Source organism: Enterobacter sp. B79-1, assembly GCF_057444735.1.
The window spans coordinates 113819-169176 of record NZ_JBYAZJ010000006.1 but is presented as its reverse complement, the minus strand read 5'-3'; the positions used below and the strand labels follow the sequence as shown (position 1 = coordinate 169176).

The following is a 55358-nucleotide window of genomic DNA, read 5'->3' as shown; positions in this document are numbered from 1 at the left end:
TTCTTCACCTACATCCGCCCGGTGTTTATGACCATGGCGGGCTTTGACGTGGACGGCCTGACGCTGGTGCTGCTGAGCTTCGGTATCGCCAGTTTTGTCGGCACCTCGCTGTCGTCGCAGTTTCTGAAACGCTCCCTGAAGGTCGCGCTGGCGGGCGCGCCGCTGGTGCTGGCGGGGAGCGCGGCGGTGCTGGTGCTGTGGGGCAGCGATAAGTGGGTGGCGTCTGCGATTGCGATTATCTGGGGCTTTGCCTTTGCGCTGGTGCCGGTGGGCTGGTCGACGTGGATCACCCGCACGCTTGCCGATCAGGCGGAAAAGGCCGGGTCGATTCAGGTGGCGGTGATCCAGCTGGCGAACACCTGCGGCGCGGCCATTGGCGGCGTAGCGCTCGACCATCTGGGGCTGACGTCACCGCTGGTGATTTCCGGAACCCTGATGCTGCTGACGGCGCTGCTGGTGGCGGGGAAGGTTAAGGCACGTTGATTGATTAGTAGTCACTTCATCGATATACTTGTACCGTAACTTGTACAGGAGGAAGTATGCAGGTTGTGACTTTTACCGAAGCACGAAGCCGACTCAAAGATGTGTTAGACGACGTGAATGACAACGTGGAGACAACCATCATCAGCCGCCGCAACGGGGGTGATGCGGTGGTGATGTCTCTTCAGCACTACAACTCAATGATGGAAACCATCCATCTGATGAGTTCGCCTGCTAACGCCAGTCGACTGATGGAGTCAATCGCACAGGCAAACACCGGAAAAACCATCCAGAGGGATCTGATAGATGACCAGGCTACTGATTTGGACTAATAACGGCTGGGATGATTACCTGTGGTGGCAGGAGCAGGATAAGAGAACGCTTCGCAGAATCAATAAATTGATTGAAGATGCGAAGCGTCAACCCTTCGATGGCCTGGGTAAGCCGGAACCGCTTAAAGGTAATCTTTCCGGGTACTGGTCCCGCCGAATCAATGATACCGATCGTCTGGTTTACGGGGTGTCGGATAGCGCTCTCACTATTTTAATGTGCCGCTATCACTATTATTCGTAGATCACGCCGATGTCTGAACCCGTCTTCTCGAATCCATCGAAATCAGCACCACCGACGACACAATCAGCAGCGTCCCCAGCCAGTCCGGCAGGGTGAACGCCACGCCCAGCAAAATCACCGACAGCAACGCGCTGCTCAAGGGTTCGGCGCAGCTCAGAATGCTCGCCTTCGGCCCGCCGATCATCTGTGCGCCTTTCAGGTACAGGCTGAACGTCAGCGCGGTACCGATCACCACCAGGTAGAAAAACGCCAGCAGCAGGCTGCCGTCAATCACGAACGTGGTCCCGCGCCCGGCGTAGAACGGCGTCAGCATTAACCCGGCAATCAACATGCTCCAGCCGACAATCGGCAGCGTGCCGTAGCGGGCGATCAGCGTCGACGGGTACGTGGTATAAAACGCGGCGGCAAACGCCGAGGCGATGCCGAAGAACAGTGCGGCAGGCGAGATGGAGAGCGAGGTTGGGTCGCCGTGGGTGACCAGCAGGAAGGTGCCGACAAGGGACGTCATGATGGCCGACAGCACAAACACGCCGGGACGCTTTTTCCGCGCCAGGGCGAACCACGCCACGATGATGGTCGGGGACAGGAACTGCAGCACGGTAGCGGTCGCGGCGTTGGATTTTTCAATCGTCAGCAGAAAGGTGAGCTGCACGGTAAGCGCGCCGACGAGTGAGAAAATCAGCAGGCTGAGGGCGTCTTTGCGATGCTTAATGACCGAGAAAATCTTGTCGCCGTGAACGAAAGAGAGCGTCAGCAGGATCACGCCGGTAAAGAGCAGGCGAACCATGGTCAGGTAAGGCGAAGAAATGTGGCTTTTCTCCATGATGTACTGCGCGCAAACCCCTGAGCTGCCCCATAAAACGGCGGCAATCAGGACGTTCAGCATCCCTTTACGTGTGGAACCCATTTTCTCCCCTGCTATGTTGATTTTTTTCTAGCATAACATGGGATCTCGCCGGGTGGTGCTGTGCTTACCCGGCCTACAAGGTTTTGTAGGCCCGTGCAAGCGCAGCGCCGCCGGGCGAAACAAACGTCGCTGTACTAGAACCACGCCTCCCACATCGCGCCGACGTTGAAGTCGTCGAGAGTTTCGTCTTTGGTGTTGTTCACGCGTGCGGTGCGCTCGTTATCCACTTTGCCGCCGGTCACGTAGAAGCGCAGCATCGGGCGGAACTCCGGCCCCATGGCGATAGACATGTTCTGCGACAGGGTCAGCTTCCAGCCCTTGTTATCGCCGCCGTTGTCGTAATCAACGTGCTGCCAGCCCGCTTCCAGCCAGGTGGAGTGAACGTCGTTCCACCAGTGCATTGGGCGCACGATGGCGTTGTAGTTCTTGCGGTTGTCGGTCTTATCGCGGCTGTTGTCGTAGTCGTGGAAGGCGAGGATGTACTCCACCTCCGTCGCCTGGGTGAATTTGTACAGCCCTTCAAAGCTGGCGTAAACCGTGGTCAGATCCTCGGTTTTGTTGAACACGCTGTTGTCCGCGTTATCGGAGTAGCGGGCGATCACCTTGTTCACGCCGCTGTCGTTGGTGTGGCTCAGCACCACGCCGCCCTGCCAGGCGTTCAGACGCTCGTCGCTCTCCACCGCCTTGGAGTCAAAGCCGTAGTTGGCGTACAGCTCCATGTCGATCGGGCCGAGCTTCATGCCGTGGATTTTTGAGGTCGCGGCGTAGTTGCCTTTGTCGCCCGTGCCGGAACCGCCGGTACAGGTGATGCGCGACGGGTTCGCTTCGTCTTCCATCACTTCCGGGCTACAGGATTCCACCGCCGCCACGGCGGCCACGTCGAACTGCACGCCGCCGATGTCGAAGTTCTTCACCCCGGCGCCCTGGCCGTCGTGGTTCATCCAGAAGTAATCGTTGATGCCCTGCTGCGGACGCTGGTGGAAGTCACGACCGGCCCAGAAATAGGCGTTCGGGTTGGAGGCCATAATGTTGGTCACGCCCGCGTAGGCTTTTTTCAGGTTAACTTCGTCGCCCCAGTGGTCGATCATCACGTTGATGTCCCAGATGGCGCCGTTTTCACCCTTGAAGGCCTTGGAAAGCTGGAATTCCCCGCCGTTGCCTTCGTTGCCCAGACGACCAATGGCGGACGCGCCGTTGTAGGAGCCGTCCACCGCCACGTATTTCTGATCGGCGGCCTGGAAGTGCGCGCCGTAGCGGGCGTAGCCGGTAAATTTAATGCCGAACGGAATCGCCATATCCGGGGACTGCGCCGCGCTTTGCGGCTCGGTTACCACGTCCGCTTTTTTCGCGACCGCCGCATCCATTTTGGCCTGACGTTCGGCCAGGGCTTTATCCACCGCTTTTGCCACAATGGCGTCGATTTGCTCCTGTGTGAATTCCTGTGCGAGCACGGAAATTGGGCAAAGCGCGGCGATAACCGCCATGGTTAATGGAAGTTTTTTAATCGTATTCATGGTTATCTCAATATAGTTTAATTTTATTCAGACAATAACCATCCCGCTCCGATCTGACAGAGTATGTCGCTATCATCAGAACAAGTGGAATTATATTTAAGGTACAGAGGTATTACAGTAATTTATTTCGCCATAGGCTATCTCTGATATAAATGAATAATTTCTTCGGATAATTCACGCGCTAATAAGGAATTCATTAAATGATCCTGCGCGTGCACCATGATTAACGTCATCGGCTGGCGTCCTTCGCCCGCATCCTGCTCGATCAGTTTGGTCTGCATCTTGTGCGCCTGGCGCGCGTAGCCGTCGGCTTCGCGCAGCAGGCTTTTGGCCTCGTCAATGTTGCCCTGACGCGCCGCGTGCAGTGCTTCAAAGCACAGGCTGCGGGACTGCCCGGCGTTGACGATAATTTCCATTACGGCTTCTTCTAGTGCGATCATCATCATTACTCTTTATCAAAGCTATTATTTAAGGCGGTGGCGGCAAACCACTCTCCGCTTTTCTTGATGGTGCGTTCCTGCGTTTCTAAATCGAGCTGGATAAATCCGTAGCGATTTTTATACGCGTTACACCACGACCAGTTATCAATAAACGTCCACATATGGTAACCAAGACAATTGCACCCTTCGCTAATACCCTTATGCAGCCAGGCTAAATGTTCGGAAATAAACTCGATGCGGTATTGATCGTTAATCTGGCCATTTTCAATAAAGCGCTGCTCATTTTCGACGCCCATGCCGTTTTCAGAAATAAAGCAGCGTGGGTTGCCGTAATTGTCGCGCAGGTTAACCAGAATATCGTAAATACCCGGCTCGTAGATTTCCCAGCCGCGGTACGGGTTCATCTTGCGGCCCGGCATCTCGTAGCTATCAAAGAACCACTCCGGCATAAACGGCGCCTGCGGGTTCACCGCGCTGTCGCGACACTTCACGCGACGCGGCTGATAGTAGTTCACGCCGAGCAGGTCGATTTTCCCTTCTGCAATAAGGAAACCGTCTTCCGGTTTACAGGCGGGTAATTGATCGTAGGATTTCAGCAGCGCCACCAGGTCTGCCGGGTATTCACCGCGCAGAACCGGGTCAAGGAAGCTGCGGTTAAACATCAGGTCTGCGATGTGCGCCGCCTTCACGTCTGCCGGATTCTGCGAACGCGGGTATGACGGCGTCAGGTTCAGCACGATGCCAATCTCCCCCGCGTAATGCCCGGCGCGGTAAGCCTGCACCGCCTTCGCATGGGCCAGCACGGTGTGATACGCCACGGTGGCCGCCCGACGAAAATCCACCACGTTCGGATAGTGGAAGTCGTACAGGTAACCGCCTTCTACCGGCACGATCGGCTCGTTGAAGGTAAACCAGTGCAGCACGCGGTCGCCGAACAGCTCGAAGCAGATCTGCGCATAGCGGGCGTAAGCGTCCACCACGTCGCGGTTTTCCCAGCCGCCGATTTCCTGCATCGCCATCGGCATGTCGAAGTGGAACAGGGTGATAAACGGCGTGATGCCCTGTTCATTCAGCTCATCAATGACCTGATTGTAAAAATCGACCGCTTCCGGGTTCACTTCACCGATACCGTCGGGGATCAGGCGCGCCCAGCTAATCGAGGTGCGAAAGCTGTTGTGGTTCAGCTGCTTTAACAGTTGAATGTCCGTTTTCCAGTGCTGATAAAACGTGGAGGTCTGCTGCGGCCCCACGCCGTTGTGAAAACGGTTCGGCTCGCGGGCAAACCAGTAATCCCATGTGGTTTCGCCCTCTCTTGCCCCTTCGGTCTGGAGAGCGGAGCTTGCGCTGCCCCACCAGAAGTTATCGGGAAATGCGTATTTCATGACTCTTCCTCTTTGACTTAATTGCTGGCGGCTTCAGCGTTACCGACGGTCGCCTGAGCTTTCTGCTCTTCGTTTTTGATGAGCGTACGCTCATAGGCGCGCAGGAACGGCAGGTACATCAGCGCGGACATCACCATACAGACCAGGCACATCACCACCGGGCTGAGCGCCCAGTTCGCCGCCCATGACGCACCAATCGGTGCAGGGGTGGTCCACGGGGTTAACGAAACCACCTGAGCCAGCCAGCCGAGTTTGGTTGCGCCGTACGCCAGGCAGGCGTTGACCAGCGGAACAAACACGAACGGGATAAACAGCATCGGGTTCATGATGATCGGTGCGCCAAACAGAATCGGTTCGTTGATGTTAAAGAAGCTTGGCACCACGCCCATTTTGCCGATGGTGCGCAGGTGGGTAACGCGGCTACGCAGCAGCAGGAACGCCAGCGGCAGGGTGGAGCCTACGCCGCCAATCAGCAGGTAGTGATCCCAGAAGCCCTGCAGGTAAACGTGCGGCAGCGCCGCGCCAGCCGCCAGCGCCGCCTGGTTTGCCGAGAGGTTAGCCATCCAGAACGGGTTCATGATGCCGGTGACAATCAGCGAGCCGTGGATACCCGCAAACCAAAAGATCTGGCACAGCAGCACGGAGAGCAGAATGGCGGGCAGGGAGTCAGAGGCGGACACCAGCGGTTCCAGCAGGTGCATGATCGCCTGCGGAATGATCATCCCGGTCTGCGCTTCAATGAACAGGTTCAGCGGGTGCAGCGTGCCGATCACCACCATCACCGGGATCAGGATCTCAAACGAACGCGCCACGCCGGTCGGCACTTCCTTCGGCAGGCGAATGGTGACTTTGTTTTCCTTTAGCCACGCATACACGCGGGTGGAGTAGATGGCGGTGATTAGCGCGGTGAAGATGCCCTGGCCGGAGAGATACTGGGTCGAGATTTTGCCGTCGGCATAGGGTGCGGCGACCAGCAGGAAGGCCATAAAGGCCAGCAGGCCGGACATCACCGGGTCGAGGTTGAACTGACGCCCCAGGCTTGCCCCAATCCCCACCGAGATGAAGAAGGTCATGACGCCCATGCTGAGGTTAAACGGCAGCATCAGCTGCTCGCGGTAGGTCTGGGAGAAATCCAGCCAGCCGCGGGCAAAGCTGTTGGTGGTATCCGCCGAAAACGGCGGGAAGATAAACACCAGCATAAACGAGCCGATGATCATAAACGGCAGCGCGGCGGTAAATCCGTCGCGGATTGCAATCACATACTTTTGCTGACCCAGCTTTGCGGCCAGCGGGGTAATTGACTGCTCAATCACCGCGACCATGGATTGATATAACGAACTCATGTGAACACCTTTTAGTGTGCCGCTTCGATGAGCGACAGAGCATAGTCCAGTACTTTATCGCCACGCTGCATGCCGTAGTCCATCATGTCGATGGGCTGTACCGGAATGCCTTGCGTCGCCGCCTTGTCTGAGAGTGTCTTTAACATGTATTTCACTTGCGGTCCGAGAAGGACAACCTGGTATTGCGGAAACTGCGTATCAAATTCGGAAACACCGTACGCATCAATCTTCACCGGCAAACCACGTTCTTTCGCGACATCGACCATTTTGCTGACCAACAGGCTGGTGGACATCCCGGCAGAGCAGCACAGCATAATCTTGAACATCGACAACCATCCTCTAAATGTAAAAAGTTATTGCGGAGATGATTGGACATCATACGGAAACCGGTTTCCATTTATAAAAGACAGAAGTGTGACAACCATCAAGAAGCTGTGCTTATGGGGCTTATTACCACGATCTGCATCACGGAATTTGGCTGTTATGACGTCATTTTGAGTGGAAACGGAAAATCGGTTTCCATGAAAAACGGAAACGGATATACTCCGTTCTGGCTATAATGTGAGCCGTAGCGGTAATGGAATTTGCAGGCGTGAAGTTGGCCTGCCAGGGGAGAGAGATGTCTACAATCAACGATGTATCACGTCTGGCCGGGGTGTCCAAAGCCACGGTATCACGGGTGTTGAGCGGGTCACGCGGCGTGAAGGAAGCCAGCCGTCAGGCCGTTCTGAAAGCGGTGGATGAGCTGAACTATCGTCCTAACGTGATTGCACAATCACTGCTAAGCCAGTCGACGGGCTGTATTGGCGTGATTTGCGCGCAGGAAAACATTAACCAGACCACCGGTTATCTGTACGCGCTGGAAAAACAGCTCAGCCAGCATCAAAAACATCTGCTGCTGCGCTTCGCGCATAGCAAAGCGGAAGTGATGCACGCCCTTGAAGAACTCTCCTGCGGGCTCTGTGATGATATCCTGGTGATTGGTGCCCGTTTTCCGCTGGACGTGGATATGGAAAACGTCATTCTGGTCGACTGTATGGAGTCTGATAACGCCAACAGCATCCAGTTCGATCACGCGTTTGCCGCCGAAACCGCCTGTAACTACCTCACCAGCCAGGGGCGTCGCCAGATTGCGCTGATCCACCCGCACGGCAGCGGTTTTGCCGACCAGGTGCTGCTCGGCTACAAGCATGCGCTGGAGAAAAATTTCCTGCCCTTTAATCGCAACCTGGTCTTTATGGACGCCACCTCCTCATCCGTTGCGCTGCAGGAGCTGCTGAACAACGCCAGCACCCTGAATTTCAACGCGCTGCTGGTGGCCGACGAGCAGGAAGCCCAGCGGGTGATCCCGCAGCTGCAGGCGTTTAATAAATCGGTGCCGGACGACATCATGGTCTTCAGCCTGGGCGGATCGCTGCATCTGCCGGGTATTCCGGTGATCCCGGCGATTGAATATTCCATGGATGCCATGGCGGCGCGGATTGTGAGCTGGCTGACGGAGAAAACGCAGATGCTGGGGTCGTACGTGCTGCGCGGGGATTTAATTATTCCGGATATGCGGAAGCGTTAAAAATGTTTTGTAGGCCGGGTAAGGCGCAGCCGCCACCCGGCTTTCCCGCCCTCAATAGTCTTCCATACAATCCACCTGACTGACGGCATCCCAGTAGGCGTCCAGATTGTCGCGCTTCACGGCGGTGATGGCGTTTTTGATCAGCAGCTGGTTGGCCTCCGACGACAAAATCATTGCCTGCCAGGCCTTATCGCTCTGCTTTTTCTGTGGCGTGCAGGTTTTCTTCACATCTTTCAGAACCTGCTGTTTTATCTGGGCATCTTTCGCCGGATCGTCCTTCTCCTGTGCGTGAACAAACGCGGCGAACAACAGGCAAACGAGCAGGCAAACCAGGTGCGCAGCTTTCATCGAAACCTCCAGTTAACGTCACATGCTTCCCATGAAATATATCGTTACATTCAGTGTAGCGATTCCAGCCGAAAGTATGATTTTCTCTTTTCTGCGCATGAGAATCGCCCACCGATGAGGTTACTGAATCCCGCCGCCCAGCGACTGCCACAGCGTGATGCGGTTTTCCAGGTCGGTTTGCTGCAGCGCAATCAGTGATTCCTGCGCCGACCACAGCGACCGCTGCGCGGTAAGCACCGTCAGATAATCCCCCGCGCCTGCCTTATAGCTGCGCGTTGCCACATCCAGCGTTTTTTGCTCCGCCGCCACGTATTCTCGCTGGGCATCCAGCTGCTCGCTCAGGGTTTCACGCCGCGCCAGCGCGTCGGCCACGTCCTTAAACGCGCTCTGGATGGCTTTCTCGTAGGTGGCGATCAGCCCCTTCTTCTCCGCTTCCGCGTAGCGCAGCTGTGCCAGGTTGTTCCCGCCGCTAAACAGCGGCAGGGTGATGGACGGTGCAAACGACCAGACCTTCATCCCGTGGCTGAACAGGGAGGAGAGCGAATCGCTGCCGACGCCCGCGCTGGCGGTGAGCGAGATGGTCGGGAAGAAGTTGGCGCGCGCCGCGCCGATGTTGGCGTTGGCGCTCAGCAGGTTATGCTCGGCCTCCTGAATATCCGGGCGACGCAGCAGCGCGCTGGAGCTGACGCCCGCCGGGATCAGCGTGATGGCATTATCGCTCAGGCTCTCCAGCGTGCCGGGCAGCAGGTTGTCCGGCACCGTATCGCCCGCCAGCAGATTAAGGGCATTTTTGTCCTGCATCACCAGCGTCTGGTAGCTCGCCACGCTGGCGCGCGCCTGCTGGTAAACCGCCATCGCTTCACTGACGTCCGTCGCCGCCGCCACGCCCACGTCCTGCTGGCGCTTCACAATTTTCAGCGAGTTTGCGGCGCTCTCCATCGTGGATTTTGCCAGCGCCAGGTTGCTGTTATCGGCGGCCAGCGTTACCCAGGCCGTGGTCAGCTCGCTAACCATCGTCAGGCGCGTGTTCTGCGCGGTGAACTCGCTGGCAAGCCAGGTTTCACGCGCGGCGCGGGAGAGGCTCTGGTTGCGGCCAAACAGATCCAGCTCGAAGCTGGAGACCGCGCCGTTGGCTTCGTCGCTGGTGGTCACGCCGCTTGCCAACGTGCGGCTGCGGGTGTGGCTCAGCTCGGCGTCCACCGTCGGGAACAGGGACGAGCGCGTTTCACCGTACTGGGCGCGGGCGGCGTCGATATCCGCAATCGCTTTTTGCACGTCGCGGTTGCTGTTCAGCGCCATCGTCACCACGCTTTTCAGCCGCGCGTCGTTCATCACCTGCTGCCACTGGCTCACCACGGCGGTGGCTTCGCCGTGCGCGCCGGGTAAGGTTGCCGGGACGGGGGCGTCCGGGCGTTGATACGTTGGGTCTAACGACACACAGCCTGCGCTCAGCAGGGCTAACGCTAAAATAGATACACGAAACATTATGACCTCCGGTTTGCGTGCTTACCGGAGAACAGACGTTTCACCAGTACAAAGAATAAGGGGACGAAGAAGATCGCCAGCAACGTCGCGGCCAGCGTCCCACCGATAATGCCGGTACCGATCGCCACGCGGCTGTTGGCACCTGCCCCGGTTGCCACGGCCAGCGGCGTCACCCCTGCGATAAACGCCAGCGAGGTCATGATGATCGGTCGCAGACGCGTCTGAGCGGCACGCAGCGCGGCGCGCGTCAGGGAGTACCCTTCCGCGACTTTGGCTTCGGCAAATTCCACAATCAGAATGGCGTTCTTCGACGACAGGCCGATGGTGGTCAGCAGCGCCACCTGGAAGTAGACGTCGTTGTTCAGGCCGCGTAGGGATGCGGCGACGGCCGCGCCCAGCACGCCAAGCGGGATCACCATGATGACCGAAATCGGCACCGACCAGCTCTCATACAGCGCTGCCAGGCACAGGAACACCACGAGAATGGAAAGGGCATAAAGGCTCATCGCCTGACCGCTCGCCAGTTTTTCCTGCAACGACAAACCGCTCCACGCCCAGGTGCTGCCGGACGGCAGGCTGTTTGCCAGCTGCTCCATTTTGCTCATCGCCGTGCCGGAGCTGGCGCCGCTGGCGTTTTCGCCCTGAATCTCATACGCCGCCGAGCCGTTGTAGCGCACCAGGCTTTCCGGGCCGTACTCCCAGCGGGTGGTGGCGAAGGCGGAGAACGGGGTCATGGTGCTGTCGCTGCCGCGCACATACCATTTGTTGAGATCCGACGGCACGGCGCGATAGTCGCTGTCGCCCTGGATGTAGACCTTTTTCACGCGGCCGCGATCGATAAAGTCGTTCACGTAGGTCCCGCCCCAGGCGCTGGAGAGGGTGTCGGTGACGTCGCTCAGGGACAGCCCCAGCGACACGGCCTTGTTGTTGTCGATATCAACCTGAAGCTGCGGCATTTGCGGCAGATCGTTGGCGCGCACGGCGTGCAGCGAACTGTCCTGATTGGCTTCGCCAATCAGCTGGTTACGCAGTTTCAACAGCGCGTCGCGGTCGGTGCCGCCGCTGGCCATCAGCTCAAAGGTAAAGCCGTTGCTCTGGCCCAGACCGTCCACCGCAGGCGGCGTCATGGCAAAGATGGTCGCATCGCGGATGGTGCTCAGCTCCTGCGTGGCGCGCAGGGCGATGGCCTGCGCGGTATTCTCATCGCCTTTACGCTCTGACCAGTTTTTCAGGGAGACAAACGCCATCCCGGCGTTCTGGCCGCTGCCGCTGAAGCTGAAGCCTTCAATGGTGAAGATCACGTTGGTGTTGGCTTTCTCTTTGGTGAGGAACCACTCGCGCACCTGGCGGCTGACTTCGGCGGTACGCACCGTCGTCGCGCCGGCTGGCAGGGTGTACTGCACCATGATTTCGCCCTGGTCTTCCGTTGGCAGGAAGCTGCCCGGCAGCTTAAGCATGGCGAAGCCCATCGCGCCGCAGAGCAGGGCGTAGATGACCAGCATGCCGCCCGAGCGGCGCAGGGCCCGCAGCACCTTGTTCTGATAGCCATGCTCGGTCCTGCTGTAGAAGCGGTTAAACGCGCCGAAGAAGCCCTTTTTGTGCGGCGTCGTGTGGCTCAGAATTGAGCCGCAGAGCGCGGGCGTCAGGGTCAACGCCACCACCACGGAGAGGAACATCGCCGAAATGATGGTGACCGAGAACTGACGGTAAATCACCCCGGTGGAGCCGCCGAAGAAGGCCATCGGCAGGAATACCGCAGAGAGCACCAGCGCAATGGCGATCAGCGCACCGGAGATTTCGCCCATCGATTTTTCGGTGGCTTCGCGGGCGGGCAGGCCTTCGTCGCGCATAATACGCTCGACGTTTTCCACCACCACGATGGCGTCATCCACCAAAAGCCCAATCGCCAGCACCATCGCAAACAGCGTCAGGGTGTTAATGGAATAGCCGAACAGCGCCAGCACGCCGAAGGTGCCCAGCAGAACGACAGGTACCGCCAGCGCCGGGATCAGCGTGGCGCGAATGTTTTGCAGGAACAGGTACATCACCACCACCACGAGGATAATGGCTTCGAACAGGGTCTGAATCACGTCCTCAACGGAGATCTTGATGAACTCGGTGCTGTCTTTCGGGTAGGCCACGTCATAGCCTTTCGGCATCGACTTTTTGAACTCGGCAATCTTGTCTTTCACCGCAGTGGCAGTGTTGAGCGCGTTCGCACCCGGTGAAAGCATGACCGCCATACCCGCCGCCGGGTGGCCGTTGAGCTTCGCGGTGGCGGTGTAATCTTCGCTGCCCATCTCCACGCGGGCGACGTCGCTGATGCGCACCACCGCACCGTTGGACTGGCTCTTCACGATGATATTTTTAAACTGATCCACCGTCTGCAGGCGCGACTGGGCGCGGACGGTGGCGGTCAGCTGCTGGGCGTTTGACGAGGGCAGCGCGCCGATTTTACCGGCGGAAACCTGCACGTTCTGGGCTTCAATCGCGCTCTGCACGTCGGACGGCATTAGCGAGTAGGACGCCAGCTTCGCCGGGTCGAGCCAGATGCGCATCGCGTATTCCGCACCGAACACCTGCAGGCTGCCAACGCCCTCCACGCGCGCCAGCGGGTCCTGCATATTGCTCACCAGCCAGTCGGCGATATCCGAGCTGCTGGCGGCGTCGGTTTTATCGTACACGCCCATGATCAGCAGGAAGTTGCTCTGCGATTTCTCGACGGTAATGCCGGACTGCTGTACCTCGGTCGGCAGGCGAGATTCCGCCTGCTGAACCTTGTTTTGCACCTGCACCTGCGCGGTGTCCGGATCGGTTCCCTGTTCGAAGGTGACGTTGATGCTTACCGACCCGTCCGAGCTGCTGGTGGAGGTGAAGTAGAGCAGGTTATCCAGCCCGGTGAGCTGCTGCTCGATCACCTGCGTCACGCTGTTTTCCAGCGTCTGCGCGGAGGCACCGGTGTAGGTGGCGGAGATCTTGATCGACGGCGGGGCGACGTCCGGGTACTGCGCGACCGGCAGCGAGCGGATCGCCAGCATCCCGGCGAGCATGATAAGAATGGCGATAACCCAGGCAAAGACCGGGCGACGCACGAAGAAACGGGAAAACATCAGGCGTTTCCTCCACTGGCTTTCATCTCTTCGGCTTTCACTTCCTGCCCGGCGGTCACCTTGTCGGTGCCTTCCACAATCAGCTTATCGCCCGCCTTCAGGCCGCTCAGCACCAGCCATTTGTCGCCGTAGGTGTCGCCCGTTTCCAGCTGACGCTGCTCGACCTTGTTGCTGGCATTGACCACCAGCGCGGTAGCGGTGCCTTTGGCGTCGCGGGTGATGCCCTGCTGCGGTGCCAGGATCGCGTCGTTCATGATGCCTTCATCCACTCTGGCGCGGACAAACATCCCCGGCAGGAGCTGATGCTGCGGGTTCGGGAAGACGGCGCGCAGCGTGACGGAGCCGGTTGATTCATCCACCGCCACTTCGGTTAACGCCAGGCGGCCTTTTTCACCGTAGGTGCTGCCGTCTTCGAGGATTAACGACACGCTTAGGGTATCGCTATTGGTGGCAAGGGTTTGCTTGCGTAAACGCAGCAGATCGGCGCTGGAACGTGTGAGATCGACGTACATGCTGTCCAGTCCGCGAATGGTGGCGAGGGCGGTATCCTGCTGGGCGGTCACCAGCGCGCCGGGGGTGACGGAGGAGATGCCGATACGTCCGGCAATCGGTGCGGTCACGGTGGTCCAGTTGAGGTTAATGCGCGCGCTTTCCTGCGCGGCCTTCTTTGACTCGACGCTGGCCTTGTCCTGTGCGCAGGTGGACTTCGCGTCCTCTGCATCCTGACGCGACACGCCGTCATCTTTCACCAGCTGCGCATAGCGCTGGGCCTTCTGGCAGTCGGCCTGCACCAGCGCCTGCGCCTGCTTTAGCGCCGCGGCGGCTTCATCGTAGGCGGCGCGGTAGCTGGAAGGGTCAATTTGATACAGTGCCTGTCCGGCCTTGACCGTATCGCCTTCGGTGAACAGCCGCTTCTGGATAATGCCGCCTACCTGCGGGCGCACTTCGGCGCTCATGGCGGCAGTGGTGCGGCCCGTCAGCTCGCTGACGACGGAAACAGGCTGGCTCATGAGCGTGACAATCCCCACATCCGGAAGAGGACGCTGGGGAGCAGATGTTTGCGCATTATCGCACCCTGTCAGGAGGAGTAATGCCGCGATGGAGGTTGTTATGGTTTTCATAATCTTTTTCCAGGGTGAACGATGCCTGCCCTGTTAATCGCTTAACAGGGAGGAGGGCTATTTAAAGGCACAGCGATACCGCATCTCTGGCTGAGCCAGAAATGTAAAAAAAGGGGAATTACTTATTCCCGCTAATTATTCATATGCGATTACTTCGCAGAGAAAAGCATATTTAAAATATCCTGATAAAGAGGTTCTAATTGTTCTGACGGTACTTTTAACGGCGCGAGTCGACGGTAAATCGTTCCTTCGATCATCACGGCGGTAATCTCCACGCAGCAGCGAATATGCTCATCGCTCAGGTGGGGGAACTGCTTTTTCAGGTGCGCGCAGGCGTTGGTGAACATGCGCGATTCGGCTTCGATCAGCATGGCGGCAACCTGAGGATTACGCGTGGCCTCGGCGGACATTTCCAGCATCAGCGCATCGTCATCCTCGTTGAGCGTTTGCCGCCAGGCGAGGGCCTGCGGCATCCCTTCAACCAGCGTTTTGCCCTGCATCTCCTCAATGCGCGAGTCGATGATGCGGCGGATCATCTCTTCGATAATCGCGTCTTTGTTACTGAAATAACGGTAAATTTGTCCGACGCTGAGCTTCGCCTCGCTGGCAATCTGCGACATGCTGGCGGCGTGAAACCCGCTGGCGCGAAAGCAGCGGCGCGCGGCGGTGATGATCTCGTCCTGGCGCAATTTTTGTCGTTCTTCCAGCTTTGTGCTCATCGTCGGCTACCGTGTAAAAGTGAGAATGATCGTTCTCATTATACGTTTTAGGTGCGTATTGGAAAGGCTTTTTTTATTTACATATTGAATGAATATTTCCTGGATTAAACAATGGAGGAAATAAGGAGTTTTTATGAAGGTTAAGCTGTGAGATATTCAGATTGCGCTGAAAATAAGGAGAACAATATGCAGTTGAGCATTACTAAAAAAGTCACACCCGAAGAGAAAGAAGAGTTATTTGTAGGGTTAAGAGCTTATAACGGGCAGTTTTTAGATATGTCGAACTTTAGTGGCGACATTGGCGTTTACGTACGTGACGATAATGGCGCCATGCTGGGCGGATTAATCGGCGTGCGCAAAGGTGACTGGCTGAATATTGACTATCTCTGGGTCAGCGAATCCCTGCGCGGCTCCGGCGTGGGCAGCAAGCTCATCAAAACGGCAGAAGATGAAGCCCGACGTCAGGGCTGCAAGCACGCGCTGGTGGATACGGCCAGCTTCCAGGCACGCCCGTTCTATGAAAAGCAGGGCTATCAGCTACAGATGTCGCTGCAGGATTACCCCCATGCGGGCATGCAGCGCCACTATCTGGCAAAGGCGCTTTAACCGCCGATCCCAGTGCCGATTACGGCAAGCGCATGACGTACAATAATCTCCGGCGAGAGGGATTTTAGCCTCTCGTCATTGCGCATGCGTGAAAACGGCACCAGCACCAGGCTCAGCAAGGTGGTAAACAGCAGCTCCGGTGCCAGCGCCTGATTCAGCTTCCCTTCCTGCTGCCAGCCTTTGAGGGTGGCAAGCGTCGCCTGATACTTCTCGTCACCAAACCGCGCCTGAAGATGGGTGCGCAGTACCGGCATTTCGCCAATCACCTCCTGCATCCACAGCGGTGCAAACCAGGGATACTGTTCCGCCAGTTCGGCCAGCACTTTAACCATTTCCGTCAGGGCGTTCACCGGCGAATCCCGGTTATCGGCGAAAATCGTCCCGATCCGCTCGCGTAACGGCAGGAAACGCTCCTCAATCATCGCATCCAGCAGTTGCTCGCGGGAGTTGAAGTAATAGTGCAGCATCGCGGGCGTGACGCCCGCCTCTTTGGCAATGGCGTTGAGTGAGGTATTGGCGATCCCCTGACGGGAAAAGAGGTTCAGGGCGATATCCAGCAGCTGTTCGCGGCTGGCGGTGACGCGTTTACCCCCGCGAGGGCGGCCGGGGCGGCGCGGTTCAGAATTGTCTTTTAATGCTGGCATGACCACGGTGCCTCTTGATCTTATTCATCACTTCCACAAATATTAATTATGTGATTAATTAATTTCAAGCGATCTCTTATGGAATCCGACGTCATGAACCCACCCGCGCAAAAAGCGCCGTCGATTAAGCTGCTGTTCAGCGCGCTGCTGCTGGTGATGCTGCTTTCTGCGCTTGATCAAACCATCGTCTCTACCGCGCTGCCTACCATTGTCGGTGAGTTGGGCGGCCTGGATAAGCTCTCCTGGGTAGTGACGGCCTATATCCTCAGCTCCACCATCGTGGTGCCGCTGTACGGTAAATTCGGCGATCTGTTTGGGCGTAAAATCGTCCTGCAAATCGCCATTGTGCTGTTCCTCGTGGGCTCCGCGCTGTGCGGGCTGGCGCAGAACATGACCCAGCTGGTGCTGATGCGCGCCCTGCAGGGGCTGGGCGGCGGCGGCCTGATGGTGATCAGTATGGCCGCCGTGGCGGACGTGATCCCGCCAGCCGATCGCGGGCGCTATCAGGGGCTGTTTGGCGGCGTGTTTGGCCTGGCGACGGTCATCGGGCCGCTGATTGGCGGGTTTATCGTCCAGCACGCCTCCTGGCGCTGGATTTTCTACATCAACCTGCCGCTGGGGCTGTTTGCGCTGCTGGTAATAGGCGCGGTATTTCACGGCAGCGCGCGGCGCAGCAAGCACGAGATTGACTATCTGGGGGCGATTTATCTCAGCATGGCGCTGCTGTGCATCATCCTGTTTACCACCGAAGGCGGCACCGTTCGCCCGTGGAGCGACCCGCAGCTGTGGTGCATTCTGGCCTTTGGCCTGACGGGCATTGCCGGGTTTATCTATGAGGAACGGCTGGCGTGGGAGCCGATCATCCCGCTGTCGCTGTTCCGCGACCGCAGCTTCCTGCTCTGCAGCCTGATTGGCTTTATCATCGGCATGTCGCTGTTTGGCTCAGTGACCTTCCTGCCGCTGTACCTGCAGGTGGTGAAAGACGCCACGCCAACGCAGGCCGGTTTGCAGCTCATTCCGCTAATGGGCGGGCTGCTGCTGACCTCGATTATCAGCGGGCGGATCATCAGCCGTACCGGGAAATATCGCCTGTTCCCGATCCTTGGCACGCTGCTCGGCGTGGTGGGGATGTTTTTACTGACGCGCATTTCAATCACGTCGCCAACCTGGCAGCTTTATCTATTCACCAGCGTGCTGGGCATGGGGCTGGGACTGGTGATGCAGGTGCTGGTGCTGGCGGTGCAAAACAGCGTGTCGGCGGATCAATACGGCGTAGCCACCTCTGGCGTCACGCTGTTCCGCTCCATCGGTGGGGCGATCGGCGTCGCGCTGTTTGGCGCGGTGTTCACGAATATTCTGCAATCGGGGCTGATGGACAGCCTTCCGGAAGGCGCGGAACTGCCGCGCGAGCTGAACCCGACCGCCATCCACCATCTGCCTGACGCCCTGAGACTGGACTACCTTGATGCCTTCGGCTCTGCCATTCATGCGGTATTCCTGCTGGCGGCAGGGATTATGGTGCTGGCGTTTGCGCTGTCGTGGTTTTTACGGGAAGCGCCGCTGCGTCGGCAGGCGTGAAGTTAGCGGTTCGGTTATTTTTTGCGAGTCGCTTTCTGAAATTGAAGCGTCGAAGTTGTCATGCCTTCTCGTCGTGGCGCATGCTCTGGCCAGTCCAATAAACCAGCAGAGGTTACAATGGAGCGCACAGCAAAACTGATCAAAAAAGGGCGAAAGCAGGCTGTTGTTCTGCCTGCTGAGTTTGCGTTTGATACGGAGAGCGTTTACATCCGGCGGGATGACGAGGGGAATATTGTTTTGACGGCAAGATCGGAAAAAGAGCGACACAGGGACAACTTTTTGCGTTTGCTCAAACAAACGCATGTGCCGGATTCGTTTCTGAGCAAAGAGGAGCGTAATCAGAGCTATTCGACACGAGATCCTCTGGAAGGGCTGTAGAACATGCTGCATATGCTGGACACAAACATCGTAAGCCATCTTGTGAGGCAACACCCCGAGGTTCTAAATCAATATTCGCGTATTGCGCCTGAAAAAATGTGTATTTCAAGCGTAACGGAGGCTGAATTACTTTACGGCGTAGCCAAAAAGCAAAACAACCAACTGCACAAAACCATAGTGGAATTTCTAAAAACCATCACCATTTGCGACTGGGACAGTGAAGCCGCAGCCGCCTACGGCGAGCTTCGTGCAGTGATGGAAAAGAAAGGGAAGGTGATGGGCGATCTCGACCAGTTGATTGCTGCGCATGCCATCAGCCGGGGTACGACGATTGTCACCAACGATCGCGCATTTGGGATGGTGCAAGACCTTAGGGTAGAGGACTGGACTACCGCAGCCTGATGCCCATCTCTCGGTGGCGCTTTGCTAACCGGGCCTACAACACCCCCGCGCGTAGGCCGGGTAAGCGCAGCGCCACCCGGCAATAGGCCGCATATAACTTATCCTTCTTATTGATTCCTTTTCGTTTTTTAGCGCGCCGTCGCGTTGTCGATATAGTCTTCAAAACGTCTAACAAAAGGAACTGTCTCGTGAAACTTCGACTGGGTGCGCTTCTCCTGACTGGCCTGCTGCTCGCGGGCTGTGACCAAAGCAGCAATGATGGCAAACACATTAAGGTCGGCGTGATTAACGGTGCCGAGCAGGACGTGGCGGAGGTCGCTAAAAAGGTGGCAAAAGAGAAATACGGTCTGGACGTGGAGCTGGTGGGCTTTAGCGGATCGCTGCTGCCCAACGATGCCACTAACCAGGGGGAGCTGGATGCCAACGTCTTCCAGCACCGCCCGTTCCTCGCAGAAGATAACAAGGCGCACGGCTACAAGCTGGTTGCCGTTGCAAACACCTTCGTCTTCCCGATGGCTGGCTATTCCCGCAAGATTAAATCGGTGAATGAACTGAAAGACGGCGCAACGATTGCCATTCCTAACGACCCAACCAACCTCGGTCGCGCGTTGCTGCTGCTGCAAAAAGAGAAGCTGATTGCCCTGAAGCCGGACGTTGGCCTGCTGCCGACGGCGCTGGATATCACCGCAAACCCTAAAAATCTGAAGATTATGGAGCTGGAAGGCGCGCAGCTGCCGCGCGTGCTCGACGATCCGCAGGTGGATGTCGCCATTATTAGTACCACCTACCTCCAGCAAACCGGCCTGTCGCCGGTTCATGACAGCGTCTTCATTGAAGATAAAAATTCGCCGTATGTGAACATTGTCGTGACGCGTGAAGACAATAAAAATGCGGAAAACGTGAAGGAATTCATACAGTCGTATCAGTCGCCTGAGGTGGCAAAAGCGGCCGAAACGATCTTCAACGGCGGCGCGGTGCCAGGCTGGTAAGTTTGGCCCAATTCCATCGATCATCGCCCTTTAGCCCACATCGTAACGCGTGGTCACGGGCTATTCTCCTTATCACACCCACCGGAGGATAGCCCATGAACATTACTCAGATTCGCAATGCCACTCAGCTGATTACCTACGCGGGAAAACGTTTTTTAGTTGACCCCATGCTCGCGCCGAAAGGGGCTTACCCGGGTTTCCCGGGTACGGCGCATGCAGATATTCGTAACCCGACCGTTGACCTACCTGTTGAGGTTACTACGCTGCTCGATGCCGACGCGGTGATTGTCACCCACACGCACGACGATCATTGGGATCAAACCGCCATTGCACTGATCGCCAAAGACAAACCGATTTATGTACAAAATGACAGCGACGCCGCGCTGCTGCGCAGCCAGGGATTTACCCACCTGACGGTGATGACCGAAGAGACCGCATTTGATGACGTAAGCATCGTGAAAACCCACGGCGGCCAGCACGGAACCGATCGCGCTTATGCCGTGCCGGACCTGGCGGAGCGCCTGGGCGAGGCCTGCGGCGTCGTCTTCCGTCATCCTGATGAAAAGACGCTTTATATCGCCGGGGATACCATCTGGCGTGAAGAGGTGGCGACCGACATGCAAAAACACCAGCCGGATGTCGTGGTACTGAACGCCGGTTACGCGCATGTGATTGGTTTTGGCCCCATTATCATGGGCGAGCAGGATGTGCTGAACGTGCATTTTCTGTTGCCTGAGGCACAGATTGTGGCGACCCATATGGAGGCCATCAACCACTGTCTGCTGACCCGCCGCGCGCTGCGTGAATACGCCGAAGCCAACCAGTTTAGCGATGCGTTGAGCATTCCCCAGGATGGTGAAAGCGTTATATTCTGAGCACCGCAGAGGGAAGGAGAGAGTGATGTCACTATTACATGTTGCCATTGTCGCGGTGGACGGGTTTAGCCCGTTCCACTACTCCGTTCCCTGCATTTTGTTTGGCGATACGGTATCGAGCGAAAAGCGCTTTAATGTCACGATTTGCGCTGAAAAACCAGGGTTTCTGACATCAAAAGACGGTTTTTCGCTCAATGCTACGCAGGATTACTCCGCCATTGAGCAGGCTGATATTGTTGTCGTGCCCTACTGGCAGCATGTCCTGGAACGCCCGCCCCAGACGTTGATCGATAGCCTGGTGAAGGCGAGAGACAATGGCGCTGAAATCGTCGGGTTGTGTCTGGGGTCGTTTGTGCTGGGCTATGCGGGCATTCTCGACGGCAAGCGCGCTGCCACCCACTGGGAGTTCGAACATCAGTTCCAGTCGCTTTTTCCGCACGTCCAGTTGGATATCAATGCCCTCTACGTGAATGACGGCAATATCATCACCTCTGCCGGAACCGCGGCTGCGCTGGACTGCTGCCTGTATATCATTCGTCAGCGCTTTGGCAGCGTGGTCGCCAACCAGATTGCCCGGCGGATGATTGTGCCGCCGCACCGCGAGGGCGGTCAGGCGCAGTTTATTGCCCAGCCGGTGCCGAAAGATACCCGTGACGGTCGGATTAACTGTCTGATCGACTATTTACAGCAGCACATCACCGAACCGCATAGCCTTGACTCGCTGGCGGACGTGGTCTCGATGAGCCGCCGCACCCTGACGCGTCATTTTATTAAAGCCACGGGGATGAGCGTTGCCGACTGGCTTACCGCCGAGCGCCTGCGGCGCAGCCAGATCCTGCTTGAAGCCGGAAATATGCCGATTGAGCGCGTGGCTGAACTGGTGGGGTTTAATTCCGCCATCACCTGGCGACAGCAGTTTAAGGCGCGTTTTGGGGTCAGTCCGGCGGAGTGGCGGAAGACCTTTCGGACTCATTCGTAGGCCGGGTAAGCGTAGCGCCACCCGGCGTTTACCCCAGCCTCTCCACCTTCGTTTCCCCTTCCACCATCGACAGCTGATAAAGCGAAAACGATCGCTGTTTCTCAATTAAATTCGCCAGTTCCGGCGAGTGGCTGGTCAGCCAAATCTGCGAATAGCGGCTGGCCTCGGCGATTAAGCTCGCAAGGGCGGGCAGCATCTGGGGGTGCAGGCTGTTTTCCGGTTCGTTCAACGCGATAAACGCCGGTGGGCGCGGGCTGAGCAAGGCCACCGCCAGGCACAGAAAACGCAGAGTGCCGTCGGAGAACTCCGCCGGTTCCAGCGGTCTGCTCAGCCCTTCGCGCTGCATCATCATGCGAAAACGTCCGCCGGTGTTGTCGCTGTAAAACACGCAGCCGGGGAAGGCCTGGTCGAGGATGCGCATCAGCAGCAGCTCGTCGCCAATTTCCACGATGGTCTGAAACGCCGCCGCCAGGTTTGCGCCGTCGCTGGCCAGCACCGGGGAGCGGAAACCGACCTGAGGCGCGCGCATGGCCGAGCCGGATGAGACGGAAAACTCGTGATAAAAGCGCCAGTTACGCAGCGACTCGCGCGTCTGCGACACTTCCGGGTAAAGATGCGGCTCGCCAAGCTGGCCGAACACCGATTCGTTCTCATACAGCGTGCCGCTGTGGGTGACTTTCTCGTGATGCACGTTGTTCAGAAATACGGCCTGATTTTTACGCTTCATCAGCTGGGACGACGGGCGGCGGTGCTGGCCGCTCAGCCAGATGGACTCTTCTTTGATCACCGGATCGAGTTGAAACTGTGAGGGGTAAGGCAGTTTTTCGACAAAGCCTACCTGCAGCTCGTATTCGTAGGTTTCTGTTTCAACGGCCAAATTCATCCGCCGCAGCTGGTCGCTGCGGGTTTTGCCTGCCCAGAACACTTTTAAAATCCCACCCTCGTTCGCCAGTGCCTGCGAAAACTGCCCCTGTGCAGCGCTGTGCATCAGGTGGATCGCTTTGTAGATATTGGATTTTCCGGTGCCGTTTGGGCCAAAGACGATGTTGAGCTGCTCCAGCTCCAGCGACATTTCGCGAATCGAGCGGTAGTTTTGAATGTGCAGGGTGGTGATCACAGGCAGTCCCTTTTTTGCGTAACAATCCTGTATATAATTACAGTCTTTTGTGTGGAATGCAAAAAAGAGACGACAGTGAGGGTGTCGTCTAAACGGGGTACTGCTTTGGGCCTCTGTGGGTCAAACGGGCCTTCGCATTTTTATCGTCAGGTTACTGCCAGACGCAGACCCAAATCATCAGGATAGGGATCAAAGTAGTTTTGCGTCATCAGATACCGGTCAGGGTATTCGGCCATGTAGTGTTTCAGCAGCGTCAACGGCGCGAGGATGGGTAGCAGCCCGTCGCGATAGTGCAGGATCACATCGCGCAGCTCGACGCGCTGGCGGCTGTTCAGCTGGTTACGGAAATAGCCCTGGATATGCATTAGCACGTTGGTGTGGTTTTTCCGTGAGGCGGGCTTTTTCAGGATCGTCATCAGCTTTTCGCGGTACGCCACGAAGAAGGCGTCCAGATCTTCCCATTCATGCAGCGACGCAACGAACGGGCCGATCTCGCGGTAGCCCGCCTGATGATGCGCCAGCAGCTGCAATTTATAGCGGCTGTGGAAATCCAGCAGCGCGCGGCGCGTCAGGCCTTTAGCGCGCAGCGTGTTCAGCTCGTGCAGGGCAAATACCCGCTCGATAAAGTTTTCCCGCAGCACCGGGTCGTGCAGCCGACCGTCTTCCTCCACGGGCAGCCACGGGTAGGTTTCAAGCAGGGCGGCGGTGAACAGCCCGACACCCTCCTTGCGGCCCCGGTTGCCGTTTTCATCATACAACCGCACGCGTTCCATGCCGCAGCTTGGCGATTTCGCGCAGACGATAAATCCCGACAGATCGCCGATTTTTGGCAGATAGTCCGCCGTAAAGTCGGCCATTTTCTGCGTAATATCATCATGGGGCGGCTTGCTGAAGCGGAGCTGCGTTTCGCCGCTGTCCGTCAGCGTCAGGCGTATGGCCGGGCGTGGCGTCGGCAGGCCAATCGCCATTTCCGGGCAGACGGGCCTGAAACTCACCCACTGGGCCAGTTCATCCATGACAAAGCCCATACGCTTGTGTCCGCCGTCGAAGCGAACGGCAGACCCGGTCAAACATCCGCTAATACCGAGCACAGGTTTTGTTGACATGGTGTGGTCCTCCCGTTCTTCTCTTTAAAACTTACACAACATGACTAATTTGTCCAAGTATTAGCGGAATTATTTTTTATTTCCCTTTAAAATCAATGTTGATTAACTGCCCTTGTAAGTTGAATAACCGTACTGGCTCAGCAGGAGAGGGATGTGCAGCTTTTCGTTGGTGCGGGTTACGGTGAACAGCACCGGGATTTCCGGGAAGAAGGTGTCCAGCTTCTTCCCGTGGAAGTAATCTGCGGTTTTAAAGGTCACTTTATAGACGCCGGGCTGCATATCCTGATCCTGCGGATAAAGCGATTTGATGCGGCCGTCATGGTCAGTTTTGCCGCTGGCAATTGGGGTCCATTTGTCCTGCTGCTGTTTTTCCAGCGTGACGGTAACGTCCGATGGCGGCATCCCGGTTTGCTGGTCAAGAATGTGTACGCTCAGCGTGCCGGCAGGAGCACTAAAGGCGGCAGGGGCAAAGGCCAGGGTGGTCAGCATCAGCAGAGAGGCAGTTTTTTTCATTGTGTTTTCCTGTGGGGTTGTCGGTCACAGGAAAACGTTAGCATTTGTGGCGCGGGAAAATATTCAACTTTTCGTGAAGATTCCCGCAGGAGAAAATGATTAGAGGATAATCACTTCAAGCGATACCTGCTGCTGCCACTGCTCGATCTGCTTTTTGCGCGCGGCGGTGAGTTTACCGCGCGTGACCAGAAGCCAGTGGCGGTCCGGGAAAATCTCCGGGGCCAGCGTGGCGGGCGGCGCGGGTAAAATATCGATACGGTGGCCTTGCCCGGTGCGGGTTAAGGCTTCGAGCCAGACTTCGCACGGGTCATTCAGGTACCACCCGCTGAGCAGGATGTTGTCGCCTGGCGCTTTTTTATCGCCTTCCAGGCAAAACGAGGTGTAGGCGATGATGATGCCGTCGAGGATCTCCCGCAGGGTCATGGCGGCGGCGACGTTTGCCGACACCTGACTGCGCAGCGGACGCAGCACGTTCGCGACCAGTTCTGGTCTTGGGTACTCGCGTCCTGCGTCGTAAATCATCTGGCGCAGGGACTCGATTTTGCCGTCCTGCAGGCGCTGTAACATGGTCTGCTGCAGCGTGAGCCAGTTGTTGGTCAGGCGCGACGTAGGGCGCTCCAGCAGCGGTTTGACCTGGCCAATCGGGACGCCTTTTTTTACCCAGTCGAGGATTTTTAGCGCCTGCTGGACGTCCTCATCGCTGTACTGGCGGTGGCCGCCCTCCGTGCGCTGAGGCTTGAGTAAGCCGTAGCGCCGCTGCCAGGCCCGCAGCGTGGTGGCGGTGATCCCGCTGAGTCTGGCGAATTCGCCGATGGAGTAAGCCATGTCCGTGTCCAGAGTTGAGGAATACTCTCAATATACTACGAATTTTCGCGGACGGGATGAAGCGCCGCCGCGGTGCACTACACTTAATTTCCAACCGTGCAAATGAAAGGAATTCTCATGAAGCTATGGCCTGTTGTGACCGGTGTTGCCATTGCCCTGACGCTGGTAGCCTGTAAATCCCCCACCCCACCGAAGGGCGTGCAGCCCATTTCCGGTTTTGACGCCAGCCGCTATCTTGGCAAATGGTACGAAGTCGCTCGCCTGGAAAACCGCTTTGAACGCGGTCTGGAGCAGGTGACCGCCACCTACGGCAAGCGCAGCGACGGCGGCATCAGCGTGCTTAACCGCGGCTACGACCCGGTGAAGAACAAGTGGAATGAGAGCGAGGGTAAAGCCTACTTTACCGGCGAACCGACCACGGCCGCGCTGAAGGTGTCCTTCTTCGGCCCGTTCTACGGCGGGTATAACGTGATCAAACTGGACGATAAGTACCAGTACGCGCTGGTCAGCGGCCCGAACCGCGATTACCTGTGGATCCTGTCGCGCACGCCAACCATACCGGATGCGGTGAAACAGGATTATCTGAACACCGCGCGCGGTCTGGGCTTCCAGGTTGACCAACTGGTGTGGGTGAAGCAGTGAAGATCGTGCTTTCTTCGTAGGGTATTACTGGCTCGCCTGGATAGACTTCCGTTAAAAGCCTAACGGAGGAAAGACGACATGAACTGGCAGCCTTTTCGCGGCGATGCACCGGAAAATATGACGATTTTCAGTGCGTCCTTTCCCGACGTCAGCGATCGGTGGCCGATGAAAGGCGATACCGTCCGGGAGATAAATGCCATCGATCGGGGACTGAAAGCCGATCCGGCGCTCCGCCCTCCTTTTGTTGAATGGGAAGAGGGCGGCCAGGCGGTGCTAGTCCCGCAGAACCGCTATTCCGAACAAGCCTTTCGCAACCGTCCGGCACTCACCGCGTGGCGAACCCGGCTGGTTCCCTCTGCGCTGGCACTTTTTGTGGTGCAAAACCCGCTGGAAGAGCGTCTCCCTGAAGGGACGAAAATGGACAGTGACAGTCGCCAGTGGTTTATCCACGCCAATGATGCCATCGGCGTGCGCTCCCGCGCCCGCGTGCTGGCCGCGCTGGTGGAGAAATACATTCACAACGACAGTGAAAATAACTGGGTCAGCCTGGCGAGCGGGGCCGCCATCCCGGTACTGGAAGCGCTCCGCAATGCCAAACTTGATGGTCAGCACGTGTATCTCACGCTGGTCGATAAAGATGCCGTCGCCCTGAGTTGGGCCGAAACCATGGCGGCGCAGGAAGGGATTGTGGTGGGCGAACAGCTAACCCTCCTCAGACGTGACCTGCTCCATACGCTGGTGCGTAACGAGGACCTGCTGCTGGAGCTGGGCGAGCATCAGGCCGAACTGGTTGATGCGTTGGGGATTTTCGAATACTTCAACGATACCGATTCGGTGATTTTTCTACAGCGCGCGCTGCGGCTGGTCAAGCCCGGTGGGGCGGTGATTGTATCGAACATGCTGACCAGCAGCCCGCAAATTGACTTTGTGCTGCGGGGGATCGGCTGGGAGGATATTTACCCGAGGTCGTTACAGCAGCTGCAGGATATTCACCTCGCGGCGGGCGTGCCGGTGGAAAACGTCACTGTGGTGGTGCCGAAGGACGGGGTGTACGCGGTGATGGAGATTAGGGTTTAGTGCGAGCTGTGTGGGGGGACAAACCGCACAATCGGTTCCCTCTCCCACCGGGAGAGGGCTAGGGTGAGGGGGAGCAGTCCACTACAATATTCACCGTTCCTCAGTTGTTCGGTTAAACCGAACAACTGCCATGAAAGATTGACTCGTTTCCTTGTTCTCATTCCCTGATGATGATTCTTGCTTGTCATGATCTATCTTCTGCCCAGTTTCCTGAACCAACTTCCGGGCCATTTCCCTGATACGCTCTCGGCTTTCAGGTGTACGAGAGTTTATAACTGCATTTAAGGTCTTCAGTTTATTGCCTCCATGCTTCTGGACACTTGATTTAATCGCCACGCTCTATAATGATCCCCCCATGAAAATAGAAACCGCACTCCCCACAAACTTCGAACGTCTGGTCGCGATCTGGGAATCCTCCGTCCGCGCCACCCACCACTTTTTACAGGAAAGCGATATTGCGGCGCTGCGCCCGCTATTGCTCAACGCCTATCTTCCTAATCTCAAGGTCGTGATTGCTCGCGATGACGCAGGCGTTATTCACGGCTTTTTAGGCGCGGATGAAAACCGCATTGAAATGCTGTTTGTTGACGACGCGAGCCGCGGGAAGGGCGTCGGGAAATTGCTGCTGAACCACGCCATCGCAGCGTTCGGTGCGAACGAGGTGGACGTGAATGAGCAGAACCCGCAGGGCGTTGGATTTTATCGCCATATGGGGTTTGAGCAGGTCGGACGCTCGGAACTGGACGGGCAGGGGAATCCGTTTCCGCTGCTGCATATGCGGTTGGGCGGGCAGGTTTAACACCCTCTCCCTCTGGAGAGGGAGTCTGCAAGCTAGTTACTGGTAATTTGCCCGATGATTACGCCACGCACTTTTTCGTCATCAAAGTAATAAGAGACCGTATTACTCTGGATGAATCCATTCTGTACTGGCGTCTCCTGATACAAAAGCATCGCTTTCTTTTTGGCTATCTCTTTCTCGCCGAACAATGCGACTAAATTCCCATGTGTCGCATTTAATAATGGAACATTAGCGACTGAGACGCTGACAGGTTCCGTTGTTTTAGCACACTCGTGATGGATGCCATCCCTGGCTATTACTAGCGCAGTTAACAATCCTGCACCCATCTCGTTATCAGAAATGAACCAGTAATTCGTATCCTCGTCGTCATGAAGGCAGACCCAGCGTGCGGAACTGTCTTTGTTGACTGGTGTGCTGGAGATGTCTGACAGATGAGTAACCTCCATTCGTACGGCTTGCTTGCCTATAGCGATGGTCGGTGAAAGGGGCATTGCTGTAGAAATTTCCGTCAGCGAGCCGTCTTCATCGTAATACTGGGCCGCGAAACCGGTCATTTCAGTTGCTAAGACGTGCGAACTGACTGCAACGAGTAATGGCAATAAACAAAATAAACGCTTCATTTGACAATCAATACCGTATCGTTGCTTTTCCAGATACTCCTTCTGGCACTCAGAGGAGCAATGATGCAGCCCTCTGAAGAGTCGTCAGGGTGCAAACTGCTTTTACCATGTATTTTAAATGAGTCCCTACCACACATATCATTTGTCGAGTAGGGCGTGAGGCTGAGAGTATATTTCCCAGTGTGGGCTGAGTTATGAGGGGACCCAATAGTGTAGGTACCTCGTGGCAGCGGTCCGCTGTTTTTTACACATTCTTGTGACGGATCGTTTTTGTAACCACTTGCACCTGCATAATCTGCATCAAATTGGTAGACACCATCCAGATAAAATTTATGCTCTTTTACATCATATTCCCAGGACATACTTTCTCCTTAAGCGCGTTCATTCCATGTGTCAGTATGAATGATGTTCCCATCAATATAGTGCCATGTTATTTTTTCATATGTCAGATCTACATATTCATGGTGTGTATAGCGTTCATTTTGTGGGTGTTTAATATCAAACATGATAGGTTCAATTTGGACTACTCTTGCATTTTCTAAAATAGTCTTAAAGTAAGCCCCCTCTAGCCCGTTATAGTTGATTCTGTAAAATATAAACTCTGCCTTTTTTAGCGTTTGTCCGGTGCTCAAGGCTTTGTATAGATATGAGGATGAGGAATCAATCTCTTTCATGAATGCATAGGTACTACAAATGCGTTTTGCTGTGATTTTTCCAGAGAATTTATCTATAGGCTGTTCTATAGAATGCATAAATTCAATCACTTCTATTGAACCTTCCCGATCCTTTACATCGACAGATCCATAAATCCTCCGGCCTGAATCATCCTCAAGCCATAAGTAAACAGGTATAGCCATCTCAATCTCCTTTTATAGACTGAGGGAAACTACTCTCCATTATGGATTTACATTGTGACTTTCATTTCAAAATAGAAAAGAAAATAAAATATGGAAGTGGGACTTAAAATTGCTCTTTGCGATGTATTGGTTTCTCAGATGGATTTTTAAAAATCATAACGTTGAATTATGATTTCGTTGCCATCGTAAGATAAATGCTAAGTTAAAATAGCATCAGGTATTGAAATGATGAATGTCATCAAATATTGAACTTGTAAGTTAGCATTACATGTTGGGTTCGATTGCTTTTTAGATGTTATGGAAGAAATTTGGCATTCCATAATGTGTTTTATGTTGGCTGCATGCCCAGCAGCCAACTTGATAACAGCGGGAACGGTTATGATAAATGCAGGCTCGCCAGCGTGCTCTCGATCTGGCATAACTTTGCTTTAGTGCGTTTGTAATCGTCCAGAATCCTTTGCTCCTGCTCGTTATACGCCACCAGAACGATGCACCCTTTCATCACCTTTACCGTAACCTGCTGTCCGGTATCAAAACCCGCCGCGCGCAGCCATTTGCCGGAAAGGATGATTTTCGGCGTGGATTTGTCGAAAACATTCGGGCGGTATCCCACAATTAACGAACGCTCGGTTCCGGATTGGTCGGTGTCTGGGGTAGAATGCGAGTCAGCCATAATCAACTCCTTGATAGTTGGTGAGGTTAGCTCTCGTCCGGTATTGCGAGTACCTGGCGGGGGCGTTTCAATTTGAGGTTTTCGTATGTTAAGGTACGTACCTCAGCGAAGATATCTTGCTCTCGTAGGTACGTACATGTCAACAGCTAAACGCGACCCTAACAAATCTAAATCCGGAAAAGCACCAACTTTTCAGATTCGTATTACGCCGGAGTTGAAGGCGCAATTTGAGGAAGCTGCGAAGTCTGAAGGGATGAGTTTGGGAAATTGGTTGAAAACTTTAGGTCGTGATGAGCTGACACGCAAAGGCATAATCCCTGTAAAATAATGCCTATTTCAATAACCTAATAATTTATTTGGATTATGAAATGAATAATCTAGAGCTTAAGACACAATTAACAGCAATTTTTAAGTCGCGTAATGCAGGTCCGTTTTTATTTATAGGATCAGGTTTTTCTAGAAGATATCTAGGATTATGTGATTGGAAGTCCCTTCTAGAAAAATATTGCATTTTTGGTAAACCGTTCGAGTTTTATTTGGCTACTGGTGACTCTACTTATCCAACTGCTGCAAGGCTTATTGCAGAAGACTTTAATCAAGAATGGTGGCAGGATGCTCGTTTTGCAAGTAGTAGGGAAAAGTACCATAAGAAGGTAGTTGATAAAACATCCGCACTGCGTTTTGAAATTTGTGAATTTTTAACAAATGCACTCGATGTTTCTCTTGCTGAAAGTAATTATTACAATGAAATAAAATTGCTTTCAAATTTAAATGTTGATGGGATAATTACGACAAACTGGGACTGTTTCTTGGAACAGCTATTTCCAGATTACAAAGTTTATACAGGCCAAAATGAGTTGTTATTCTCAAATCCTCAGTCAATAGCTGAAATTTATAAAATACACGGAAGCGCCCATAAGCCAAAGTCACTAATTATGACCGATACGGATTATCATGAGTTTAATTTGAAAAACCCGTATCTTGCAGCGAAGTTAATAACTATTTTTGTTGAACACCCTGTGGTTTTTATAGGTTATTCACTGTCGGATAAAAACATTACGTCCTTGCTAAGCGCTATATCAACATGTATTGGTCCACAAAATGTCGAACAATTTCAGCATAATCTAATTTTTGTTGAAAGAGATGAGGGCTTAACCGACTGCTCCATATCAAACACTTACACATCAATTGATGGCGTTCAAATCCCAATAACCTTAATAAGGACGGATGACTTTATTCCGATATTTGAATCAATTGATGAAAATAAAAGAAAAATTCCAGCACGAATTTTAAGGTATTGTAAGGAGCAGCTTTACAATTTAGTTCAATCTAATGAGCCTGAAAAAAAGATTTGTGTTGTAGATATAGATGAAGTAGAAAAACATGCTGATGTTGAATTCATAGTCGGTGTGGGAGTTGCCGAAGCAAAGAGAAAAGAAATTGAAGTTGGGAACTGTGGTTATACTCAAATAAGCAGCATAGACTTATTTGATGACTTACTGCATGATAATAAAAGCTATGATCCAAATGGTATAATTGGAAGTGTAATTCCATCAGCGGGTAGATATAGTCAAAATATTGTAGTGTTTAAATATCTTTCCAGTATTGGTATCAAAAATCAGAAAGAGTATATAGATTCTGGCTTACCGTTAGATAAATGGGTGAATCGGACAGCTATTAACTATCAGTCTTCAAATTATTTGAGAACTTTTGTTAAGAAATTTAAGGATAAAGATACTTCATATATTATTAATCATTCGACACCGGAGTCGGCCGCGATTTATCTTCCATTCCTTTGGGATAAATTAGAGTTGGCTGTAGCGAAGGATTTCCTCATTCAACATCAAGAAAAACTTAATAATGAAAACTCAAGCTATTCAAGTTATTTTAGGAAGTTAGCATGCTTATACGATAGGCTTACTCATGGTTGGTAGATGAGCATTTTTGGCGGAAGATCACAGGAGTCGAACCTGCCCGGGAACGCTGGCGTCCCCAACTGGATTTGAAGTCCAGCCACCTCACCGGAGATGACGATCTTCCGCGCCTCGATTGCTACATGGAGGCGGGGCGCATTATAGCTACTTTCAGACATTTACCACATACCCCACACCACTTTTTTCACCTCTCTTTTGACCTGTACCCCCCTGTTTCAGTTAATTCCTAAGAAAATCCTCATGTTAGCCCCTCGTGCTCTCAACATTTACCGCGATCACAAAAAACAAGAAACGTAATCTGCTAACCAGAAAACGCAATACCCGCCTTTGAAACAATGGTTTAAAACCAATGCAACCGGTCTCAGCGCCCCCAACAGCGTGAAGGATAAAAAAAGATGAGCGAAGTATTGTCAGTAAAAGAGAAGATTGGCTACGGCATGGGAGATGCCGCCAGCCACATCATTTTTGATAACGTCATGTTATACATGATGTTTTTCTACACCGATATTTTCGGCATTCCCGCCGGGTTTGTCGGCACCATGTTCCTGCTGGCGCGCGCGCTGGATGCGATCTCCGACCCGTGCATGGGTCTGATTGCTGATCGCACCCGCAGCCGCTGGGGCAAGTTCCGTCCATGGATTTTGTTTGGTGCCATCCCGTTCGGTATCGTCTGCGTACTGGCCTACACCACGCCGGACCTCAGCCTCAACGGCAAAATGGTTTACGCCGCCGTGACTTACACCCTGCTGACCCTGCTCTATACCGTGGTCAATATCCCCTACTGCGCGCTCGGTGGCGTGATCACCAACGACCCGACGCAGCGTATCTCCCTTCAGTCCTGGCGCTTCGTGCTGGCGACGGCGGGCGGCATGCTCTCCACGGTGCTGATGATGCCGCTGGTGAACCTCATTGGCGGCGACGATAAGGCGTTCGGCTTCCAGGGCGGGATCGCCGTGCTGTCGGTGGTCGCGTTCCTGATGCTGGCGTTCTGCTTCTTTACCACCAAAGAGCGCATCCAGGTGCCGCCGAGCACCACGTCCATGCGGGAAGACCTGCGCGACATCTGGCACAACGACCAGTGGCGCATCGTCGGCGTGCTGACCATCCTCAACATCCTCGCCGTCTGCGTGCGCGGCGGCGCGATGATGTACTACTGCACCTGGATCATGGGCTCGCCGGAGGTGTTCGTCGCGTTCCTCACCACCTACTGCGTCGGCAACCTGATCGGCTCCGCGCTGGCGAAACCGCTCACCGACTGGAAGTGCAAGGTCAGCATCTTCTGGTGGACCAACGCCGCGCTGGCGGTGGTCAGCGTGGCGATGTTCTTCGTCCCGATGCACGCCACCGTGCTGATGTTCGCCTTTATCTTCGTCATCGGCGTGCTGCACCAGCTGGTGACGCCGATCCAGTGGGTGATGATGTCCGATACCGTCGACTACGGCGAATGGACCAACGGCAAGCGCCTGACCGGCATCAGCTTTGCGGGCACGCTGTTCGTGCTGAAGCTCGGCCTGGCGCTGGGCGGGGCGATGATCGGCTGGATGCTGGCAGGTGGCGGCTACGACGCGGCAGCCAAAACCCAGAACAGCGCGACCATCAGCATCATTATCGGCCTGTTTACCCTGGCCCCGGCGGTCTGCTACGTGCTGAGCGCTATTATCGCCAAACGCTACTACACGCTAAAAACCCCCTTCCTGACCAAAATCCTGGGCGAGCTGGCGCAGGGCGCGCGCCGCAATCAGCAGGAGTTTGAAAACCTGCCGGTCAGCAAAGAACTACAGAACTAAGAGGACGAGAGTATGAAAATCAGTGATGGGAACTGGCTCATTCAACCGGGCCTGAACGTGACGTATCCGGTTCAGGTGTTCGACGTGGAGCAGCAGGGCAATGACCTGGTCGTGTTTGTGGCGCCGCGCGACGTGCGCGAACGCACCTGGCAGCTCGACACGTTGATGTTCACGGTGCGCCTGTTTGCCCCGCAGGAGGGAATTGTCGGGGTGCGCATCGAGCACTTCCAGGGCGCGCTGAATAACGGTCCGCACTATCCGCTGAACGTTCTGAAGGATGTAAAAGTTGAGATTGAAAACAACGCCGAATTTGCCGAGCTAAAAAGCGGCAGCGTTAGCGTGCGCGTTACCAAAGGCGAGTTCTGGGCGCTGGATTTCCTGCGCAACGGCCAGCGCATTACCGGCAGCCAGCTGAAAAACAACGGCTACGTGCAGGACAGCAACACCGACCGCAATTACGTGTTCGAACGTCTGGATCTGGGCGTGGGGGAAACGGTCTACGGCCTGGGCGAGCGCTTTACCGCGCTGGTGCGCAACGGCCAGACGGTCGAAACCTGGAACCGCGACGGCGGCACCAGCACCGAGCAGTCCTACAAAAACATCCCGTTCTACCTGACCAACCGCGGCTACGGCGTGCTGGTGAATCACCCGGAAAACGTCTCGTTTGAAGTCGGCTCCGAGAAGGTCTCCAAAGTGCAGTTCAGCGTGGAAGGAGAATATCTCGAGTACTTCGTGATCGACGGCCCGACGTCGAAAGAGGTGCTGAACCGCTATACACAGTTCACCGGGCGCCCGGCGCTGCCGCCTGCCTGGTCGTTCGGCCTGTGGCTGACCACCTCGTTCACCACCAACTACGACGAAGCGACGGTAAACAGCTTTATCGACGGCATGGCCGAGCGCGACCTGCCGCTGCACGTGTTCCACTTCGACTGCTTCTGGATGAAGGCCTTCCAGTGGTGCGATTTTGAGTGGGACCCGGTGACCTTCCCGGACCCGGAAGGGATGATCCGCCGCCTGAAAGAGAAAGGGCTGAAGGTCTGCGTGTGGATTAACCCGTACATCGGCCAGAAATCCCCGATCTTCCGGGAACTGAAAGAGAAGGGCTACCTGCTCAAGCGCCCGGACGGCTCCCTGTGGCAATGGGACAAATGGCAGCCGGGGCTGGCGATTTATGACTTCACCAACCCGGAAGCGTGCCAGTGGTATGCCGACAAGCTGAAAGGCCTGGTGGACATCGGCGTCGACTGCTTCAAGACCGACTTCGGCGAGCGTATCCCGACGGACGTGCAGTGGTTCGACGGGTCCGAACCGCAGAAGATGCACAACCACTACGCCTACATCTATAACGAGCTGGTGTGGAACGTGCTGAAAGAGACGGTGGGGGAAGAAGAGGCGGTGCTGTTTGCCCGCTCCGCGTCCGTGGGGGCGCAGCAGTTCCCGGTACACTGGGGCGGCGACTGCTACGCCAACTACGAATCGATGGCTGAAAGCCTGCGTGGGGGGCTGTCGATTGGCCTGTCCGGCTTCGGGTTCTGGAGCCACGATATCGGCGGATTCGAAAACACCGCCCCGGCGCACGTCTACAAACGCTGGTGCGCGTTCGGGCTGTTCTCCAGCCACAGCCGCCTTCACGGTAGCAAATCCTACCGCGTGCCGTGGGCGTACGATGACGAGTCCTGCGACGTGGTGCGCCACTTCACGCAGCTGAAGTGTCAGCTGATGCCGTATCTGTATCGTCAGGCGGCGCTGGCCCGCGAGTTCGGCACGCCGATGCTGCGGGCGATGATGCTGGAGTTCCCGGACGATCCGGCATGCGATTATCTCGACCGCCAGTACATGCTGGGGGATTCGGTGATGGTTGCGCCGGTGTTCTCCGAGGCGGGCGACGTGCAGTTCTACCTGCCGGAAGGTCGCTGGACGCACCTGTGGCACAACGACGAAATTCAGGGCAGCCGCTGGCATAAGCAGCAGCACGATTTCATGAGTCTGCCGGTCTACGTGCGCGATAACACGCTGTTGGCGCTGGGTAACAATAACCAGAAGCCGGACTACGCGTGGAACGCGGGGACGGCCTTCCAGCTGTTTAACCTGGACGACGGCGCAACGGCGGTGAGCGAAGTGCCCGCGGCGGACGGCTCCGTGGCGTTTACGCTGAAGGCGTCACGTCAGGGCGACATCGTGACCTTTACCGGCGAGGGAGACGCGCAAAACTGGTCAGTGTGCTTGCGCAATGTACAGAAGGTGAGCGGCGTGAAAGGTGGTACACATGCTGGCAGCGAGTGGGGTGTAGTGGTGAAAGCAGAGGGGGATGAGGTGGTGGTTCACCTCTGAGCTGTAAAAAATGCCCGGTGGCGCTTCGCTTACCGGGCCTACGATAATTGTGCGCTCTGATGCCCTCACCCTGACCCTCTCCCACGGGGAGAGGGAACCAAAACCTCGTAGGCCGGGTAAGGCGAAGCCGCCACCCGGCTTGTTTATTGCACCGGTGTTGAAACCATACCGCTCGTCATCGTCTGCTGCACCTGCTGTTTATCCATATTTACCGCGCTCAGCTTCGCATTCACCGTCGGCTTCAGCGGGGCATTTGCCTGCACGCTACCGCTGGCGGTGAGCTGAATATTGCCGTCACCCGTAATCGGCAGCGCAGGCCAGCCCCACTGCTGCAGCACGTTGAGCGGCACGCCGCGCCCGTTCAGGCTCACCGTGGTCTGCCGCTGTGGAAGCTGTGAAACCGTTGCCGTGGCTTCAAGAATACCTTTCTCGGTAAAGGCGCTCAGGTCGGTAATGTTCACCGTGGCGGCGTTCGCATTCAGCGCGAGCGACGGACGGCGCACGTCCACGCGGTTAAAGGTCGCGGCCGCACCGTTCAATGTTGCGCTGCCGCCCCAGACGCCCCACTGGCGATCTTTCGCCAGCTGCAGGTTTGCGCCATAGCCGTCCAGAGAGGTGATCTGCCACGGGAAGGCGGGATCGATGTCGATCACCAGGTTGCGGCTCAGGCCGAATTTTTTTAGCGTCACGCTGTTCAGCCATTCCGGCAGGGGATCCATCCACAGCGTTTTCCAGTTTTCAGGCAGGGTGTATTCCAGCCCGGCGATGGCGGCATCATCCAGCACCAGCGCTTTGCCGTCGCGCAGCCAGTTGCCGGAGGTGCGTACCATCCCGCCTTCCCAGCGAGAGGTGAACTGGCGCAGCGCGATACCCTGCGGGGAGAATTCCGCGTTCAGGATCGGGTCGAACAGATGTAGCGAGCCGTAGATAAACTCGCTCGCGTTCATAGACAAACGCCCTTCCTGGCTCTGCCAGTCGCCTTTGCTGAGCGTCAGGTTGCGCAGGCTTAAATCGAGATCGGTCACCGCCCAGTCCGGCCCCTGCAGGCGTGCGTCGGTCACCTCCAGCCGACCAATCTGCAGGGAAGGGAGCGTGGTGATGGGAGCAAAGAAATCCATCAGCGATTTATCACTTTGCAGGCGGATCTCATTCAGACGCATGCTGTCGATAATCCAGCTGCCGTCAGCGTTACGCAGGGCGGAGCCGGTGAGCGAGCCGCGCGCCATATCCGCGCCAATGGTGCTCAGCACCACCTCTTTACCGTTGAGCTGTCCCTGAATCAGGACGTTGCTGGCCGGGACGCCGTTCAGGGTGAGCGAGCCTGCGCTCATCTGGATCTGCGCATTTTTGCCCAGCACGTTGCCCGCCTCTGGCTGCCACGGACTGACGCCGCCTGTGACTTTCTGCGCGCTCAGGTCCCATTCGGTATTCGGGCTGTTAAAGGCCATGTTGTTTAGCTGCAAACGGTCCGCCTGGAAAGGCAGCGGCGCGGTTTGCGGAGAGAGGTTCAGCGTGCCATCGAACAGGGTAATGGTGTCCATATGCAGCGGATCGGTTACCTGACGGCTGCTTAAACCGATATCGACTTTTTTGGCCACCAGGGTGGCGGGTTTGCCGTCACGACCAAAGGTGACATTTTCCAGAATGAGGTGAGAAGGGGATGAAAAGCGGTGATCCATCAGGTCAAAGTTGAGTTCGTAATCGGTATTTACCGTAACCCAATTGCTGACCTGCGACGCGCCCCAGCGGGTCTGGAGCAAAATATAGAATGCCAGCGCTACCACAAGCAGAGCTAACAGAAGATAGATGATCAGCTTTCCAATAAATTTCATGGTCTTCCATCCCGCAAAACGTACATAAGGGAGTTATGCACGATTTATGCGCAATGCTCAAGGCGGGAATGGTGTAAAGAGATGTCACGGCAGGCCTTGACAGCCTGCCGTGAGAGAAATCAATTTTTCTCAGGCGGGAAAACGAGGTTCAGAACGATAGCGGTGATACCGCCCGCGGCAATGCCGGAAGAGAGCAGGTTTTTCACCCAGTCAGGCGCAAACTGCAGGATCAGCGGCTGCTGAGAAACGCCCAGACCGACCGCCAGCGACAGGGCGATAATCATGATCGCGCGGCGGTTCAGCGGCTCGCGGGAGACGATACGCACGCCGGAGGCCGCGATAGTGCCGAACATCACCAGCGTCGCGCCGCCCAGCACCGGCTCAGGGATGTGCTGCACAAAGCCGCTTACCGCCGGGAACAGGCCGAGGACGATCAGCATCAGCGCCACCACAAACCCGACGTAGCGGCTGGCCACGCCGGTCAGCTGGATCACGCCGTTGTTCTGACCGAAGCAGGAGTTCGGGAAGGTGTTGAATACGGCAGAGACAAACGAGTTCAGTCCGTTCGCCAGCACGCCGCCTTTCAGGCGCTTCATGTACAGCGGACCGGACACCGGCTGCTCAGAGACGTCCGAGGTAGCGGTGATGTCGCCGATGGTCTCCAGAGAGGTGATCATAAAGACCAGCATCAGCGGCAGCAGCAGGCCCCAGTCAATGCCCAGTCCGTAATAGAGCGGCGTTGGGATAGTGATCAGCGCGGCATTCGTCGGTGCGGTATTTTGCGGCAGCATATCCAGCGCCCAGGCCATCAGGTAACCGGCCGCCATCGCGATAACCAGCGAGGCCACGCGCAGGTAAGGGTTACGCTGACGGTTAAGCAGAATGATGATTGCCAACACCACGCCTGCCAGCAGCAGGTTTTTCGGTGCGCCGAAGGTGTGGTCGCTCATTGCCGCATAACCGCCACCGATGGACGTCAGGCCCACCTGAATCAGCGACAGGCCGATAATCATTACGACCACGCCGGAAACCAGCGGGGTGATGACGCGGCGAGCCAGATGCAGAACGCGGGAGATGACCATCTCCGTGCAGCTGGCCAGCATCAGCGTGCCGAAAAGCGCCGCCATCATGGTTGGAACATCCGCCCCACCGGTTTTCAGCGCCGTACCGCCCATGATTAGCGGTGCCACGAAGTTAAAGCTGGTGCCCTGAATCGACAATAATCCCGACCCTACCGGACCCCAGGCTTTAATTTGAATAATAGAGGCGACGCCGGACGCAAAAAGAGACATGCTGATAATGTGCTGCGTGTCCTGCGCCGGTAAACCGAGCGCCTGGCAGATCAGCAGCGCCGGGGTGATCACCGCAACAAACATCGCCAGAAGATGCTGACAGGCGGCGAAAAGCGTTTGCGGCAGCGGCGGGCGGTCTTCAAGGCGGTAAATCAGTTCGCTATTTTGCTTCTGCGCAATCGGTTGCGCATCAGGCGACTCTATGGTGTTAACGGACATCGGCGGCAATCCCACGGTGGAAAAGCGGGCATTTTATCTGACCACCTGGTAAAAGCAAACGATTGCCAGCAAAAAAAGGGAAGAAATTCTGCCGCTGCGCGCAGGTTTTCTACTCCCCATCGGGAAAAAAAATTACACTTTTTGCGCCGGGAGCTCATGACGAGCGCAAACCGGCCCAGGATAACGCCGCGTGTGTATGGAACACGCGCAAAACAGGAGCCTTCCATGATTCATCTCGATACGTTGTCGACACTTGTTGCCGCAACGCTGGTCTTACTGCTTGGCCGTAAGCTGGTACATAGCGTTTCCCTTCTGAAGAAATACACCATTCCTGAACCTGTCGCCGGTGGCCTGCTGGTGGCGCTGGCCCTGCTGATACTGAAAAAAAGCATGGGCTGGGAAATCGATTTTGATATGTCCCTGAAAGACCCGCTGATGCTGGCCTTCTTTGCCACCATCGGTCTGAACGCCAATCTGGCGAGCCTGCGCTCGGGCGGTAAAGTGCTCGGCGTATTCCTGATTGTGGTGGTGGGGCTGTTGCTGATGCAAAACGCCATTGGCATCGGCATGGCAACGCTGCTGGGGCTGGATCCGCTGATGGGGCTGCTGGCAGGGTCGATTACGCTGTCAGGCGGTCACGGTACCGGGGCGGCGTGGAGTAAATTGTTCGTCGAGCGCTACGGTTTTGAAAACGCGACGGAAGTGGCGATGGCCTGTGCGACCTTTGGTCTGGTGCTGGGTGGCCTGATTGGCGGTCCGGTGGCGCGATATCTGGTTAAGCACTCCACCACACCGAACGGCAGACCGGACGATGAGCTGGTCCCGACCGCGTTCGAAAAACCGGACGTCGGGCGCAGCATTACCTCGCTGGTGCTGATTGAAACCATCGCGATGATCGCCATCTGCCTGACCGTGGGCAAAGTGGTTGCGCAATGGCTGGCGGGCTCTGCGTTTGAACTGCCGACGTTTGTTTGCGTGCTGTTTATCGGGGTGATCCTGAGCAACGGTCTGGCGCTGATGGGCTTCTACCGCGTGTTTGAACGGGCGGTATCGGTGCTCGGCAACGTCTGCCTGTCGCTGTTCCTGGCGATGGCGCTGATGAGCCTCAAGCTGTGGGAGCTGGCCTCGCTGGCCCTGCCGATGGTGGCGATTCTGGCGGTGCAGGCGCTGTTTATGGCGCTGTACGCCATGTTCGTGACTTGGCGCATGATGGGTAAAAACTACGATGCGGCGGTGCTGGCGGCGGGTCACTGCGGGTTTGGTCTGGGGGCTACCCCAACGGCTATCGCCAACATGCAGGCGATCACTGAACGGTTCGGGCCATCGCACATGGCGTTTCTGGTGGTCCCGATGGTCGGGGCGTTCTTCATTGATATTGTCAACGCGCTGGTGATCAAGCTGTACCTGATGCTGCCGATGTTTGCCTGAAATCAGGCGTTGGAGTAGCGTTCGGTTTCCGGCATCCAGCGCTCAATTAACGCTGCCGCCTGTTCGGGGTAGCGTTCATGAATATGGCGAGCCAGGCGCTGAACTTCGGGGATCATCGCCTGATCGCGCAGCAAATCCGCCACTTTGAATTCGGCGTTCCCGGTCTGGCGCGTTCCCAGTAGTTCGCCCGGGCCGCGGATCTCCAGGTCTTTTTGCGCAATCACAAAACCGTCGTTGCTGTCGCGCAGCACCTGCAGACGCATTTGGGCTGTTTTTGATAGCGGGGCTTTGTAGAGCAGTACGCAGTGGGAAGCCACCGCGCCACGACCAACGCGCCCGCGCAGCTGGTGGAGCTGGGCAAGGCCGAGACGCTCCGGGTTTTCGATGATCATCAGGCTGGAATTCGGGACGTCCACGCCGACTTCGATCACCGTGGTGGCGATCAGCAGATGCAAATCACCTTGTTTGAACGACTGCATCACCGCCTGTTTTTCGGCGGGCTTCATGCGTCCGTGCACCAGACCGACGTTCAGCTCCGGCAACGCCAGCTTAAGCTCTTCCCACGTGGCTTCGGCAGCCTGCGCCTCCAGCAGTTCAGACTCTTCAATCAGCGTACAGACCCAGTAGGCCTGACGGCCTTCGTGGGTGCAGGCGTTGCGCACGCGGTCGATGATATCGCTGCGGCGCGTGTCAGGAATGGCGACCGTGGTGACCGGGGTACGGCCCGGCGGCAGTTCGTCGATGGTGGAGGTATCCAGATCGGCATAGGCGGTCATCGCCAGGGTGCGCGGAATCGGCGTAGCGGTCATGATCAGCTGATGCGGGTGGAAGCCCTGCTGCAGGCCTTTCTCCCACAGTGCCAGACGCTGATGCACGCCGAAGCGGTGCTGCTCGTCGATAATCACCAGCGCAAGACCGTTAAACTGCACCTGCTCCTGGAAGATGGCGTGCGTGCCGACAATCATCTGCACCTGCCCGCTGGCAATGGCCTCCTGTTGCGCAAGGCGCGCTTTGCCTTTTTGCTTCCCGGCAAGCCAGCCCACTTCAATCCCCAGCGGCGCAAACCAGGCACGGAAATTGTTGGCGTGCTGTTCGGCCAGCAGCTCGGTCGGCGCCATCAGCGCCACCTGCTTGCCGTGGGCAATCGCGCGCAGGGCCGCCAGGGCGGCAACCAGCGTTTTGCCGGAACCCACGTCGCCCTGCACCAGGCGCATCATCGGCACGTCGAGCGCCATATCGCGTTCAATCTCGGCGGTGACGCGCGCCTGCGCGCCGGTGGGTTTAAACGGCAGCGAGGCCAGCAGCTTATCTTTGAGTTCATCATTCTGGCTTAAGGCCTGGGCATGGAAACGCTGTGCGCCAGCGCGAAGTGCCAGCATGCTCAGGTTATGCGCCAGTAATTCCTCAAGGATAAGACGCCGTTGGGCGGGGTGTTTGCCGCTGTCTAAATCGCTGAGCTGTAGCGTTGGCGGCGGGCGGTGCATGGTGCGCAGCGCCTCGGGCAGGCTCATCATACCTTGCGCCAGCTCGGGCGGCAGCAGCTCGGTGATAGCGCAAGTATCCAGCAGCTCCAGCGCCTGATCGGTGAGTTTACGCAGCGTCGCCTGCTTGATGCCTTCCGTCGTCGGGTAAACCGGGGTGAGCGTCTCCTGCAGCTCCGGCGTACTGAGATCGCCCTGTACGCGGTACTCCGGGTGGATCATCTCTGCGCCGTACTTCCCGCGTTTGGCCTCGCCATAGGCCAGCACCCTGCGGCCCGTCGCCAGGCTGTTTTTCATCGCCGCGTTGAAGTTGAAAAAACGCATGGTGAGAATACCGGTGCCGTCGCTTATCTGGCAGGTCATCATCCGGCGTCCGCCGAAGGTGATGTTGCAGTTCAGGACTTCGCCTTCAACGGTGGCGTAAATGGCGGGAAGGAGATCGCCAATCTTATAAAGCTGAGTGCGGTCTTCGTAACGCAGGGGGAGGTGAAGCAGGAGATCCTGCACGGTGTGCAGGCCAATTTTTGCCAGCTTATTGCTTTGCGCCGCGCCCACGCCCGTCAGGCTGTTTAGCGGGATGGCATCCAGCAGGCGGCCTTTCATCGCTTACCCGGCGTACTGCATGGTGGCCCACCACTCGGCATTGGCTTCAATTTCGCCCTGCGCGTTGACGTGGGGGTAAGGCAATTTTTTCTGCTTCGCAACGCGAGCCAGCACCGGATAGCCACCTTCAAACAGCAGGCGCTGCTGTTCATCTTCCGGCAGCATGCTGTTGCTGCGCTCATACATTCCGGCGTTCTGACGCTGGCGCTGCGCTTCATACAAAATGAGCGCAGACGCCACGGAGACGTTGAGAGACTGGACCATGCCGATCATCGGAATGATGATGTCCCGATCCGCCAGATCCAGCGCTTCCTGGGTGATCCCGGTTTTCTCCTGACCCATCAAAATGCAGGTCGGGCGGGTGTAGTCGATCTCGCGGAAATCCACGGCCTTAGCGGACAGGTTAGTGGCAAGGATCTGCATCCCGCGCCCTTTCAGGTGCGATACGGCTTCGCCAATGGTGTGATGATTTTTGACAGACACCCAGCTGTTGCTGCCTGCCGCCGCCGAGACCGTATTGCGCATGCGGCCGTCCGGCCAGACGGCGTGCACTTCATGCACACCGACGGCATCTGCGGTACGAACGATAGCAGAGACGTTATGAGGTTTATGCACCTGCTCCATGCAGACCGTCAGGTCAGGCTGACGCCTGGCGAGCATTTCGCAGATACGTGCATAACGTTGTGAATTCATAAACCTAGTTTCGGTTTCGGGTGACTTTAATCACGTCCGGCATGACGCGGATCTTGCGCATAATATTCGCCAGATGCACGCGGTCGCGGGCGGTCAGACGAATAAAGGCGCTGTACACGCGACCATCTTTTTCTTCCGTATTCAGACTCTGAATATTGGACGAGGCCGTGTTGATCGCTGCCGTCAGGTTCGCCAGGGCACCCTGGTGGTTGAACATATCCACCTTAATTTCGGTGATAAATTCCTGCGCGGTCTCTTTATCCCACTCGACCGCCATAAACTTCTCGGCTTCTTTCTGGTAGCCGCGAATGTTTCGACAGGACTCGTGGTGGATAACCAGCCCTTTACCCGGGCTGACGTGCGCAATAATCGGGTCGCCAGGAATTGGGCGGCAACATTTTGCGAAGGTGATCAGCACCCCGTCCGCGCCTTTAATCGGCAGGTGTCCGTGGCTTTGCGTCGTTGCAGGCACCGCTGTTGTGTCGCCTTGCTGCAGGTTCTTCGCCACCACCACGCTCATGGCGTTGCCGAGGCCAATCTCTGCCAGCAGATCGTCAAGCGACGCGAGCTTCATGCGCTCCAGCTCACGCTGGACGTTCTCCTGCGGAATTTCAGCCAGCTTACGGCTGCCGCCCAACGCGTGGTTGAGCAGACGACGCCCCAGGCTGACGGAATCATCACGCTTGAGGTTTTTCAGCAACTGGCGAATTTTAGCGCGCGCTTTGGAGCTCACAACAAAGTTCAGCCAGGCCGCGTTCGGACGTGCGCCCGGCGCGGTAATAATTTCTACCGTCTGGCCGCTGGAGAGCGGCTGAGACAGCGGATAAGGTTGTCTGTCGACACGCGCGCCGACGCAGGCATGTCCGATGTCGGTATGCACGGCGTAAGCGAAGTCGACCGGCGTTGCGCCCGCAGGCAGTTCGACAATGCGACCTTCTGGGGTGAAAACGTAAATCTCATCCGGGAAGAGATCGGATTTAACGCTCTCAATAAATTCAAACGAGCTACCCGCACTCTGCTGAAGCTCCAGCAGGCTCTGCATCCAGCGCTGGGCGCGGATTTGTGCGGTCGTGCTGCTTTCGCCACCGTGCTCTTTATACGCCCAGTGTGCGGCAACACCCATCTCTGCCATCTGGTCCATGTCTTCGGTGCGAATTTGCACCTCAACAGGCACGCCGTGTGGCCCGATCATCGAGGTGTGCAAAGATTGATAGCCGTTCGCTTTTGGAATGGCGATGTAATCTTTCATGCGACCCGGACGCGGTTTGTAGAGGCTGTGCATCTGCCCCAGCACGCGATAGCAGGTGTCGGAGTCGTGGACGATCACGCGAAAGGCGTAGATATCCATGATCGAGTGAAAACGCTGCTCTTTGAGCACCATTTTGCAGTAGATGGAGTACAAATGTTTCTCGCGGCCGCTGACGCGGCACGGAATTCCCGCTTCCTGCAAGCGCCCTTCGATTTCCGAGAGGATTTTTTGAATCATCTCTTTACGGTTACCGCGTGCGGCTTTCACCACCTCTTTAATCACGCGATAGCGGTTCGGGTACAACGCTTCAAAACCCAGCTCTTCCAGCTCGGTTTTAATGTGATGAATACCTAAACGGTGCGCCAGCGGGCTGTAGATTTCGAGGGTTTCACGGGCAATGCGGCGACGTTTATCCGGGCGAAGTGAGCCCAGCGTGCGCATGTTGTGGGTACGGTCAGCGAGTTTGATGAGAATGACGCGGATATCCTGCACCATCGCCATAATCATCTTGCGGAAGTTTTCGGCTTGCGCCTCTTTCTTGTCGCGGAAATTCAGCTTATCAAGCTTAGAGACCCCTTCCACCAGTTCGGCAACGCTTTTGCCAAACAGCTGTTCCATGTCCTGATAAGTGGCAGGGGTATCTTCGATCACGTCGTGCAGCAGAGCGGCCATCAGCGTTTCGTAGTCGAGTTTCATCTCGGCCAGAATACAGGCCACCGCTACCGGGTGCGTGATATAGGGTTCACCGCTTGAACGTGTCTGGCCCTCGTGAGCGTCACGTGCAACGAGATACGCCTGCTGAAGACGCTTAATCTGGTCTTCAGGCAGGTAGGTTTGAATCAGTTGATTCAGGCTTTCAAACAGATACAAGGGCGACCCGCAGGTTTAATTAACGACGACCTTCAGCAATAGCGGTTACGGCCTGCAGTTCTGCGGCTTCCTGCTCTTGCTGCTCCTGGCGCTCACGCACGTCGAGGATCTGGTTGTTGATCAGACCTTCTTCGATTTCGCGAAGTGCAATAACGGTGGTTTTATCGTTTTCTTCCGGTACCAGCGGATCTTTACCGCCTACCTGCATCTGACGAGCGCGACGCGCGGCGACCAGCACCAGGTCAAAACGGTTACCAATTTTCTCTACAGCGTCCTGAACAGTTACGCGTGCCATACTTAAAATGCTCCACAGGTGAAGAAATGACTGGGCATGATACTGAAAGTGGGTTCAGTCTGCCAACAGTTTGGTGATTAATGCGTCATGTCGCTGCTTCTGGCGGCTCATACGCAGACGTTCTGCACGAAGAATGGTTTTGAGATCGCTCAATGCGGCATCAAAATCATCATTCACAATAAGGTAATCATATTCCGCGTAATGGCTCATTTCTGCAACAGCCTGTTCCATACGCTTTGCGATGACTTCTTCGCTGTCCTGACCGCGGCCACGCAGGCGGCGATCAAGTTCATCTTTCGATGGCGGTAAAATAAAGATACTGCGCGAGTCAGGCATTTTCTTGCGAATTTGCTGCGCGCCCTGCCAGTCGATATCCAGGAACACGTTTACACCGGTTGCCAGAACCTGCTCAATGGTTTCACGCGAGGTGCCGTAGTAGTTACCGAACACTTCAGCATGTTCAAGAAACGCGTCTCTGCCGATCATCGCTCTGAACTCGTCGTGATCTACAAAGAAATAGTGTTCACCGTGCACTTCACCCGGACGCGGCGCCCGCGTGGTGTGAGAAACAGAAACCTGTGTGTCGTACAACGGTTGGGTTTTTAACAGTGCCTGAATAAGGCTGGATTTACCCGCGCCACTAGGGGCAGAAACAATATAAAGCGTGCCTTGAGCCATGAGAGTCTTTTGTATGTGTTAACGAAGAAGTCCTACATACGGGCTTATTATACACGTCGGCGCACCGTGACGTAGCCTTTGTCACACTTTTTCCCCTGGATTATTGATTTTTGCGTGTCGTTTTCCGGTTTTACCTGCGGTTTGCAGAAATAAAAAGAAACCCTGGATAGCGCCTCGCAAAGCGAAAGGTAGCCGTTAGCGTTGTTTCGATCGTCAGGTTATACCTCCTGCAACGCAAAGGAGGAGTAGCAATGTGGCGATGGATAAGCGGATTACTGGTGTTGTGGTGTGGCTATGGCGCGGCGGTGTGTCCGGTGTGGTCGCAGGCAAAAGCAGAGAAAGAGATTGCGTCGTTAAGCGCGCAGATCAAACGCTGGGATGATGCCTACTGGAAGCAGGGGGTAAGCGATGTTAATGACGACGTGTACGACCAGCTTAACGCACGGTTATCCCAGTGGCAGCGGTGTTTTGGCAGCGAGCTTTCAGAAGAGAAACTCCCCGCGCTGACGGGGAGCGTAAAACATCCTGTTGCCCATACGGGCGTGCATAAAGTGACCAGCAAAGAGGAGCTGAGACAGTGGATGCGTGCCCGACAGCATCTGTGGCTGCAACCCAAAGTTGACGGTGTGGCGGTGACGCTGGTCTATCGTGACGGAAAGTTAGCCCAGGCTATCAGTCGCGGTGATGGCCTGAAAGGGGAAGACTGGACCGGGAAGGTGCGTTTAATCCCGTCAGTGCCGCAAATGCTCACCGGCACGCTGGCGAATAGCGTCTTACAGGGCGAACTTTTCTGGTTACACGACAACCACATTCAGAGCCAGATGGGCGGAATGAACGCTCGCGCAAAGGTGGCGGGTGCGATGATGCGGCAAAAGGATAACGCGCTCCTGAGCAAGATCGGTGTATTCATCTGGGCCTGGCCGGATGGGCCGAAAGATATGAAGACTTCGTTGGTTGAGCTGTCTAAAGCCGGTTTTTCGCTCTCAGCGCGGTATACGCTTCCCGCCGAATCTGTTGATGCCGTCGAAAAACAGCGCGCGGCCTGGCACGAGACCGGATTACCCTTTGCCACGGATGGCATTGTGGTGCGTTCGGAGGATGAACCTGCGGGCGAAAGCTGGTTGCCTGGTGAAGGAAACTGGGTTGTCGCGTGGAAATATTCTCCTGTTTCGCAGCTTGCTGAGGTAAAGAATATCCAGTTTTCTGTAGGGCGAACGGGCAAGGTGTCCGTCGTTGCAGGGCTTGAGCCTGTGCGACTGGATGATAAACAGGTGCGACGAGTCAGTCTGGGGTCGGTTGGGCGTTGGCAGAGACTGGATATCGCCCAAGGCGATCAGGTGCTGATCAGTCTCGCCGGACAGGGTATTCCGCGCCTGGATAAGGTGGTCTGGCGAGGGGCGGACAGACAAAAACCGCAGCCTCCCGACTCGCAATACCATTCATTAAGCTGTTTTTATGCCTCGCCGGACTGCATGGAGCAGTTTTTTGCCCGGCTAACATGGCTCAGTTCTAAACAGGGGCTGGATATTGAAGGTTTAGGGGAGTCCGGCTGGCGTACGCTCTGGCAGGCTCATCATTTCGAACATATCTTTTCATGGCTGTTATTAACACAGGCGCAACTTCAGGCCACGCCGGGGTTTTCTGCGGCGCGCGGGCTTGCGCTCTGGCATCGTTTTAATCAGATGCGGGAACAACCTTTTATCCGTTGGATTAGCGCGATGGGCGCTCCGCTATCCAAATCGACACTGAACGCTATCGATGGGCGATCGTGGCAGGCAATGAGCCAGAAAAGTTCTGCCGACTGGCAAACCTTGCCGGGAACTGGAGAGGAGAAAGCGCGGCAAATCATGAACTGGATGCACGCGCCTCAGGTTGACGTGCTGGCGAAGTGGCTCGCTGAGCAGCACATCAACGGATTTTGACATCAGTGCGCGCTGTGCTTGTAGTGAAAAACGGGCAGCCCGAGCTTCAGACGCAGCGCCAGCATGCGGGCCGTAAAGCCAAACAGCAGCGTCGAGATGACCACTACATCATGGTTCGAAACGTAATGCTGCAAGGCGATATAGAGTACCGCTGCGGCAAAGGAGATCCCGGCATAGAGCTCTTTTTGAAAGACCAGGGGAATACGTTTGCAGAACATGTCACGCAATACTCCGCCAAATACGCCCGTGACCACGGCGGCAATGGTGGCGATAACCGGCCCTTCACCCATATCAAGCGCGATTTGCGCACCGATGATTGAAAAGACGATCAGCCCCAGCGCATCAAGCACCAGGAACAGACGGCGCAGGTGGGGCATAACGGGTGCCACAATGGTGGTGAGCACGGCGGCCGTCGCCACGATAATCACGTACTCAGGGTGTTTAACCCAGCCGAGCGGGTAATGGCCAAGCAGGATATCGCGCACGGAGCCGCCGCCCAGTGCGGTCGCTGTGGCAATAATAATCACGCCGAAGGTGTCCATACGGCGACGTCCGGCTGCAAGCGCGCCGGTCATGGCTTCTGCGGTGATACCAATCAGATAAAGAACGTGAAGCAGCATATACCCTCCGGAGTGAACGCGGGGAGGTTAGCGATTTATGCGCAAGATCACGATTGAGATTTTCTAAGGCGAGTTAGTTTGCCCTATAAATTTTTATCACATTTGTCTGCACAGGCTTGATGACGGGCGGAAGGTGGGGGAATTGAGCATCAGCACGGATTAGAAATAGTAATGGGTGGTGCAGTAGACACCACCCGGAAGGCATTACTCGATATTCTGGATCTGCTCGCGCATCTGCTCAATCAGCACCTTCAGCTCAATCGCTGAATTCGTCACGTCTGCATTGATAGATTTAGACGCCAGTGTGTTCGACTCGCGGTTGAACTCCTGCATCATAAAGTCCAGACGGCGACCTACAGCTTCTTTCTTCTTCAGAATGTTGTAGGTTTCTTTAACGTGCGCTTCCAGACGGTCCAGCTCTTCAGCGACGTCAACACGCTGCGCCATCAGCACCAGCTCTTGTTCCAGACGGGTGTTTTCCAGCTGAACTTCCGCTTCTTCCAGTTTGGAGACCAGGCGCTCGCGCTGCCACTGCAGCACTTCCGGCATATGGGTGCGGACTTTGGCTACTTCGGTGCTCACGCCTTCAAGGCGCTGCTCAATCATCGCTTTCAGCGCCTGACCTTCGGTTTCACGGGCAACGATAAAGTCGTCCAGCGTGCCGTCGAGGGCTGCCAGGATTTCAGCGGCGATGGCATCCAGATCCTGCTCACCGGCGGCCATGACGCCAGGCCAGCGCAGAATATCAACCGGGTTGATTTCGCCTTCATCGCTCTGCATTTTGACCCAGTTCGCCGCATTCACGAGCTGTTTCGCCAGTTTTTCGTTAAGAATCAACTCGCCTTGCGCGCTGGCATCAGGCTCAAAGCGCAGGTTGCATTCCACTTTGCCGCGCGTCAGACGCGTACGGATACGCTCGCGTACGACAGGCTCAAGGCTGCGGAACTGCTCCGGCATACGGAAATACGTTTCCAGGTAACGCTGGTTTACCGAGCGCATTTCCCATGTGGCGCTGCCCCAGCTACCCTTGATTTCACGCCGGGCGTAGGCGGTCATACTGCGGATCATAGACATTCCCGTTTTTAAAGGAGAGATGGGGGGATTATAGCTTTCAGGGCTTTGTCAGGATAGGAATAAGCGCGTTTAATCCGTATAATGCGCAGCCACATTCGTTTCAAGCCGGAGAATCCATCATGCGTCCATCAGGTCGTAGCGCCAACCAGGTGCGTCCCGTCACCCTGACCCGTAACTATACAAAACACGCTGAAGGCTCCGTGCTGGTTGAGTTTGGTGATACGAAGGTTTTGTGCACCGCCTCTATCGAAGAAGGCGTTCCGCGCTTCCTGAAAGGTCAGGGCCAGGGCTGGATCACCGCTGAGTACGGCATGCTGCCGCGTGCGACTCATACCCGTAACGCCCGCGAAGCGGCGAAGGGCAAGCAGGGCGGTCGTACCATGGAGATTCAGCGTTTGATCGCGCGTGCGCTGCGCGCCGCCGTTGACCTGAAAATCCTCGGTGAATTTACCATCACGCTGGACTGCGATGTCATTCAGGCAGACGGCGGTACGCGTACGGCGTCTATTACCGGTGCCTGCGTGGCGCTGGCCGATGCCCTGAACAAGCTGGTTGCGGCCGGTAAGCTGAAAACCAATCCAATGAAAGGCATGGTCGCGGCGGTTTCCGTGGGTATCGTTAACGGTGAAGCGCTTTGCGATCTGGAATACGTTGAGGATTCCGCTGCCGAAACCGACATGAACGTGGTGATGACTGAAGACGGTCGCATCATTGAAGTACAGGGCACGGCAGAAGGCGAGCCGTTCACCCACGAAGAGCTTCTCTCTCTGCTGGCGTTGGCCCGAGGGGGAATCGAATCCATTGTAACGACGCAGAAAGCGGCGTTAGAAAATTGATTTTAAAGGCGACCAATGAGTCGCCTTTTTTTTGCCTGTAAGACAGAAAAACCAAAGGAGCAAATCCATGAAATCGTATCAGCGCCAGTTTATTGAGTTTGCGCTTAACAAGCAGGTACTTAAGTTTGGCGAGTTTACGCTGAAATCCGGGCGTAAGAGCCCCTATTTCTTCAACGCCGGGCTGTTTAATACCGGGCGCGATCTGGCGCTGTTAGGCCGTTTCTATGCCGAAGCGCTGGTGGATTCCGGAATTGATTTCGACCTGCTGTTTGGTCCGGCCTACAAAGGTATTCCGATTGCGACCACCACCGCGGTGGCGCTGGCTGAACACCATGACCGCGATGTGCCGTACTGCTTTAACCGTAAAGAGGCCAAAACCCATGGTGAAGGCGGGAATCTGGTCGGCAGCGCGCTGCAGGGCCGCGTTATGCTGGTGGACGATGTGATCACCGCGGGCACGGCGATCCGCGAATCGATGGAGATTATCCAGGCCAACGGTGCGACGCTGGCTGGCGTGCTGATTTCTCTGGATCGTCAGGAGCGTGGTCGCGGTGAAATTTCCGCTATTCAGGAAGTTGAGCGCGATTACAGCTGCAAAGTGACGTCGATTATCACCCTGAAAGACCTGATTGCCTATCTGGAAGAGAAGCCGGAGATGGCGGATCATCTGGCGGCGGTACGTGCGTACCGGGAAGAGTTCGGCGTGTAATTGAATTGCCCGGTGGCGCGACGCTTACCGGGCCTGCGTATTTCGTAGGCCGGATAAGGCGAAGCCGCCATCCGGCAACGGTGTTACTGCAACTGAGCAGCCACTAACGGCCAGCGGGCGTCAAAATCGTCCGTTGGTCGGTATTTGAATTCGCTACGCACAAAACGGGAGAGCATCCCTTCGCAAAACGCCAGGATCTGGCTCGCCAGCAGCGTCTCATCAATGGTGTACCCTTCGCCTTCACGCATTTTCTTTTCGCGCAGTACCTGGCGCAGCTGCGCTTCAATACGTTCGAAAAGCTGGTTAATGCGCCCCTGCAGCCTGTCCTGCTCGAACATCAGCGCGTGGCCGGTGAGGATACGGGTTAAGCCCGGATTGCGTTCACCAAAGCCCAGGATTAACAGCACAATCAGACGCAGACGCGCGGTGGTGTCTTTTTCGTCTTTCAGAATCAGGTTGATGCGCGTGATCAGGCTGTCTTCAATAAACTCGATCAGGCTGTCGAACATCCGGGTCTTGCTCGGAAAATGACGGTACAGCGCCGCCTCAGACACGCCTACAGAGGCGGCCAGTTTAGCGGTAGTGATGCGTTGACTGCCATCGCTGGATTCAAGCATCAGAGCCAGAGACTGAAGTATTTCTTCGCGACGATTCCTTTTCGCGGTTTGTTTTTCTGCCATGTTACAAAATACCCCTGAAAATAAGCACTTGCCAGGCTGGCATCCACACAGCGACCGCAAACTGACGTTTGCGGTTTGTTATTGCATTATGGCGCTGTGAGATGCGTATCTATCGGACGGTTATTTACGCCCGGAATGGCCGAAGCCGCCTTCGCCACGGTCGGTGGCGTCGAAGTCTGCCACCAGGTTAAATTCTGCCTGCACAACCGGTACAAAGACCATCTGCGCAATACGCTCGCCCGGTTCAATAGTGAAGCTGTCCTGACCACGGTTCCAGACGGACACCATCAGCTGACCCTGATAGTCAGAGTCGATCAGGCCGACCAGGTTACCCAGTACGACGCCATGCTTATGGCCCAGACCAGAACGCGGCAGGATCACCGCCGCCAGAGACGGGTCAGCAATGTGAATTGCCAGGCCTGTCGGGATCAGGGTGGTTGCACCTGGAGCCAGTTCTACGGCGTCATCGAGACAGGCGCGCAGGTCAAGACCGGCAGAGCCGGAGGTGGCATAAGTCGGCAGCGGAAATTGCTCGCCAACACGCGGGTCCAGAATCTTAACGTCGATTTTTTTCATCATAACGGGTAACGATCTCGTCCAGTAATTGTTGGCCCAGGAGTTCCTTGCGCTCAAGCGGTAAGACTTTATCTCCATCCTGCCAGAAAAGGTGCAGTGCATTGCTGTCGCTGTTAAATCCTTGCGTGGCCAGCGATACGTCGTTCGCGCAAATCAAATCAAGGTTTTTGCGAGTACGTTTTTGCCGGGCATATTCTTCCACATTATTTGTTTCTGCGGCAAACCCAACAACGTAAGGACGATGGCTTTTCAGTGCGGCGACACCCGCAACGATATCCGGGTTTTTCACCATTTTTATCGTTAATTCATCACCTTGCTTTTTGATTTTGGCGTCTGCAATGGTCTCTGCCCGATAATCCGCGACGGCCGCACAGCCGATAAAAATCTGCTGGTTTTGCGCATGGGCCTGTACGGCGGCTTCCATTTCCAACGCGGTGATGACGTCAATGCGCTGAACGAACGGAGGTGTCGGCAGTGAGACCGGGCCGCTCACCAGCGTGACGTTCGCGCCGCGTTTTGCAGCAGCAGCAGCAATGGCAAAGCCCATCTTGCCGGAGCTGTGGTTAGTGATGTAACGCACCGGGTCCAGCGGTTCGCGCGTGGGACCCGCGGTAATCATGATGTTGAGATGTTGCAGATCGTTGACAGGCGAAAAATGGGCTGCAGCCATATCAACAATCGTCAGCGGGTCCAGCATACGACCCGGGCCAACATCGCCACACGCCTGGCTGCCGCTGTCCGGGCCCCAGATAAGCAGGCCGCGTGATGCCAGCGTCTCCAGATTGTGCTGGGTGGCTGCGTTACGGTACATCTGCTGGTTCATTGCGGGCACGACGGCGACTGGCGCAGGTGTTGCGAGGCAAATGGTCGAGACCAGATCGTTCGCCATGCCCGCCGCCACGCGGGCAATCAAATCGGCCGTGGCGGGGGCAAGAATCACCAGATCTGCCCATTTCCCAAGCTCAATGTGGCCCATCGCCGCTTCTGCTGCAGGGTCAAGCAGGCTGTCGGATACCGGGTACCCCGAGACAGCCTGCAGGCTCAGAGGCGTGATAAAGGCTTTGCCACCTTCGGTTATCGCGACCCTCACATCCGCCCCGCGCTCGCGCAGGCGACGCACCAGGTCCGGCGCTTTATAGGCTGCTATACCGCCGCTCACGCCAAGAACGATTTTTTTACCGGCCAGGCTCATCATGATTCTTTCCTGTTGGGTTTCACCAGAGAGCGGGCATTTTATCACAATCACAAAAACGGGGTGATTTTGTCCTTCGTTCACTTTGCGAGGCGTTACGCAAGAACGAAAAGTCAGCGTCGAGCCCCGGATTGGCCTGTGGCAGCATGATGACAAACAGAAGGAGGCTGGGCATGGAAGAGACGGAACTGCTGTTACCGCGCGAAAAACTGCTGCGATATGGCGTCACCTTGTTAAAAGACGATGAGCTGCTGGCGCTCTTTTTGCGTACGGGTACGCAGGGGAAAACGGTATTTACGCTGGCAAAAGAGCTGATAGAACATTTCGGTTCACTGCATGGTTTGCTGACCGCCGATCTGGCGGCGTTTGCGCAGGTTGAGGGGATTGGCGTGGCGAAATATGCCCAGCTGAGGGGGATTGCTGAACTTGCCCGCCGTTTTTACAATGTCCGTATGGAGGAGGAAGATCCGATCCTTACCCCGGCGATGACCCGCGAATTCCTGCAAAGCCAGCTGTCAGATATGGAGCGGGAGATCTTCATGGTGATCTTTCTCGACAATAAGAACCGGGTGTTGAAACACACTCACCTTTTCTCTGGAACCTTGACCCACGTAGAGGTGTATCCGCGAGAAATTGTGCGGGAAGCGATAAAAGTGAATGCAGCCGGCGTGATCCTCGCGCATAATCACCCCTCTGGCTGTGCAGAACCGAGCAGAGCGGACAAAGAAATCACCGAACGCATTATCAAATGCTGTCAATTCATGGACATTCGTGTGCTGGACCATCTGATAATTGGCCGCGGAGAGTACATTTCTTTTGCGGAACGTGGTTGGATTTAGACCCTTTCTCGCGATCCATCGGGATCTTTGTCTGTTCGGGACTTGAGCACACCGCCGAGTCAGCGTATACTACGCCACCTTTGAGAATCTCGGGTTTGGCATTTGGGCCTGGCAATCGAGAGTTCACTTAGAACTATGCGATGACCGGGCTGTAAAGCCTGACGAGGCGCCGATACCCCATACGAAGCTCGAGCTAATTTGATTTTTGGAGAATAGACATGTCCCGAGTCTGCCAAGTTACTGGCAAGCGTCCGGTGACCGGTAACAACCGTTCCCACGCACTGAACGCGACTAAACGCCGTTTCCTGCCGAACCTGCACTCTCACCGTTTCTGGGTTGAGAGCGAGAAGCGTTTTGTCACCCTGCGTGTATCTGCTAAAGGTATGCGTGTTATTGATAAGAAAGGCATCGATACAGTTCTGTCCGAACTGCGTGCCCGTGGCGAAAAGTACTAAGTACTTAAAGAGGAAATAAATCATGGCTAAAGGTATTCGCGAGAAAATCAAGCTGGTTTCTTCTGCTGGTACAGGTCACTTCTACACCACC

At 55.9% G+C, this 55358-nt stretch carries 57 protein-coding genes and 1 tRNA gene (2 of these 58 running past the window's edge); 25 read left to right on the top strand and 33 right to left on the bottom strand.

Going from position 1 to position 55358, the window contains the following annotated elements:
* The 3 genes in view from nepI to AC2T6E_RS17275 are tightly spaced (at most 56 nt apart) and all read left to right on the top strand, a layout consistent with a single transcriptional unit that may run on beyond the window.
* On the top strand, positions 1-483 hold the end of the coding sequence (gene nepI, locus AC2T6E_RS17285; RefSeq protein WP_447853439.1) for a purine ribonucleoside efflux pump NepI. 708 nt of this gene lie to the left of the window's left edge; 483 of the gene's 1191 nt are visible here — the last part of the coding sequence; its start codon lies beyond the left edge, outside the window; its stop codon occupies positions 481-483.
* Between the two features lie 56 nt (positions 484-539).
* Positions 540-812: a type II toxin-antitoxin system Phd/YefM family antitoxin gene (locus tag AC2T6E_RS17280; RefSeq protein ID WP_104949785.1), complete on the top strand. Its 273-nt coding sequence runs from the start codon at positions 540-542 to the stop codon at positions 810-812.
* Entirely contained in the window at positions 787-1053 is a 267-nt protein-coding gene (locus tag AC2T6E_RS17275; RefSeq protein ID WP_174340326.1) for a Txe/YoeB family addiction module toxin, read from the top strand. Before AC2T6E_RS17280 ends, AC2T6E_RS17275 begins: the two co-directional genes overlap by 26 nt.
* A gap of 1 nt (position 1054) precedes the next feature.
* Here AC2T6E_RS17275 and AC2T6E_RS17270 read toward each other — a convergent pair whose 3' ends face one another.
* The 6 genes from AC2T6E_RS17270 to AC2T6E_RS17245 form a co-directional block, all read right to left on the bottom strand.
* Positions 1055-1960, bottom strand: coding sequence for a DMT family transporter (locus AC2T6E_RS17270; RefSeq protein WP_029741863.1), 906 nt, complete (start codon positions 1958-1960; stop codon positions 1055-1057).
* A gap of 134 nt (positions 1961-2094) precedes the next feature.
* Positions 2095-3474, bottom strand: coding sequence for a carbohydrate porin (locus tag AC2T6E_RS17265; protein WP_486692618.1), 1380 nt, complete (start codon positions 3472-3474; stop codon positions 2095-2097).
* Positions 3475-3611: 137 nt separating this feature from the next.
* Positions 3612-3914: a PTS lactose/cellobiose transporter subunit IIA gene (locus AC2T6E_RS17260; RefSeq protein WP_029741865.1), complete on the bottom strand. Its 303-nt coding sequence runs from the start codon at positions 3912-3914 to the stop codon at positions 3612-3614.
* Between the two features lie 5 nt (positions 3915-3919).
* Positions 3920-5296: a glycoside hydrolase family 1 protein gene (locus tag AC2T6E_RS17255; RefSeq protein ID WP_460212857.1), complete on the bottom strand. Its 1377-nt coding sequence runs from the start codon at positions 5294-5296 to the stop codon at positions 3920-3922.
* 17 nt (positions 5297-5313) lie between these two features.
* Complete coding sequence (locus tag AC2T6E_RS17250; protein WP_120158987.1) at positions 5314-6639, bottom strand: PTS sugar transporter subunit IIC; 1326 nt, start codon at positions 6637-6639, stop codon at positions 5314-5316.
* Between the two features lie 11 nt (positions 6640-6650).
* Complete coding sequence (locus AC2T6E_RS17245; protein WP_010426508.1) at positions 6651-6965, bottom strand: PTS sugar transporter subunit IIB; 315 nt, start codon at positions 6963-6965, stop codon at positions 6651-6653.
* Positions 6966-7258: 293 nt separating this feature from the next.
* Here AC2T6E_RS17245 and AC2T6E_RS17240 point away from each other — a divergent pair, with 293 nt between their 5' ends.
* The gene (locus AC2T6E_RS17240; protein ID WP_042714383.1) at positions 7259-8209 is read left to right on the top strand and encodes a LacI family DNA-binding transcriptional regulator; all 951 of its coding nucleotides are present in this window, start codon (positions 7259-7261) and stop codon (positions 8207-8209) included.
* 51 nt (positions 8210-8260) lie between these two features.
* Here the strand turns inward: AC2T6E_RS17240 and AC2T6E_RS17235 are convergent, their stop codons facing one another.
* From AC2T6E_RS17235 to AC2T6E_RS17215, 5 genes are all read right to left on the bottom strand, one after another.
* A complete protein-coding gene (locus AC2T6E_RS17235; RefSeq protein WP_010426504.1) occupies positions 8261-8557 on the bottom strand; it encodes a YicS family protein in 297 nt (98 codons plus the stop codon).
* A gap of 120 nt (positions 8558-8677) precedes the next feature.
* The gene (locus AC2T6E_RS17230) at positions 8678-10042 is read right to left on the bottom strand and encodes an efflux transporter outer membrane subunit (RefSeq protein WP_212474349.1); all 1365 of its coding nucleotides are present in this window, start codon (positions 10040-10042) and stop codon (positions 8678-8680) included.
* A complete protein-coding gene (locus tag AC2T6E_RS17225; protein ID WP_486692614.1) occupies positions 10042-13152 on the bottom strand; it encodes an efflux RND transporter permease subunit in 3111 nt (1036 codons plus the stop codon). Before AC2T6E_RS17225 ends, AC2T6E_RS17230 begins: the two co-directional genes overlap by 1 nt.
* Positions 13152-14273 carry an efflux RND transporter periplasmic adaptor subunit gene (locus AC2T6E_RS17220; protein WP_029484915.1) on the bottom strand — a complete coding sequence of 374 codons (1122 nt, stop codon included), beginning with the start codon at positions 14271-14273 and terminating at the stop codon, positions 13152-13154. The genes AC2T6E_RS17225 and AC2T6E_RS17220 overlap by 1 nt, the downstream gene beginning before the upstream one ends.
* Positions 14274-14422: 149 nt before the next feature.
* Positions 14423-14992, bottom strand: a complete 570-nt coding sequence (locus tag AC2T6E_RS17215; protein WP_010426497.1) for a TetR/AcrR family transcriptional regulator — start codon at positions 14990-14992, stop codon at positions 14423-14425.
* 186 nt (positions 14993-15178) lie between these two features.
* On the opposite strand from AC2T6E_RS17215, the gene AC2T6E_RS17210 reads away from it, so the two are divergent.
* Positions 15179-15598, top strand: a complete 420-nt coding sequence (locus tag AC2T6E_RS17210) for a GNAT family N-acetyltransferase (RefSeq protein WP_108417268.1) — start codon at positions 15179-15181, stop codon at positions 15596-15598.
* On the opposite strand, the gene AC2T6E_RS17205 is transcribed toward AC2T6E_RS17210, so the two are convergent.
* Positions 15595-16242 carry a TetR/AcrR family transcriptional regulator gene (locus tag AC2T6E_RS17205; protein WP_089598300.1) on the bottom strand — a complete coding sequence of 216 codons (648 nt, stop codon included), beginning with the start codon at positions 16240-16242 and terminating at the stop codon, positions 15595-15597. The two genes, AC2T6E_RS17210 and AC2T6E_RS17205, sit on opposite strands and share 4 nt — an antisense overlap.
* Positions 16243-16320: 78 nt before the next feature.
* On the opposite strand from AC2T6E_RS17205, the gene AC2T6E_RS17200 reads away from it, so the two are divergent.
* The 6 genes from AC2T6E_RS17200 to AC2T6E_RS17175 all read left to right on the top strand — a co-directional run bounded on the left by AC2T6E_RS17200 (position 16321) and on the right by AC2T6E_RS17175 (position 21443).
* The gene (locus AC2T6E_RS17200; protein ID WP_089598299.1) at positions 16321-17820 is read left to right on the top strand and encodes an MDR family MFS transporter; all 1500 of its coding nucleotides are present in this window, start codon (positions 16321-16323) and stop codon (positions 17818-17820) included.
* 117 nt (positions 17821-17937) lie between these two features.
* Positions 17938-18198 (top strand): antitoxin, encoded by a 261-nt coding sequence (locus AC2T6E_RS17195; protein ID WP_108417271.1) that lies wholly within the window; start codon positions 17938-17940, stop codon positions 18196-18198.
* Positions 18199-18201: 3 nt separating this feature from the next.
* Complete coding sequence (locus AC2T6E_RS17190; RefSeq protein ID WP_174340333.1) at positions 18202-18600, top strand: type II toxin-antitoxin system VapC family toxin; 399 nt, start codon at positions 18202-18204, stop codon at positions 18598-18600.
* 188 nt (positions 18601-18788) lie between these two features.
* A complete protein-coding gene (gene nlpA / locus AC2T6E_RS17185) occupies positions 18789-19589 on the top strand; it encodes a lipoprotein NlpA (protein ID WP_486692609.1) in 801 nt (266 codons plus the stop codon).
* A 95-nt stretch (positions 19590-19684) separates the two neighbouring features.
* Positions 19685-20464: an MBL fold metallo-hydrolase gene (locus AC2T6E_RS17180; RefSeq protein ID WP_108417273.1), complete on the top strand. Its 780-nt coding sequence runs from the start codon at positions 19685-19687 to the stop codon at positions 20462-20464.
* A gap of 25 nt (positions 20465-20489) precedes the next feature.
* On the top strand, positions 20490-21443 hold the full coding sequence (locus AC2T6E_RS17175; RefSeq protein ID WP_486692607.1) for a GlxA family transcriptional regulator: 954 nt from the start codon (positions 20490-20492) through the stop codon (positions 21441-21443).
* Positions 21444-21471: 28 nt separating this feature from the next.
* On the opposite strand, the gene AC2T6E_RS17170 is transcribed toward AC2T6E_RS17175, so the two are convergent.
* The 4 genes from AC2T6E_RS17170 to AC2T6E_RS17155 form a co-directional block, all read right to left on the bottom strand.
* Positions 21472-22560 (bottom strand): AAA family ATPase, encoded by a 1089-nt coding sequence (locus AC2T6E_RS17170; RefSeq protein ID WP_486692605.1) that lies wholly within the window; start codon positions 22558-22560, stop codon positions 21472-21474.
* 146 nt (positions 22561-22706) lie between these two features.
* Positions 22707-23666: a YbgA family protein gene (locus tag AC2T6E_RS17165; protein ID WP_174340337.1), complete on the bottom strand. Its 960-nt coding sequence runs from the start codon at positions 23664-23666 to the stop codon at positions 22707-22709.
* Between the two features lie 102 nt (positions 23667-23768).
* On the bottom strand, positions 23769-24179 hold the full coding sequence (uraH, locus tag AC2T6E_RS17160) for a hydroxyisourate hydrolase (protein ID WP_174340338.1): 411 nt from the start codon (positions 24177-24179) through the stop codon (positions 23769-23771).
* 99 nt (positions 24180-24278) lie between these two features.
* Positions 24279-25004, bottom strand: coding sequence for a MerR family transcriptional regulator (locus AC2T6E_RS17155; RefSeq protein ID WP_126815731.1), 726 nt, complete (start codon positions 25002-25004; stop codon positions 24279-24281).
* A 117-nt stretch (positions 25005-25121) separates the two neighbouring features.
* On the opposite strand from AC2T6E_RS17155, the gene AC2T6E_RS17150 reads away from it, so the two are divergent.
* From AC2T6E_RS17150 to AC2T6E_RS17140, 3 genes are all read left to right on the top strand, one after another.
* Entirely contained in the window at positions 25122-25646 is a 525-nt protein-coding gene (locus AC2T6E_RS17150; RefSeq protein WP_044069391.1) for a lipocalin family protein, read from the top strand.
* 78 nt (positions 25647-25724) lie between these two features.
* A complete protein-coding gene (locus AC2T6E_RS17145) occupies positions 25725-26723 on the top strand; it encodes a class I SAM-dependent methyltransferase (RefSeq protein ID WP_486692601.1) in 999 nt (332 codons plus the stop codon).
* A 355-nt stretch (positions 26724-27078) separates the two neighbouring features.
* On the top strand, positions 27079-27522 hold the full coding sequence (locus AC2T6E_RS17140) for an acetyltransferase (RefSeq protein ID WP_486692599.1): 444 nt from the start codon (positions 27079-27081) through the stop codon (positions 27520-27522).
* A gap of 32 nt (positions 27523-27554) precedes the next feature.
* Here AC2T6E_RS17140 and AC2T6E_RS17135 read toward each other — a convergent pair whose 3' ends face one another.
* The 4 genes from AC2T6E_RS17135 to AC2T6E_RS17120 all read right to left on the bottom strand — a co-directional run bounded on the left by AC2T6E_RS17135 (position 27555) and on the right by AC2T6E_RS17120 (position 29672).
* On the bottom strand, positions 27555-28142 hold the full coding sequence (locus tag AC2T6E_RS17135; RefSeq protein WP_460212865.1) for a hypothetical protein: 588 nt from the start codon (positions 28140-28142) through the stop codon (positions 27555-27557).
* Entirely contained in the window at positions 28139-28504 is a 366-nt protein-coding gene (locus AC2T6E_RS17130; protein ID WP_072051083.1) for a tlde1 domain-containing protein, read from the bottom strand. The genes AC2T6E_RS17135 and AC2T6E_RS17130 overlap by 4 nt, the downstream gene beginning before the upstream one ends.
* Before the next feature lie 9 nt (positions 28505-28513).
* The gene (locus tag AC2T6E_RS17125) at positions 28514-28999 is read right to left on the bottom strand and encodes an Hcp family type VI secretion system effector (protein WP_486692597.1); all 486 of its coding nucleotides are present in this window, start codon (positions 28997-28999) and stop codon (positions 28514-28516) included.
* A 376-nt stretch (positions 29000-29375) separates the two neighbouring features.
* Positions 29376-29672 carry a SymE family type I addiction module toxin gene (locus AC2T6E_RS17120; RefSeq protein WP_486692595.1) on the bottom strand — a complete coding sequence of 99 codons (297 nt, stop codon included), beginning with the start codon at positions 29670-29672 and terminating at the stop codon, positions 29376-29378.
* A gap of 136 nt (positions 29673-29808) precedes the next feature.
* Between AC2T6E_RS17120 and AC2T6E_RS17115 the strand changes: the two genes are divergently transcribed.
* Together AC2T6E_RS17115 and AC2T6E_RS17110 are read left to right on the top strand one after the other, a co-directional pair.
* The gene (locus AC2T6E_RS17115) at positions 29809-30000 is read left to right on the top strand and encodes a toxin-antitoxin system HicB family antitoxin (RefSeq protein ID WP_333079876.1); all 192 of its coding nucleotides are present in this window, start codon (positions 29809-29811) and stop codon (positions 29998-30000) included.
* A 40-nt stretch (positions 30001-30040) separates the two neighbouring features.
* Entirely contained in the window at positions 30041-31606 is a 1566-nt protein-coding gene (locus AC2T6E_RS17110; RefSeq protein WP_486692592.1) for an SIR2 family protein, read from the top strand.
* A gap of 11 nt (positions 31607-31617) precedes the next feature.
* On the opposite strand, the gene AC2T6E_RS17105 is transcribed toward AC2T6E_RS17110, so the two are convergent.
* A tRNA-Sec gene (locus tag AC2T6E_RS17105) sits at positions 31618-31712 on the bottom strand.
* A gap of 289 nt (positions 31713-32001) precedes the next feature.
* Between AC2T6E_RS17105 and AC2T6E_RS17100 the strand changes: the two genes are divergently transcribed.
* Positions 32002-33393, top strand: a complete 1392-nt coding sequence (locus AC2T6E_RS17100; protein ID WP_059310318.1) for a glycoside-pentoside-hexuronide family transporter — start codon at positions 32002-32004, stop codon at positions 33391-33393.
* A gap of 12 nt (positions 33394-33405) precedes the next feature.
* On the top strand, positions 33406-35724 hold the full coding sequence (yicI, locus tag AC2T6E_RS17095; protein WP_486692589.1) for an alpha-xylosidase: 2319 nt from the start codon (positions 33406-33408) through the stop codon (positions 35722-35724).
* Positions 35725-35867: 143 nt separating this feature from the next.
* On the opposite strand, the gene AC2T6E_RS17090 is transcribed toward yicI, so the two are convergent.
* Both AC2T6E_RS17090 and AC2T6E_RS17085 read right to left on the bottom strand, forming a co-directional pair.
* On the bottom strand, positions 35868-37556 hold the full coding sequence (locus AC2T6E_RS17090) for an AsmA family protein (RefSeq protein WP_486692587.1): 1689 nt from the start codon (positions 37554-37556) through the stop codon (positions 35868-35870).
* A 119-nt stretch (positions 37557-37675) separates the two neighbouring features.
* Positions 37676-39067 (bottom strand): nucleobase:cation symporter-2 family protein, encoded by a 1392-nt coding sequence (locus AC2T6E_RS17085; RefSeq protein WP_042714436.1) that lies wholly within the window; start codon positions 39065-39067, stop codon positions 37676-37678.
* A gap of 225 nt (positions 39068-39292) precedes the next feature.
* On the opposite strand from AC2T6E_RS17085, the gene gltS reads away from it, so the two are divergent.
* The gene (gene gltS, locus AC2T6E_RS17080; RefSeq protein ID WP_108417283.1) at positions 39293-40495 is read left to right on the top strand and encodes a sodium/glutamate symporter; all 1203 of its coding nucleotides are present in this window, start codon (positions 39293-39295) and stop codon (positions 40493-40495) included.
* A 2-nt stretch (positions 40496-40497) separates the two neighbouring features.
* Here the strand turns inward: gltS and recG are convergent, their stop codons facing one another.
* From recG to gmk, 5 genes are read right to left on the bottom strand one after another with little or no spacing between them, the layout of a single operon-like run.
* The gene (gene recG / locus AC2T6E_RS17075) at positions 40498-42579 is read right to left on the bottom strand and encodes an ATP-dependent DNA helicase RecG (RefSeq protein WP_214606063.1); all 2082 of its coding nucleotides are present in this window, start codon (positions 42577-42579) and stop codon (positions 40498-40500) included.
* Between the two features lie 3 nt (positions 42580-42582).
* Complete coding sequence (gene trmH / locus AC2T6E_RS17070; RefSeq protein WP_126815722.1) at positions 42583-43272, bottom strand: tRNA (guanosine(18)-2'-O)-methyltransferase TrmH; 690 nt, start codon at positions 43270-43272, stop codon at positions 42583-42585.
* A 4-nt stretch (positions 43273-43276) separates the two neighbouring features.
* The gene (gene spoT / locus AC2T6E_RS17065; protein ID WP_023309883.1) at positions 43277-45391 is read right to left on the bottom strand and encodes a bifunctional GTP diphosphokinase/guanosine-3',5'-bis pyrophosphate 3'-pyrophosphohydrolase; all 2115 of its coding nucleotides are present in this window, start codon (positions 45389-45391) and stop codon (positions 43277-43279) included.
* 19 nt (positions 45392-45410) lie between these two features.
* Positions 45411-45686, bottom strand: a complete 276-nt coding sequence (gene rpoZ, locus AC2T6E_RS17060) for a DNA-directed RNA polymerase subunit omega (protein WP_000135058.1) — start codon at positions 45684-45686, stop codon at positions 45411-45413.
* Between the two features lie 54 nt (positions 45687-45740).
* Positions 45741-46364, bottom strand: a complete 624-nt coding sequence (gene gmk, locus AC2T6E_RS17055; protein ID WP_010426438.1) for a guanylate kinase — start codon at positions 46362-46364, stop codon at positions 45741-45743.
* Between the two features lie 251 nt (positions 46365-46615).
* Between gmk and ligB the strand changes: the two genes are divergently transcribed.
* Positions 46616-48286, top strand: a complete 1671-nt coding sequence (gene ligB, locus AC2T6E_RS17050) for an NAD-dependent DNA ligase LigB (RefSeq protein ID WP_454540016.1) — start codon at positions 46616-46618, stop codon at positions 48284-48286.
* Positions 48287-48288: 2 nt separating this feature from the next.
* Here ligB and AC2T6E_RS17045 read toward each other — a convergent pair whose 3' ends face one another.
* Together AC2T6E_RS17045 and AC2T6E_RS17040 are read right to left on the bottom strand one after the other, a co-directional pair.
* The gene (locus tag AC2T6E_RS17045) at positions 48289-48906 is read right to left on the bottom strand and encodes a trimeric intracellular cation channel family protein (RefSeq protein WP_010426435.1); all 618 of its coding nucleotides are present in this window, start codon (positions 48904-48906) and stop codon (positions 48289-48291) included.
* A gap of 204 nt (positions 48907-49110) precedes the next feature.
* Positions 49111-49974 (bottom strand): YicC/YloC family endoribonuclease, encoded by an 864-nt coding sequence (locus AC2T6E_RS17040; RefSeq protein ID WP_010426433.1) that lies wholly within the window; start codon positions 49972-49974, stop codon positions 49111-49113.
* Between the two features lie 125 nt (positions 49975-50099).
* On the opposite strand from AC2T6E_RS17040, the gene rph reads away from it, so the two are divergent.
* Entirely contained in the window at positions 50100-50816 is a 717-nt protein-coding gene (rph, locus tag AC2T6E_RS17035) for a ribonuclease PH (protein ID WP_010426431.1), read from the top strand.
* 67 nt (positions 50817-50883) lie between these two features.
* Positions 50884-51525 carry an orotate phosphoribosyltransferase gene (gene pyrE / locus AC2T6E_RS17030; protein WP_010426430.1) on the top strand — a complete coding sequence of 214 codons (642 nt, stop codon included), beginning with the start codon at positions 50884-50886 and terminating at the stop codon, positions 51523-51525.
* Between the two features lie 83 nt (positions 51526-51608).
* Here the strand turns inward: pyrE and slmA are convergent, their stop codons facing one another.
* The 3 genes from slmA to coaBC all read right to left on the bottom strand — a co-directional run bounded on the left by slmA (position 51609) and on the right by coaBC (position 53973).
* Positions 51609-52205: a nucleoid occlusion factor SlmA gene (slmA, locus tag AC2T6E_RS17025; protein WP_010426428.1), complete on the bottom strand. Its 597-nt coding sequence runs from the start codon at positions 52203-52205 to the stop codon at positions 51609-51611.
* Positions 52206-52325: 120 nt separating this feature from the next.
* Positions 52326-52784, bottom strand: coding sequence for a dUTP diphosphatase (dut, locus tag AC2T6E_RS17020; RefSeq protein ID WP_015570042.1), 459 nt, complete (start codon positions 52782-52784; stop codon positions 52326-52328).
* Positions 52762-53973: a bifunctional phosphopantothenoylcysteine decarboxylase/phosphopantothenate--cysteine ligase CoaBC gene (coaBC, locus tag AC2T6E_RS17015; RefSeq protein ID WP_120159028.1), complete on the bottom strand. Its 1212-nt coding sequence runs from the start codon at positions 53971-53973 to the stop codon at positions 52762-52764. Before coaBC ends, dut begins: the two co-directional genes overlap by 23 nt.
* A 173-nt stretch (positions 53974-54146) precedes the next feature.
* Here coaBC and radC point away from each other — a divergent pair, with 173 nt between their 5' ends.
* From radC to rpmG, 3 genes are all read left to right on the top strand, one after another.
* The gene (radC, locus tag AC2T6E_RS17010) at positions 54147-54812 is read left to right on the top strand and encodes a RadC family protein (protein ID WP_010426422.1); all 666 of its coding nucleotides are present in this window, start codon (positions 54147-54149) and stop codon (positions 54810-54812) included.
* 218 nt (positions 54813-55030) lie between these two features.
* Positions 55031-55267, top strand: coding sequence for a 50S ribosomal protein L28 (rpmB, locus tag AC2T6E_RS17005; RefSeq protein WP_002436699.1), 237 nt, complete (start codon positions 55031-55033; stop codon positions 55265-55267).
* Positions 55268-55289: 22 nt separating this feature from the next.
* Positions 55290-55358 carry the beginning of a 50S ribosomal protein L33 gene (rpmG, locus tag AC2T6E_RS17000; RefSeq protein WP_003024094.1) on the top strand. It continues 99 nt past the right edge of the window, so the window shows 69 of its 168 coding nt (coding positions 1-69); the start codon lies at positions 55290-55292; its stop codon lies off the right edge, out of view.

Excerpts from the sequence above, each read along its gene's own strand:
- AC2T6E_RS17280 (WP_104949785.1), top strand. The coding sequence starts at position 540 with ATGCAGGTTGTGACTTTTACCGAAGCACGAAGCCGACTCAAAGATGTG.
- AC2T6E_RS17275 (WP_174340326.1), top strand. The coding sequence starts at position 787 with ATGACCAGGCTACTGATTTGGACTAATAACGGCTGGGATGATTACCTG.
- AC2T6E_RS17270 (WP_029741863.1), bottom strand. The coding sequence starts at position 1,960 with ATGGGTTCCACACGTAAAGGGATGCTGAACGTCCTGATTGCCGCCGTT.
- AC2T6E_RS17265 (WP_486692618.1), bottom strand. The coding sequence starts at position 3,474 with ATGAATACGATTAAAAAACTTCCATTAACCATGGCGGTTATCGCCGCG.
- AC2T6E_RS17260 (WP_029741865.1), bottom strand. The coding sequence starts at position 3,914 with ATGATCGCACTAGAAGAAGCCGTAATGGAAATTATCGTCAACGCCGGG.
- AC2T6E_RS17255 (WP_460212857.1), bottom strand. The coding sequence starts at position 5,296 with ATGAAATACGCATTTCCCGATAACTTCTGGTGGGGCAGCGCAAGCTCC.
- AC2T6E_RS17250 (WP_120158987.1), bottom strand. The coding sequence starts at position 6,639 with ATGAGTTCGTTATATCAATCCATGGTCGCGGTGATTGAGCAGTCAATT.
- AC2T6E_RS17245 (WP_010426508.1), bottom strand. The coding sequence starts at position 6,965 with ATGTTCAAGATTATGCTGTGCTGCTCTGCCGGGATGTCCACCAGCCTG.
- AC2T6E_RS17240 (WP_042714383.1), top strand. The coding sequence starts at position 7,259 with ATGTCTACAATCAACGATGTATCACGTCTGGCCGGGGTGTCCAAAGCC.
- AC2T6E_RS17235 (WP_010426504.1), bottom strand. The coding sequence starts at position 8,557 with ATGAAAGCTGCGCACCTGGTTTGCCTGCTCGTTTGCCTGTTGTTCGCC.
- AC2T6E_RS17230 (WP_212474349.1), bottom strand. The coding sequence starts at position 10,042 with ATGTTTCGTGTATCTATTTTAGCGTTAGCCCTGCTGAGCGCAGGCTGT.
- AC2T6E_RS17225 (WP_486692614.1), bottom strand. The coding sequence starts at position 13,152 with ATGTTTTCCCGTTTCTTCGTGCGTCGCCCGGTCTTTGCCTGGGTTATC.
- AC2T6E_RS17220 (WP_029484915.1), bottom strand. The coding sequence starts at position 14,273 with ATGAAAACCATAACAACCTCCATCGCGGCATTACTCCTCCTGACAGGG.
- AC2T6E_RS17215 (WP_010426497.1), bottom strand. The coding sequence starts at position 14,992 with ATGAGCACAAAGCTGGAAGAACGACAAAAATTGCGCCAGGACGAGATC.
- AC2T6E_RS17210 (WP_108417268.1), top strand. The coding sequence starts at position 15,179 with ATGCAGTTGAGCATTACTAAAAAAGTCACACCCGAAGAGAAAGAAGAG.
- AC2T6E_RS17205 (WP_089598300.1), bottom strand. The coding sequence starts at position 16,242 with ATGCCAGCATTAAAAGACAATTCTGAACCGCGCCGCCCCGGCCGCCCT.
- AC2T6E_RS17200 (WP_089598299.1), top strand. The coding sequence starts at position 16,321 with ATGGAATCCGACGTCATGAACCCACCCGCGCAAAAAGCGCCGTCGATT.
- AC2T6E_RS17195 (WP_108417271.1), top strand. The coding sequence starts at position 17,938 with ATGGAGCGCACAGCAAAACTGATCAAAAAAGGGCGAAAGCAGGCTGTT.
- AC2T6E_RS17190 (WP_174340333.1), top strand. The coding sequence starts at position 18,202 with ATGCTGCATATGCTGGACACAAACATCGTAAGCCATCTTGTGAGGCAA.
- AC2T6E_RS17180 (WP_108417273.1), top strand. The coding sequence starts at position 19,685 with ATGAACATTACTCAGATTCGCAATGCCACTCAGCTGATTACCTACGCG.
- AC2T6E_RS17175 (WP_486692607.1), top strand. The coding sequence starts at position 20,490 with ATGTCACTATTACATGTTGCCATTGTCGCGGTGGACGGGTTTAGCCCG.
- AC2T6E_RS17165 (WP_174340337.1), bottom strand. The coding sequence starts at position 23,666 with ATGTCAACAAAACCTGTGCTCGGTATTAGCGGATGTTTGACCGGGTCT.
- uraH (WP_174340338.1), bottom strand. The coding sequence starts at position 24,179 with ATGAAAAAAACTGCCTCTCTGCTGATGCTGACCACCCTGGCCTTTGCC.
- AC2T6E_RS17155 (WP_126815731.1), bottom strand. The coding sequence starts at position 25,004 with ATGGCTTACTCCATCGGCGAATTCGCCAGACTCAGCGGGATCACCGCC.
- AC2T6E_RS17150 (WP_044069391.1), top strand. The coding sequence starts at position 25,122 with ATGAAGCTATGGCCTGTTGTGACCGGTGTTGCCATTGCCCTGACGCTG.
- AC2T6E_RS17145 (WP_486692601.1), top strand. The coding sequence starts at position 25,725 with ATGAACTGGCAGCCTTTTCGCGGCGATGCACCGGAAAATATGACGATT.
- AC2T6E_RS17140 (WP_486692599.1), top strand. The coding sequence starts at position 27,079 with ATGAAAATAGAAACCGCACTCCCCACAAACTTCGAACGTCTGGTCGCG.
- AC2T6E_RS17135 (WP_460212865.1), bottom strand. The coding sequence starts at position 28,142 with ATGAAGCGTTTATTTTGTTTATTGCCATTACTCGTTGCAGTCAGTTCG.
- AC2T6E_RS17130 (WP_072051083.1), bottom strand. The coding sequence starts at position 28,504 with ATGTCCTGGGAATATGATGTAAAAGAGCATAAATTTTATCTGGATGGT.
- AC2T6E_RS17125 (WP_486692597.1), bottom strand. The coding sequence starts at position 28,999 with ATGGCTATACCTGTTTACTTATGGCTTGAGGATGATTCAGGCCGGAGG.
- AC2T6E_RS17120 (WP_486692595.1), bottom strand. The coding sequence starts at position 29,672 with ATGGCTGACTCGCATTCTACCCCAGACACCGACCAATCCGGAACCGAG.
- AC2T6E_RS17115 (WP_333079876.1), top strand. The coding sequence starts at position 29,809 with ATGTCAACAGCTAAACGCGACCCTAACAAATCTAAATCCGGAAAAGCA.
- AC2T6E_RS17110 (WP_486692592.1), top strand. The coding sequence starts at position 30,041 with ATGAATAATCTAGAGCTTAAGACACAATTAACAGCAATTTTTAAGTCG.
- AC2T6E_RS17100 (WP_059310318.1), top strand. The coding sequence starts at position 32,002 with ATGAGCGAAGTATTGTCAGTAAAAGAGAAGATTGGCTACGGCATGGGA.
- yicI (WP_486692589.1), top strand. The coding sequence starts at position 33,406 with ATGAAAATCAGTGATGGGAACTGGCTCATTCAACCGGGCCTGAACGTG.
- AC2T6E_RS17090 (WP_486692587.1), bottom strand. The coding sequence starts at position 37,556 with ATGAAATTTATTGGAAAGCTGATCATCTATCTTCTGTTAGCTCTGCTT.
- AC2T6E_RS17085 (WP_042714436.1), bottom strand. The coding sequence starts at position 39,067 with ATGTCCGTTAACACCATAGAGTCGCCTGATGCGCAACCGATTGCGCAG.
- gltS (WP_108417283.1), top strand. The coding sequence starts at position 39,293 with ATGATTCATCTCGATACGTTGTCGACACTTGTTGCCGCAACGCTGGTC.
- recG (WP_214606063.1), bottom strand. The coding sequence starts at position 42,579 with ATGAAAGGCCGCCTGCTGGATGCCATCCCGCTAAACAGCCTGACGGGC.
- trmH (WP_126815722.1), bottom strand. The coding sequence starts at position 43,272 with ATGAATTCACAACGTTATGCACGTATCTGCGAAATGCTCGCCAGGCGT.
- rpoZ (WP_000135058.1), bottom strand. The coding sequence starts at position 45,686 with ATGGCACGCGTAACTGTTCAGGACGCTGTAGAGAAAATTGGTAACCGT.
- gmk (WP_010426438.1), bottom strand. The coding sequence starts at position 46,364 with ATGGCTCAAGGCACGCTTTATATTGTTTCTGCCCCTAGTGGCGCGGGT.
- ligB (WP_454540016.1), top strand. The coding sequence starts at position 46,616 with ATGTGGCGATGGATAAGCGGATTACTGGTGTTGTGGTGTGGCTATGGC.
- AC2T6E_RS17045 (WP_010426435.1), bottom strand. The coding sequence starts at position 48,906 with ATGCTGCTTCACGTTCTTTATCTGATTGGTATCACCGCAGAAGCCATG.
- AC2T6E_RS17040 (WP_010426433.1), bottom strand. The coding sequence starts at position 49,974 with ATGATCCGCAGTATGACCGCCTACGCCCGGCGTGAAATCAAGGGTAGC.
- rph (WP_010426431.1), top strand. The coding sequence starts at position 50,100 with ATGCGTCCATCAGGTCGTAGCGCCAACCAGGTGCGTCCCGTCACCCTG.
- pyrE (WP_010426430.1), top strand. The coding sequence starts at position 50,884 with ATGAAATCGTATCAGCGCCAGTTTATTGAGTTTGCGCTTAACAAGCAG.
- slmA (WP_010426428.1), bottom strand. The coding sequence starts at position 52,205 with ATGGCAGAAAAACAAACCGCGAAAAGGAATCGTCGCGAAGAAATACTT.
- dut (WP_015570042.1), bottom strand. The coding sequence starts at position 52,784 with ATGATGAAAAAAATCGACGTTAAGATTCTGGACCCGCGTGTTGGCGAG.
- coaBC (WP_120159028.1), bottom strand. The coding sequence starts at position 53,973 with ATGAGCCTGGCCGGTAAAAAAATCGTTCTTGGCGTGAGCGGCGGTATA.
- radC (WP_010426422.1), top strand. The coding sequence starts at position 54,147 with ATGGAAGAGACGGAACTGCTGTTACCGCGCGAAAAACTGCTGCGATAT.
- rpmB (WP_002436699.1), top strand. The coding sequence starts at position 55,031 with ATGTCCCGAGTCTGCCAAGTTACTGGCAAGCGTCCGGTGACCGGTAAC.